Here is a 51,496-nt window from a genome sequence, read left to right on the forward strand (position 1 = left end):
CCCCTCCACCCCTTCGGGGTCCCCCTCCCCCAGAGGGGGAGGATCTTGATCGCGAACCCATGACCGACCACCTCCGCGCCCACGACGCCGCGCTGGAGCGCCTGCGGGCGCTGCACCCGCTGAAGATCGACCTGTCGCTGGACCGCATGCGCCGGCTGTGCGCGGCGCTGGACAACCCGCAGGACCGCCTGCCGCCGGTGATCCACGTGGCCGGCACCAACGGCAAGGGCTCGACGGCCGCCTATCTGCGCCACATGGCCGAGGCGGCGGGCCTCAAGGTCCACGTCTTCACCTCGCCGCACCTGGTGCGTTTCGTCGAACGCATCCGCCTGGCCGGGACGCTGATCACCGAGGCCCATCTGGCCGACGTGCTGGAGCGGGTCGAGGCCGCCAACGCCGGCGAGGCCATCACCTTCTTCGAGATCACCACGGCCGCGGCCTTCGTCGCCTTCGCCGAGACGCCGGCCGACCTCTGCATCGTCGAGGTGGGGCTGGGCGGCGTGCTCGACGCCACCAACGTGATCGCGCAGCCGGCCGTCAGCGTGATCGCCCCGATCGACCTCGACCACCGCGAATTCCTGGGCGACACGATCGAAGAGATCGCCGTCGAGAAGGCCGGGATCATCAAACCCGGCGCCCCCGCCGTCAGCGCCCGCCAGCAGGACGCCGTCGACGGCGTGCTGGAGACCGCCGCCGCCCTGGCCGGGGTCGAGCTCACGCTCATGGGCCGTGACTTCGACGCTTGGGAGGAACGCGGCCGCCTGCTGGTGCAGATGGAAGACCGCCTGCTCGACCTGCCCGCCCCCGCGTTGCCCGGCGAGCACCAGTTCGCCAACGCCGGCCTCGCCGTCGCGGCCCTTCTGGCCCTGGACGATCCCCGGATCGACGAGGCGGCCATGGGCCAGGGGATCGCCGGCACGGTCTGGCCGGCCCGCTTCCAGCGCCTGACGGCCGGTCCCTATGCGGAAGCCGCGCAAGCCGCCGGCGCCGACCTGTGGCTCGACGGCGGGCACAATCCCCACGCCGGCCGCGCCGTGGCCCGCGCCGTGGCCGATCTGGCCGCCCGCGACGGCCGTCCCGTGGCGCTGATCTCGGGCCTGCTGGCCAACAAGGACGCCACCGGCTTCTTCGGAGCCTTCCGGGGGATCGCCGCCAAGGTGTTCACCGTCACCTTCGAAGGCCACGCCGCCGCCAGCGCCGCCGAAACCGCCGCCGCCGCCGAACTGGCCGGCCTGCGCGCCGCCGCCTGCGACGGGCTGGACGACGCGCTCACGCGAGCGTTGGCGCTGGACCCCGTCCCGCACGTGCTGATCTGCGGGTCGCTGTATCTCGCGGGAGAAGTGCTGGGCGCCAGCGAGGCGACCTGGCCGGTCTAAATCCCTCTCCCCTTGCGGGAGAGGGTGGCCTCCGAAGGAGGTCGGGTGAGGGGTCGCACAAACAGAAACGCCGCGACAGCCGTTCAGCTGTCGCGGCGTTTGCCGTCTGAGAGACCCCTCATCCGTCGGCTATCGCCGACACCTTCTCCCGCAAGGGGAGAAGGACGAGATCAGAAATTCCGCACCGAGATGTCCGGCACCGCCAGCACGCCGGCCTCGCCGCTTTCGTCGCCCCAGGCCAGGCGCGAACCGTCGGCGTTGACCGACAGGCTGCTGATCGGAGCGCCCTTCTCGGCCTTCAGGGTCTCGATGCGGCCCGAGCGCATGTGCGCGGCCCAGACGCGGCCGTTGTCCTGGCCGGCGATCATCACCGGCAGGGCGTCGATCCCCGCCACCTGCACCACCAGCGAGTCGCGCGAGAAGCCGATCTCGGCGGCCTCCTTGCCCATCGGGCCGCTGGCCCCGGCGAACGGCCAGATCACCGCGCCATTGGCGCCGGCGGTGGCCAGCAGGTTGCCCTTGTCGAAGAAGTCCAGGCTCTTGATCTTGGCCGGATAGCCGCCCATCCGCATGTCCTTGCCGTCCGACAGGCGCCAGCCGTGCAGCTGGTTCTCCTGCATCGCCGAGACCAGGAACTTGCCGTCGGGGCTGTAGGCCAGGGCCACGTGGCTGCCGGCCCACTTCATCACTGTCGGCTTCTGGTCGGCGATGCGGCTCCACCACAGCGACACGCCGCCGTAGCCGGCCGCGGCCAGGCGCTTGCCCTTCGGGTCGAAGGCCACGCCCGAGACCGTCTTCTCGTGGACGTAGGTGCGGCGGAAATCGGCGTCGGCCGAGTCCAGCACGTGCGCTTCCTTGCCGGCCGTGAAGGCGATCAGGCCCGAGGCGGCGCTGGCCGTCACGTGCTCGATCCACTTGCCCTTCACCTCGGCCAGCAGGGTGGCCACGACCTCGTCGCCCTCGACCCGGCTCCAGACCACCCGGCCGTCGTCGCCGCCGGTCACCAGGCCCCGGCCCGAGGGGTGGACGCAGGCGGCCAGCACGGCTCCACCGAGCGGTCCGCCATGGGCTTCCACGGTGACGAAACCGCCCTCGGCCTCGAATCGGACGGTGCCGTCGCCCAGGGCGAACCCGGCGCGTCCAGCGCGATCGAACAGGGCGGCGGTGACGTAGGCGTCGAAGGAAAAGATCATGCGCGGGGGCTTAGCGCGGCCTGATGGCCAGCGCTAGTCGCGCGGGGCGCGAAGCCCGGCGCCCAAAACGCTCTCCTGAACGGCGTTAGGCCAAAAAGACTCACAAAAGGGGTTGCCATTGCGGCGCGTCGTCGGGCTTTACTTCCGCGCTCGTCTGCGCCAGACGTGGCATCTAACAATTTCTGGACCGCCTGGGGGCGGTCCCCGGGAGACAGTCAGGCTATGGCGGCTAAACTTGCTGGCGGCGGCGGCGGTCGCTACTCGCTGAACCAGAATTCAGAAATCAACGTCACGCCCTTCGTCGACATTCTGCTCGTTCTGCTCATCATCTTCATGGTCGCCGTGCCGATGGCCGTGACCTCGATCAAGATCGACCTTCCCCCCGCTTCGCCGCCGCCTCCCGGCGTGAAGCCGAAGGAGCCGGTCTTCATCTCGATCCAGAAGTCGGGCGCTCTGTTCATCGCGGACAAGCAAACCAGCCTCGACAACCTGCAGTTCGACCTGGACGCCAAGTTCACCTCGAACGGCCAGGCTGGCCCGAAGGACGACCAGCGCGTGATGATCCGCGCCGACGCCGACGTCATGTACGCCGACTTCATGGGCGTGCTGAACCAGCTGCAGACCGCTGGCTGGTACAAGGTCGGCCTGATCAACGAAGACATCCACTAAGCAGGACGTCTTCGGCGACAGCCAAAAAGACCAAGGGGCCGGCGGCGAAAGCTTCCGGCCCCTTTTTCTTGTCCGCTTTTCAGGAAAACCCGATGCCCGACGCCAAGACCTGGATCGCCTTCGCCCTGGTTTGCCTGGGGATGGCCCTGACCCCGGGGCCGAACATGCTCTATCTGGTCAGCCGCTCGATCTGCCAGGGGCGCTGGGCCGGGATCGTGTCGCTGGTCGGCACGGCGGCGGGTTTCATCGTCTATCTGGTCTGCGCGGCGCTGGGCATCACCGCCCTGCTGATGGCCGCCCCGATCGCCTACGACGTCCTGCGGTTCGGCGGGGCGCTCTATCTGGGCTGGCTGGCCTGGCAGGCGATCAAGCCGGGCGGACAGTCGCCCTTCCAGGTGCGCGAGCTGCCCAAGGACCCGCCGGCCAAGCTGATGGCCATGGGTTTCCTGACCAACCTGCTCAATCCCAAGGCGGCGATGCTCTATCTGTCGCTGCTGCCGCAGTTCATCGACCCCAAGCACGGAGCAGTGCTCAGCCAGTCGCTGCTGCTGGGCGGCACCCAGATCGCCGTCAGCCTGACGATCAACGGCCTGATCTGCCTGGCCGCCGGCTCGATCGCCACCTTCCTGGCCACGCGCCCCAGCTTCGCCCTGGTCCAGCGCTGGCTGATGGCCAGCGTCCTGGGCGGCCTGGCCGTACGCATGGCCACCGAGGCCCGGCGCTAGGGTCGAAACCTGGCAGCAGCCTGTCGGCGGGACGTTCCCTGCCGGCCACAACAAGCCTATCTAGCCGCCCATGAGCGACTTCGACGACGAGGACGAGACCCAGGGCCGCCGCCGGGCGCTGTCCAACACCCAGGTGCTGGGCTTCCTGGCGCGCTTCTGGCTGCGCCGGAAGCTGATCTTCACCGCCGGGGTGGTGCTGACCCTGATCGCGGTGGGCTTCGACGTGGCCCTGCCGACCGCCGCCGAGCATCTGGTCAATGTCGTGGTGGCCGGCGAGAAGTCGCGCGCCTGGGGGGCCTGGGCCGTCTTCGTCGGCGTCTACCTGGCCTTCTCGCTGATCCGCAACATCGCCCACCGGTTCTGGATCCCGCTGGCCGCCCGCAACATGGAGGAGATGACCAACGAGGGCTTCGCCCGCGTCCAGGCCTTCTCGTCCGACTGGCACGCCGACAGCTTCGCCGGCGCCACGGTGCGCAAGCTGACCCGCGCCATGTGGGGCTATGACAGCGTCACCGACGCCTTCACGATCTGGCTGGTGCCCAGCATGATCGTGCTCTTGGGCCTGTCGGGCGTGATGCTGGTCAAGCAGCCCCTGGCCGGCGCGATCTCGCTGGTCGTGGTGCTGCTGTATCTGTCGGTGAACCTGTGGATCACCGAGCGCTACGTCCGGCCCGCCAACCTGAAGTCCAACGCCCTGGACTCCGCCATCGGCGGGGCCCTGGCCGACGCGGTGACCTCCAACCCGACGGTGAAGGCCTTCGGCGCCGAGGACCGCGAGACCCAGCGCCTGGCCCAGGTCACCGCCGCCTGGCGCGACGCGGTGATGGTCACCTGGAACCGCTTCACCGACGTCTGGCTCGGCCAGAACCTGCTGCTGGTCGTGCTGCAGGCCGGCCTGACCGGGGCCATGGTCTGGTCCTGGATGCGCGGCCAGGCCAACGCCGGCGACATCGTCGCGGCCATGACCTCGTTCCTGCTGATGAGCGGCTATCTGCGCAACATGGGCGAGAACATCCGCATGCTGCAGAAGGGCATCGACGACAGCGAGGACGTCGCGGCCTGGTCGACGCTGCCGCCGCAGATCGCCGACGCCCCCGGCGCGCCCGACGTCATCACCGGCCCCGGCGCCGTCGCCTTCCAGGGCGTGACCTTCGCCTACCGCAACGCCGGCGCGCCGCTCTACGACCGCTTCTCGCTGGATATCGCGCCGGGCGAGAAGGTGGCCTTGGTCGGCCCCACGGGCTCGGGCAAGTCGACCTTCGTCAAGCTGATCCAGCGCCTGCACGACCTGCAGGGTGGACGGATCCTGATCGACGGCCAGGACGTGGCCAAGGTCACCCAGGGCTCCCTGCGCCGCGCCATCGCCGTGGTGCCGCAGGACCCGGCCTTGTTCCACCGGTCCTTGCTCGACAACATCGCCTACGGCCGTCCCGACGCGACCTTCGAGCAGGTGGTGGAGGCGGCGAAGAAGGCCCGCGCCCACGACTTCATCCTGAAACTGCCGCACGGCTACGACACCCTGGTGGGCGAGCGCGGCATCAAGCTGTCGGGCGGCGAGCGCCAGCGCGTGGCCATCGCCCGCGCCTTCCTGACCAACGCCCCGATCCTCGTTCTGGACGAGGCCACCTCGTCGCTCGACGTCGAGACCGAGGCCCTGGTGCAGGAGGCCGCCGAGGCCCTGATGCAGGGCCGCACGACCATCGTCATCGCCCATCGCCTGTCGACCGTGCGCGGCGCCGACCGGATCCTGGTTTTCCAGAACGGCCGTGTGGTCGAGGAGGGCCGCCACGCCGAACTGAAGGCGGCCGGCGGGGTCTATGCGCGGCTGAACGCGGTCAGCGAGGGGGCGGTTTAGGCCGCGAGGCCAGGGCCTCGGCCGCCGTCACGTTGCAGGCGTCGCCCTGCGGCCGAAGCTCCATCCGGACATCCCCGATCACCACGTCGCGAAGGGGCGAGGGTTCGACGGTCGCGGCCCCGCCCGAGCGCGCCAGCACCCCGGCGATGTCGGCCACCCGGCCGCAGGGGCTGGACGCATAGCCGATCTTCTTCCAGCGACCTTCGCGCATGCCGAAGACGTCCAGCATCGAGCCGCTCGACAGCAGCACCTCCTCGGACCCGTCCGCGTCGATGTCCAGCAGCAGGGCCGAGCACGGCTTGGCGGCGAAGCGGCACGGCGAGTCGCTGAGATCGACCAGGCGTTCGAAGCCGTTCGGCAGGGTCCGCCCCTTGGGGTAGACGATCACGCCGGCCATCGGCTCGGCCTTCCCCGGCGCGGGCCCGGCCGCCAGGCGGGCGAGGCTGGCCTTGGCCGCCTTGGCGACGACGGCGTCCGGACCGGCCGCCAGCCGCTTGAGCGCATCCAGGCCGAACCGGCCGCTGCGGAACCGCAGGAAGTCGAAATCGAACGCCTCGGCCTTGACCTTGCCGGCCTGCAGCCGCGCGACCTGGTCGTTCACCGACAGTCGGCGCGGATCGGCCAGGGGCGTCACCAGGGCCAGCAGTACGACGATGACCACGAAGGCCATGCCGATATTGGTCGTCTCCAGGGCCTTCAGCCAGGGGCCCGGCCGCACGGCGGCGACCGCGTAGCCGATCGCATAACCGGCCGCGACCAGCACGCAGGCGGCGGCGATGATCCGGTCGGTGCTGAGGCCGTACTGGCCGATGCGCAAGGACAGGCCATAGGCCGCCAGCACGGTGATCGGAACCAGCAACAGGCCGGCCAGCCGCGCCGCCCACTTCAGGATCAGGGCCGTCGTCTCGGTGCCGTCCTGATAGGCGGCGTTGGTCAGCAGAATCAGGAAGGCCGCCGCGGTCAGCAGGCTGGCCGTGGCGCTGCGGGTCTTCCACAGCGGCTCCAGACCGGTGAACGGCAGGGTCAGCAGGAACGCGCCCGCGATCAGCACCATCAGCGGCAGCAGCCAGGCCAGCAGGGTCAGGGCCACGGTCCGCACCCCGCGCACCAGGCCGGCCCGCACGTCGGTCAGCTGGACGGCGGCGGCGAAGATCGTGGTGGTGGCGGGAATGGCGAAGAGCTTGGTCTGGATGATCGTCTCGATGATCCCGACGCCGATCAGCTTGAACAGCACCGCCGCCAGCCACAGCAGCAGCCAGAAGGCGCCGGTGAAGCCGACCGCTAGCGCCAGCTGAACCCCGTGCTTCCAGGTAATGTCGAAATAGCTGGCGAAGCGGGCGATGGGCCGCCGCTCGATGTCGGCCGGCTCGACCAGGTGGTGACCGATGAAGATCAGGGCCGCCACGCCCAGGAAGCTTAAGGGTCCAAGGCCGTTGACGCCCGAGGCCGACGGATCGCCGCTCCACACGCCATAGGCTCCGACCCCGGCGGCGAGCAGAACGACCAGCCCCTTCCAGGAAGCCAGCGCGGGCCAGCGCATGGTCGAAAGCCCGGCCAGCACCACGAACGGCGCGAACAGGAAGGCCAGCAGGAAGGCCGCATAGACCATGGGCTGGCCGTCGGGCCAGCGCTTGAACTCGTCGGCCTGATACAGGCAGTACAGCAGCAGCCCCTGGGCCAGGCCCGTGACCAGGCGCAGGATCGCCGCCCGGCGGACGGCGCGCGGATCGGCTTCGACGGCTTGATCGGTCATCGACGGGCTCCTGCAACCTTCGAGCAGCAGAGATCACGCCCCGCGTGCGGCGCCTAGGACGAAGCTTGGCCTCCATCCTTTCTCCACACTCTCTCGACGCTCCCTCGACGCTCCCTCGACGCCTTGCCCTGGCGCGCCCCCGCTTCTAGGTTCCGCCCCGTTCCAGGAGTCTCCCCGCCCATGGCCTATCGCTCGCTTCGCGAATTCATCGACGTGCTGGAGGCCCAGGGCGAGCTGGTGCGGGTCAAGGAGCCGGTCTCCTCGGTCCTGGAGATGACCGAGATCCAGACCCGCCTGCTGGCCACCGGCGGCCCGGCAGTGCTGTTCGAGCACGTGCTGCTGCCCGACGGGTCGCGGTCTTCGATGCCGGCCCTGGCCAACCTGTTCGGCACGGTCAAGCGCGTGGCCATGGGCGTCACCCTGGGCGGCGAGCCGCGCACCACCGCCGGCGAACTGCGCGAGGTGGGCGAGCTGCTGGCCTTCCTGCGCCAGCCCCAGCCCCCCAAGGGCCTGAAGGACGCCATCGACATGCTGCCGCTGGCCAAGACGGTGCTGTCGATGCGCCCGGGCACGGTGAAGAAGGCGCCCGTGCAGGAAGTGGTGCTGAAGGGCGACCAGATCGACCTTTCGAAGCTGCCGGTGCAGACCTGCTGGCCGGGCGAGCCGGCGCCGCTGATCACCTGGGGCCTGGTGGTCACCAAGGGCCCCAGCGACGACCGCGAAGACGACTTCAACCTCGGCATCTACCGCATGCAGGTGCTGGGCAAGGACCGGGCGATCATGCGCTGGCTGGCCCACCGCGGCGGGGCCCAGCACTACGCCCGCCACAAGAAGGCCGGCAAGAAGGAGCCCCTGCCCTGCGCCGTGGTGCTGGGCGCCGACCCCGGCACGATCCTGGCCGCCGTGACGCCGGTGCCCGACACCCTGTCCGAATACCAGTTCGCCGGCCTGCTGCGCGGCGCCAAGCTCGACCTCGTGCCGGCCAAGACCGTGCCGCTGATGGTGCCGGCCCAGGCCGAGATCGTCATCGAGGGCCACGTCCTGCTCGACGAGCACGCCGAGGAAGGCCCCTACGGCGACCACACCGGCTACTACAACAGCGTCGAGACCTTCCCGGTCTTCCAGGTGACCGCGATCACCATGCGCAAGGACCCGATCTACCTGACCACCTTCACCGGCCGGCCGCCGGACGAGCCCTCGGTGCTGGGCGAGGCGCTGAACGAGGTGTTCATCCCGCTGATCCGCCAGCAGTTCCCCGAGATCGTCGACTTCTGGCTGCCGCCCGAGGGCTGCTCCTACCGCATCGCCGTGGTGTCGATGAAGAAGGCCTATCCGGGCCACGCCAAGCGGGTGATGCTGGGCGTCTGGAGCTATCTGCGCCAGTTCATGTACACCAAGTGGGTGATCGTCGTGGACCATGACATCAACGCCCGCGACTGGAAGGACGTGATGTGGGCGATCAGCACCAAGATGGACCCCGCCCGGGACATCACGGTGATCGAGCACACCCCGATCGACTATCTCGACTTCGCCAGCCCCGTCAGCGGCCTGGGCTCCAAGATCGGCCTCGACGCCACCGACAAGTGGGAGCCGGAGACGAACCGCGAATGGGGCGAGGAGATCCGCATGGACCAGGCCGTGGTCGATGCGGTCAGCGAGAAGTGGTCGCGGCTGGGCCTGCCGGGCGAAGGCAAGCCGATCTGGAAGACGAAGTAAGGACGCGCTGGCGGACGAGCGACTTTCAAGTTATTACTTAGTAATAACGGAGACAGTCATGCGCTCGTCCGTCCGCAAGATCGGCAATTCCGCTGGCGTTCTGCTGCCCAAGACCGCGCTCGAAAGCCTGGGCGTCGGGGTCGGCGACGCACTCGAACTCACCCTTTCGGGCGACGAAATCGTTATCAAGGCGGCCAAGCGTCACGTGCGCGATGGCTGGGAAGAAGCCTCCAGGCAGATTGGCGCGGAAGGCCTTAGCGAAGAAGACATCGAGTGGCTCGAAGCGCCGCTCACCGCCGAGACCGACGAGGACTGGACATGGTGATGCGCGGTCAGGTCTGGCTGGTCCGTCTTGATCCCACCGAGGGCAGCGAACTCCAGAAGACCCGGCCCTGCATCGTGGTCTCTCCGCCGGATTTCACCCACCACCGCGTGGTCACCGTCGTGCCGCTGACCAGCGGAGCACGGCCTGCACCCTACCGCCCCGCTGTCACCTACCAGGGCCGGGAAGGCTTCGTGCTGATCGAGCAGATCCGAACGGTCTCTCGCACACGGTTCATCCGCCGCCTGCCCGACATCGATCCCGAGACCCTGGCCGCCACGCTCGCCGCCCTACGCGAGATGTTCGAAGAATAGATCGCCTACATGAACAGCCTCACGTCTGCATCGACCGCAGGTTTCCGCAACGGCTTCCTATCCATGGCCACCGCCGCCATCCTGCTTTCCTCCGGAGCCCCCGCCATGTCGCAACCCAAGAAGCCCTGGGACGAAGCCTTCCTGCCGCCCGCGCCGCAGTGGCAGGGCGCGAGCCAGGCGCTGATCCGTGATGCGGCCGATCCGTGGGTGACGCCGTTCGAGGCCGATCCGGGCCACGACTTCTCGCCGACCTACACCGACACCCGCGCCTGGTTCGACAAGCTCGACAAGGCGACCAAGCTGGTGCGCGTCGAGGACTTCGGGGTCTCGCCCGAGGGCCGGCCGATCTTCGCCGTCATCGCCAGCAAGGACGGCGACAAGCTGGATCCGAAGAAGCCGCTGCTGCTCGTGCAGTGCGGCATCCACCCGGGCGAGATCGACGGCAAGGACGCGGGCATGATGCTGCTGCGCGACATGGCGTTCCACGGGAAAGACGGCCTGCTCGACAAGGTCAATCTGGTGCTGATCCCGATCCTGTCGGTCGACGGCCACGAGCGCTCGGGCCCCTATTCACGGCCCAACCAGCGCGGGCCGCGCATCCAGGGCTGGCGCAACACCGCCACCAACCAGAACCTCAACCGCGACTTCATGAAGCTCGACCAGCCCGAGATGCAGGCGCTGAAGCGGCTCCAGGCCAGGTACCACGCCGACCTCTACGTCGACGTCCACGTCACCGACGGCATGGATTACCAGTACGACGTCACCTACGGCTACAACGGCGAGGACGGCGTCTGGTCGCGCTCGCCGGCCACGGCCAAGTGGCTGGACGAGGCCTTCAAGCCGGCCATCAACCAGAGCCTGGAGGCCGAGGGCCACATCCCGGGCGAGCTGGTGTTCGGCGTCGACGAGCGCAACCCCAAGGCCGGGCTGTCGGACGGCGGGCTGGGCGAGCGGTTCTCCAACGGCTGGGGCTCGGCCGCCCACGTGCCGACCATCCTGATCGAGAACCACAGCCTCAAGCCCCACGCCCAGCGGGTGCTGGGCACCTATGTCTTCATCGAGACGGCGCTGAAGCTGCTTGCGCAGAAGGGCGACACCCTGCGAACCGCCGTCGCCGCCGACAGCGCCCTGCGCCCGGCGACCATCCCGGCCAATTTCGTCGCCGACGACAAGCCGACCACGACCCGCGCCTTCAAGGGCATCCGCTACGAGACCTACGACAGCCCCGCCTCGGGCAAGACCGAGATCCGCTGGCTGGGCGAGGCCGACCCCGAACTGTGGCAGCTGCCGTTCTACGGCTCGCACCCGACGCTGCAGCTCTCGCGGCCCAAGGCCTACTGGGTGCCCAGCTATCGCGCCGACATCATCGAGCGGCTGAAGCTGCATGGGGTGAAGGTCGAAACCTTGGACGCGCCCAAGGTCGTTCCCGTCGAAATGCTGCGCCTGGTCGAGCCCAAGGTCGCCCCGCGCGCCAACGAGGGCCACGTCCAGATGAGCGTCGAGCAGGTGACGACGCAGGCCCGCGACTGGACCTTCCCCAAGGGCTCGGTGCGCGTGCCGACCGACCAGCCGCTGGGCGACCTCGTCGTGCTGCTGCTCGAGCCGCAGTCGAGCGAAAGCGTCTTCGCCTGGGGCATGGTCCCCGAGGTGCTGAGCCGAGTCGAATATATCGAGCCTTACGCCATCGCCCCGCTGGCCGAAAAGATGATGGCCGCCGATCCGGCGCTGAAGGCGGAATTCGAGGCCAAGCTCGCCGCCGACCCCAAGTTCGCCGCCGATCCCGACTCGCGCCTGGCCTGGTTCTACAAGCGCACGCCCTTCTACGACGACCGCCACCTGCTCTACCCGATCGCCCGGGAGAAGTAGGGGACGTGGAGTAGATCCTCCCCCTCTGGGGGAGGTGGCCCAGAGGGCCGGAGGGGGTAGCGCGGGCCTATGCCGAGCAAACCCCCTCAGTCGCTCCGCGACAGCTCCCCCAAGGGGGGAGCATCTTCGGCCTCACACCTCCCACGGCCTCTCCGCCCCATACCGCGCGACCAGCGCATCGACCGCCGCCCGCAGCCGGGCGCTCGGATACGGCGTGCGGGGCCAGACCAGGTTCACCGGCAGGGGGCTGTCGAACACCCCGTCGAGCACCGTCTCCAGCCGGCCGGCGGCCAGGTCTTCGGCCACCACCCAGCGGGGGACCATGGCGATCCCGGTTCCGGCTCGCGCCGCCTCGGCCAGAACCAGGGCGTCGCCGATCCGCAGGCGGCCATCGACCGCCAGGCTGCGGGCGACACCGTCCGCGTCGACATAGGGCCAGGGCGTCGGGCGGCCGTCGCGGGCCTCGACCAGGCAGTCGTGATCCAGCAGGTCCTCGACGCGCTCGGGCCGGCCCCGCGCATCGAGATAGGCCGGCGTCGCGCAGACCACCCGTCGCTGCACGCCCAGCGACCGGGCGACCAGACCCGCCCGGTCGTCGAGGTCGCCGATGCGCACGGCCAGATCCACGCCCTCGGCCGTCAGGTCCACCGCCCGCGCGCCGAACACGACCTCCAGCCGCAGGCCCGGCCAGCGCGCGACAAGCTCCAGCAGAACCGGCATGACGAAGGCCCGGCCCAGCAGCGGCGGCAGGGCCACGCGCAGCAGGCCCGACGGCTCGCCCCGACCTTGCAGCAGTTCGGCCTCCGCCTCGGCCAGTCCCGCCAGCGCCGCGACGCAGCGCGCATGGAACACCCGGCCGTCCTCGGTCAGGGAGACGCTGCGGGTGGTGCGGGCCAGCAGGCGCACGCCCAGCCGCGCCTCCAGCCGCTGCACCGCCTTGCCCACGGCCGAGGGCGACAGGCCCAGCGCCGGCGCGGCGGCGGCGAAGCCGCCATGCTCGGCCACGGCCACGAAGGCCCGCACGCCGCCATAGCGGTCGAGGGAGGGGATCGACATCATTCCCGCACTGAAGTCCGGAATGATCGGAATTCAAGTCGTTTCCGTCGTGCTTGCCCGCCGCCTAGCCTCGCGGCCATGCGATACGATGAAAAGACCCTGGTGGTGATCGGCGGCGGCTCGGGGATCGGGCTGGCCACGGCGAAGGCCTTTGTCGAAGGCGGCGGCCGGGTGGTGATCGGCGGACGCTCGGCCGACCGGCTGGAGGCGGCCCGCGCCCAGCTCGGCCCCAACGCCCAGGCCGCGACCATCGACCTCTTCGACACCGCCTCCGTCGCGCGGTTCTTCGAGCCCCTCGACCGCATCGACCACCTGTTCACCCCGGCCGCGACCTACACGATCGCCCCCTTCGACCATCCCGACGAGGCGACCATCGCCTCGCCGTTCGACGGCAAGTTCTGGGGCCAGGTGCGTTGCGTCCGCGCCGCCGCGCCCAGGCTGTCGCCCGACGGCTCGGTGGTGCTGATGTCGGGCGCCGCCAGCGCCCGGCCGCCCAAGGGCGCGGCGCTCTACGCCGCCGCCAACGGCGCGACCGAGGCCTTCGGGCGCGGCCTGGCCGTCGATCTGGCGCCCGTACGGGTCAACGTCGTCGCCCCCGGCACGATCGACGGCGACCTCTGGGCCCGCCGTCCCGCCGAGGTCCGCGAAGCCGCCTTCGCCGACCAGGCCAAGGGTTCGCTGGTCGGCCGCCCCGGCCGCGAGGCCGAGATCGCCCAGGCCGTGCTGTTCCTGCTGACCAACGGTTTCACCACCGGGACCACCCTGTTCACGGACGGCGGCTACAGCCTGCGCTGATGCCCGCCGCCGCTTTTCATTGCAGGGCGAGCGAGGGGACCGTCACGGCCCGTATCGGCAAGGGCCCGTTCGAGGGGATCTCGATCCCCCGTTCCGCGAGCCACGATCTCAGGGGCTCGGCGGGAGGGCTGGCCACGAACTGCTGGGCCGCCCCGAAGCCGCCGATCCGTCCGCTTCGAACCTGAGCCGCCATGTCTTCGGCCGAGGTCGGATAGCTGCGCAGGCAGGCGTCGATCTGGGCCGCCCATACGTCGAAAGCGCCCTCTTCGACCCCTTCCGGAAAGATATAGCGCGCCATTTCGCCGGGGAAATTGGCCGTATGGATCATGAAGGGCGGCGACGTCAGGACCTTGCCCCTGCTGTTCACAAAGTCATCCACGCCGGTGAAACTCAGGCCCATCAAGCCCGAGACGCTCACGGCGCCCCACTTCAGGTGGGGCGTGAAGATGAAAAAGGGCGTGATTTCCTGCCAGGATTGGAAAAACACCGGCGAGCGGCCGAGCTTTCCCGGCAACTTGAAGTGATCGAGGCCACGCTCGATCAGGGCGTCCACGCCTCGCCACTTCAGCGGATTCTGCGCTTTGGTCATGATCTTTCGTCTACGCGAAGCTCAACCGCAGCGTAAGTGACCGCCGCATCATTACCGCGACGCCGCCGGCGAGAGCAGCGCCTCGAAGCCGCCCGCAAGCTCAACCTTACGCCACGTTACCGGTTGCCTTCGGCGCGGAAGCGAGGCCCATATGCGGCCCCGCTTTCTGTTCCGAAGGGTCCGCGCCATGGACGTTTCCGCCGCCGGCCACGCCGCCGCCCTCTGGGCCGGCCTGCACGTCTTCCTGCTGCTGGTGCTGTCGCTGCTGGTCGTGCGCCTGCGCCAGAAGCACAAGGTGGCCCTGGGCGACGGCGGCGTTCCGGAGCTGGCCCAGGCCATCCGCGCCTTCGGCAACGCCAGCGAATACATTCCCACGGGCCTTGGCGTGCTGGCGGTGCTGGCCGTCGTCGGCGCGCCGATCATCGCCGTGCACGGCGTCGGCTTCGTGCTGTTCGCCGGCCGCCTGATCCACGCGGTGGGCCTGTCGCGCAGCGGCGGCGTCTCGATCCCGCGCGCCGTCGGCATGATCTGCACCTGGCTGGCCTACGTCTTCGGCGGCGTGATCCTGCTGTTCTACGCCATTCCCTGAGTTTCCGGGGGTCGGCGACGCTTGCCCCGCCCGCCCCGCCTCGTCATAAGGCCCCATGGACGAAAACCTGTTGCATGACGTCGTCGCCGCCGCGCGCAAGGCCGGGGCGGACGCCGCCGAGGCCGTGTTCGCCGAGCGCCAATCCCTGTCGGTGGGCGTACGCCTGGGCGAGCTGGAGGAAGTCGAGCGCGAGGAGGCCAAGGACCTGGGCCTGCGCGTCTTCGTGGGCCGCCGCAGCGCCACCGTCTCGGGCTCCGACGTCAGCCCCGAGGCCCGCGCCAAGCTGATCGAGCGCGCCGTGGCCATGGCGCGCCTGGCCCCCGAGGATCCCTATGCCGGCTTCGCGCCGCAGGATCGCCTGGCCAAGGGTCCGTTCCCCGAGCTCGACCTGGTCGATACCTACGAGCCCACCGCCGAGACCCTGGAGACCCAGGCCCGCGAGGCCGAAGAGGCCGCCCGCGCGGTCGAGGGCGTGACCAATTCCGACGGCGGCTCGTCGAGCTGGAGCTCCACCGCCTGGCGCCTGGTCACCAGCGACGGCTTTTCGGGCCTGCACGCGGCCACGGGCTTCGGCATTTCCGCCTCGGCCATCGCCGGCGAGGGCGCGGGCATGGAGCGCGGCGGCGAAGGCCGCTCGGTGCGCCACGCGCAGGACCTGCCAACGCCCCAGGCCATCGGCGACAAGGCCGGCCATCAGGCCGTCTCGCGCCTCAACGCCCGCAAGATCGGCTCGACCACCGCCCCGGTGATCTTCGAGAACCGCCTGGCCATGTCGCTGATCGGCCCGCTGATCGGCGCCATCTCCGGCCCTTCGATCGCCCGCGGCACCTCGTTCCTGAAGGACAAGCTGGGCCAGCGGATCTTCGCCGCCGGCGTCCAGTTGACCGAAGACCCGCACCGCGTGCGCGGCCTGGGCTCGGCCCCGTTCGACGACGAGGGCGTGACCACCGTGCGCCGCGCCCTGATCGACGACGGCGTGCTGACCACCTGGCTGCTCAACAGCGCCAGCGCCCGCCAGCTGAACCTGGAAACCACCGGCCACGCCTCGCGCGGCTCGGCCGGCCCGCCCGGGGTCTCGACCCACAATCTCACCTTGGAGCCGGGCGAACTTGACCTGGCCGGGCTGATGGGCCAGGCCAAGGACGGCCTCTTCATCACCTCGATGTTCGGCCCGTCCCTGAACGGCAACACCGGCGACTGGTCGGTGGGCTGCTCGGGCTTCTGGTTCGAGAACGGCCAGATCGCCTATCCGGTCACCGAGATCACCGTCGCCGGCAACCTGATCGACATCTACGGCCGGCTGGTCGTGGGGTCCGACCTGGAGATCCGCGGGGCCAGCAACAGTCCGTCCATCCTGGTCGACGGCCTGGCGATCGCGGGCAAATGATGAGCGACCTCGACCTGATCCTCGACGCGGCCCGCGAGGCCGGCGCCCTGGCCCTGAAGGCCCGGGAAGGCGGCGTGAAGATCTGGTCGAAGGAAGGCGGCTCGCCGGTCACCGACGCCGACCTGGCCGTCGACGCCCTGCTCAAGGAACGCCTTCGCGCCGCGCGGCCCGATTATGGCTGGCTGTCGGAGGAGACGGTCGACGATCCGACCCGGCTCGACACCGCGCGCCAGTTCGTGGTCGATCCGATCGACGGCACCGTGGCCTTCATGAAGGGCCGGCCGTGGTTCGCCGTCTCGGTGGCCGTGGTCGAGAACGGCCGGCCGATCGCCGGCGTCGTCCACGCCCCGGCTCTGGACGAGACCTATGCGGCGACCCTGGGCGGCGGCGCGACCCTGAACGGCGCGGCCATCGCCCCCAGCCCCACCGACGTGCTCGACGGTTCGGCCATGCTAGGCGACGCCAAGATGTTCGCCCACCCGGCCTGGCGCACGCCCTGGCCGCCGATGCGGATCGAGGCCCGCAATTCGATCGCCTATCGGGTGTGCCTGGTGGCGGCCGGCGCCTTCGACGCGGCGATCGCGCTCAGCCCCAAGAGCGAGTGGGACCTGGCCGCCGCCGACCTGATCTGCGCCGAGGCCGGAGCGTTGCTTACCGATCACCTCGGCAGAAAATTCGCCTACAACCAGCCGAATCCGACGGTTCCGAGCCTGGTTTGCGCGAATAGGGCGCTTCACCCGTTGATCCTGTCACGCGTCGGGCATATCGACCTGCCATAATCATAATTTCCGCAGGAACGTGCTCCCCCATGTCCGACAAGCAGCTTCTTCATATCGTGATCGGCGGCGAACTGAAGGATGTCGCCGGAACCGAGTTCCGTGACCTCTCGAAGGTGGAATTCGTCGGCGCCTACCCGACCTACAACGACGCCCACGCCGCCTGGAAGGCCAAGGCGCAGGCGACCGTCGACAACGCCCACGCGCGCTATTTCATCATCCACGCCCACAAGCTGCTGGACCCGAGCGCGGCGTAAAGCCTGATCCTTCTCCCCTTGCGGGAGAAGGTGTCATCCGAAGGATGACGGATGAGGGGTCGCACCCACGAAAAAACGCCGCGACAGCTGATCGGCTGTCGCGGCGTCTTGCGTTTGAGAGACCCCTCACCCGACCCCGCTCCGCGGGGCCACCCTCTCCCGCAAGGGGAGAGGGACGATCTCACTCCCGCCGCAGCAGCTTGTCAGTCAGCATCTTGCCGAGCATGCCGGCGCGGAAGGTCTTCTTCATCGCCACCGGATCGTAGTCGTCGCTGTCCACCCACTGGGTGAAGGTCAGGCCCTTGGGCGCGCCGCGCTCCAGGTACTGGTCGAAGGTGTAGTCGAGCACGCCGGTGTTGCCCTCCTTGATGTGGAGGTAGCGCCCCGACAGCTGCTTCTTGGCCTCCTCGATCGGCAGGCCCAGGCGATAGTGGGCGTAGAGCACGCTCATGATGCCCGCCCGGTCGGCCCCCGACTTGCAGTGGATCAGGGCCGGGTACTCGATGGTCTCGAACAGCTCCTTGGCCCCGTGCACGCGGGCGCGGATCGGCACCTCGCGCGAGGTGATGGTGAAGTCGACCATCTTGATGCCCAGGCGCTCGCAGGCGTCCTTCTCCAGCGCGTAGAAGCTGCCGTCGAAGCCGCCGCGCAGGTTCACCACCGTCTTGATGCCCTGCTTCTTCCACCAGGCCAGCTGGAACGGCCAGGGCTGGTTGGTGCGCACGAGCTCGGGGCTGACCCAGTGGGCGTTGGTGAAGCCGACACGCAGGTAGGCGTGATCGTTCCACATGTAGTGGAGGTAGGTCTTGAAGCGCCCCCAGCGCGTGGAAAGGTCGAAACCGGCCAAGTGGCGATCCTCTGAAAACGCGCCTAGATACGTGTCGCCGGGGATTATTGCAAAATCCCACGTCGTTTTGCCGCTGCACTGCGGCGCCGGCGTCCTTGACAGCCCTCCTTCGAAATCCGACCCCTCGCCCATGACCGACGCCGCCGAGACCGAGACCTCCAACCGCGCCCTGGCCGCGCGGGTCTGGCGCGACTTCCTGCGGCCGCGCTGGAAGGGACTGCTGGTTTCTCTGGCCGCCGCCGTGATCGTGGCGACCTTGAGCGGCCAGCTGGCCCAGATCATCCAGCCGGCGATCGACGAGCTGATCACCCATCCCCAGCCGGGGGCCATCTTGCGGATTCCCGCGATCATCGCCGCCCTGGCGATCGGACGCGGCCTGTTCCAGGTGCTGCAATCGGTGCTGATCAGCCGCATCGGCAACGGCGTGGTCGGCGACATGCAGGTGCGGCTGTTCGGCAAGCTGGTCCGGGCCGACCTCGCCCGCCTGCGCGGCGCCCACTCGGGATCCTACGTCTCCTCGGTGCTCTACGACGCCGGCCTGATCCGCGAAGCGGCGACCACGGGCGTGGTCAACTATGTCCGCGAGTTCCTGACCGTGATCGCCGCGCTCTACGTGATGTTCACCCTCGACCCGATCCTGGCGGGCGGCATCATCGTGCTGGCGCCCCTGGCCAGCCTGATCATGCGGCGCTTCTCGAAGAAGACCACCAAGGCCGCCAAGGGCGCGATGGGAGAGACCTCCAACCTCTCGACCGCGATCATGGAGAGCCTGGACGGCATCAAGATCGTCAAGATGGAGAACCGCGAAGCCTATGAAGAGGGCCGGGTCGCCACGGTGGTCGAGCGCCGCCAGCACCACCTGATCAAGGGCAGCAACGCCAAGGCCATGGCCGCGCCGGCCACCGAGGCCTTCACCACCCTGATCGTCGCCGCCGTCTTCGTCTATGCCGGGTGGCGGGCGACCGCCGGCGCCGGCGTTCTGGGCGGCACCCTGACCGCCGGCGCCTTCTTCGCCTTCCTCACCGCCCTGCTGATGGCCGCCCAGTCGCTGCGCCAGGTGGCCAACCTGCAGACGGTGTTCAGCGAAGGCTTCACCGCCGCCCGCCGGCTGTTCGCCGCCCTCGACGTCGCGCCGGCCATCGTCGAGCCGGCCGGCGCCGCCCCCATTCCGCCCGGCGACGGCGTGGTGGTCCTGGACCATGTCGACTTCGCCTATGGCGAAAACGCCCCGGCCCTGTCCGACGTGTCGCTGCACGTGCGCCGGGGCGAGACCGTGGCCCTGGTCGGCCCGTCCGGCGGCGGCAAGAGCTCGATCCTCAACCTGATCCCGCGCTTCTACGACGTCGCCGGCGGCTCGGTGAGCATCGACGGCCACGACGTGCGCTCGGTGACCCTGGCCAGCTTGCGCGACCGCATCGCCCTGGTCACCCAGGAGCCGTTCCTGTTCGACGACACCATCCGCGCCAACATCGCCTACGCCAAGCCGGACGCGACGGACGCGCAGATCGAGGCCGCCGCCGCCCAGGCCGCCGCCCACGACTTCGTCAGCGCCCTGCCCGAGGGCTACGAGACGCGGGTCGGCGAGGCCGGCGCGCGCCTGTCGGGCGGCCAGCGCCAGCGCATCGCCATCGCCCGGGCCTTCCTGAAGAACGCCCCCATCCTGCTGCTCGACGAGGCCACCAGCGCGCTCGACACCGAGAGCGAGGCCCTGGTGCAGGCGGCGCTGGAGCGGCTGATGGCCGGCCGCGCCACCATCCTGATCGCCCACCGCCTGTCGACAGTGAAGCACGCCGACCGCATCTACGTGATCGACAAGGGCCACGTCGTCGAGACCGGAACCCACGCCGGCCTGGTCCGCGCCAAGGGGCTGTACGCCCGTCTGGCCAAGGCCCAGGACCTGGATCACGCGCCCCCCGCTCTCGGCTCCGAGGAGACCGCCTCTTGAGGCCCCTGCGTTCCCCCCTGGTCATCAAGATCCTGTCCTCGATCTTCGCCGGCTACACCAAGCTGGTCTTCGCCACCCTGCGCCTGACCGTCGAGGGCCAGGACAGGGCCGAAGGCGTGTGGGCCGAAGGCCGCACCAAGGGCACGGGCGCGATCCTGTGCCTGTGGCACTCGCGCATCCCGCTCTCGCCGCTCAGCTGGCCGCAGAGCCCGGCCCGCCAGGACATGCGCGCCCTGATCTCGCTGTCCAACGACGGCGAGTTCATCGCCCGGACCATGGACAAGCTGGGCTTTCCGGCCATCCGCGGCTCCTCGGCCAAGAAGAGCGACCTGGGCAAGAACAAGCACGGCGAGCAGGCCTTCCGCGACATGATCAAGTGGGTCAAGGACGGCGGCGGCATGGCCATCACCCCCGACGGCCCGCGCGGCCCGGCCGAGCACATGGAAAAGGGCACCCCCACCCTGGCCCGCTTCACCGGCGCCCCGGTGCTGTTCGTCGGCCTGGCCGCCAAGCCCTGCCTGCGCCTGGGCTCCTGGGACCAGACGATGATCCCCCTGCCCTTCGCCAAGGCCGCCATGGTCTGGGACGGCCCGACCGGAGCGGGACGCGGGGATGATCCCGAGGCGCTGGTGGCCGAATGGGAAGCGCGGCTGTCGGCGGTGACCCGGCGGGCCGAAGAGATCGTGGGGCTTTGATCCTTCTCCCCTTGCGGGAGAAGGTGGCGGCGAAGCCGACGGATGAGGGGTCGAAAGGCCTGTCCGTCGATTTCTGAGAGACCCCTCACCCGACCTCCCTCCGGGAGGCCACCCTCTCCCGCAAGGGGAGAGGGGACGAGTGGATTGATCCCGCACCGCCTTGGTGGGATGTAGACCCCATGCCGCACGACCATCCGGGCCACGACCACGACCATCACGCCCATGGGCACGACCATGACCACGATCACGGTCATGACCATGCGCACGGTCACGGCCACGGCCATGGCCACCATCACGGGCACGGGCATGGCCACAGCCACGGTCACCACGGCCACAGCCACGCCCCGGCCGACTTCGGGCGCGCCTTCGCGATCGGCACGGCGCTGAACCTGGCCTTCGTGGCGGCCGAGGCTCTCGCCGGCTTCGTCACCGGCTCGCTGGCCCTGCTGGCCGACGCCGGCCACAATCTTTCGGACGTGCTGGGCCTGCTGCTGGCCTGGGGCGCGACGGTGCTGGCCAAGCGCGCGCCGACGGGCCGCCGCACCTACGGCCTGCGCAAGGGCACGATCCTGGCCTCGCTGACCAACGCCGCTTTGCTGCTGGTGGCCGTCGGCGCCATCGCCTGGGAGGCCGTGCGCCGCTTCGCCGATCCGCAGCCCGTCGAGACCGGCCCGGTGATGGTCGTCGCCGCCATCGGCATCGCCATCAACACCGCCACGGCCCTGATGTTCATGCGCGGCAGCAAGGACGACCTCAACGTGCGCGGGGCCTTCCTGCACATGGCCGCCGACGCCGCCGTCTCGGCTGGGGTGGTGGTCGCCGCGCTCGCCATGTGGGCCACCGGCTGGCTGTGGCTCGATCCCGTCGTCAGCCTGGCCATCGTCGTGGTCATCGTACTGGGCACCTGGGGCCTGCTGCGCGACTCCCTGGACCTGGCGCTGGACGCCGCCCCGCGCGGCATCGACCCCAAGGCCGTGGCCGACTGGCTGGCCGCCCGTCCCGGCGTGGCCGAGGTGCACGACCTGCACATCTGGGCCATGAGCACCACCGAGACGGCGATGACCGCTCACATCGTCCGCCCCGACGAGACCGACCACGACCAGTTCCTGCACGACGTCTGCGGCGAGCTTTCCAAGCGCTTCGCCATCGGCCACGCCACGATCCAGATCGAGCGCGGCGGCCACGCCCACCCCTGCGCCCTGGCCGCCGAAGGCAGCGTGTGAGCCTGCCCTTCTCCCTGGCGCTGTACCGCGCCGCGACCACGGCCCTGACGCCGGTCGCGCCGGTCCTGCTGCGCCGCCGGGCGGCCAAGGGCAAGGAAGACCCCGCCCGTCTGAACGAACGCCTGGGCAAGCCCGCCATCCCGCGCCCCGAGGGCGTGCTGGTCTGGCTGCACGGGGCCAGCGTCGGCGAGAGCCTGTCGATCCTGCCCCTGGTCGAGCGTCTGCGGGCCGAACGGCCGCACGCGGCGATCCTCGTCACCTCGGGCACCGTCACCTCGGCTGAACTGCTGGCCCGGCGGCTGCCCGATGGCGCGATCCACCAGTACCTGCCGGTCGACACCCCGGGCGGCGCCGCGCGCTTCCTCGACCACTGGCGGCCCGACCTGGCCGTCTTCGTCGAGAGCGAGCTGTGGCCCAACCTGCTGCTGGCCGCCAAGGCGCGCGGAACCAGGCTGGCGCTCGTCTCGGCCAAGCTGTCGGACAAGAGCTATGGCAGCTGGCAAACCCGCCCCCTGGCGGCGGCCTGGCTGTTCTCGGGCTTCGACCTGATCCTGGCCCAGGACGGCCGCGCCGCCGACCGCTTCGCCAGCCTGGGCGGAACCGTGGCCGGCGAGGCCGACCTGAAGTTCGGCTCGGCCTCCCTGCCGGTCGACGAGGCCGAATACGCCCGCCTGCGCTTCCAGCTGACCGACCGGCCGCTGCTGCTGGCCGCCAGCACCCATCCGGGCGAGGACGAGATCGTGCTCGACGCCGTGGCCGGCTTTCACCTGGCCCCGCGCCTGGTGATCGTCCCCCGCCACCCGGTGCGCGGCGAGGCGATCCTGGAGATGGCCCGCGAGCGCGGCCTCGAGGCCGTCCGCCGCAGCCGCTCGCCCGACACGATCGCCGAGGTGATCGTCGCCGACACCCTGGGCGAGATGGGCCTGTGGTACCGCCTGGCCGACCTCGCCTTGGTCTGCGGCAGCCTCGTGCCCGGGATCGGGGGCCACAACCCGCTGGAGCCGGCGCGGCTGGACTGCCCGGTGGTCTCGGGCCCGCATGTCGAGAACTGGCTGACCGCCTTCGGCGACCTCGCCGCCGTCGAGGGCGTGGCCTATGCCGACGCCTCGGTGCTGGGCGAGCGGCTGTCGGTCCTGCTCGAGACGCCCGAACGGCTGAAGGCCCAGGCCGCCCGCGCCAAGGCCTTCGTCGAGGCCCGCGACGCCGCCGCCCGGGCGGGCCTGTCGCGCATCCTGGAACTGGTCCCCCTCAACCCTGGACCGGAGGCGGCTGCATGAAGCTTTCCACCCCCCGCTGGTGGTACCGCCGCGAAGGCGGCCCCGCCCCCCTGACCCGCGCCCTGCTGACGCCCCTCTCCTGGCTGTGGGCCAGCGCCACGGCCCGCCGCATCGCCAAGGCCAGCCCCGAGGATCCCGGCGCGCCGGTGATCTGCGTCGGCAACCTCACCGCCGGCGGGGTCGGCAAGACGCCGATCGTGCGCGAACTGCTGCTGGTGCTCACGAACGGCGGGGTGGCGGCCCATGGCCTGTCGCGCGGCTATGGCGGCTCGCTGAAGGGGCCGCTGCGGGTGGATCCCGCCCGCCACAAGGCCGGCGAGGTCGGCGACGAGCCGCTGATGCTGGCCCAGGACTTCCCGATCTGGATCTCGCGCGACCGCGTCGCCGGAGCCAAGGCCGCCGCCGCGGCCGGCGCCCAGGTGATCGTCATGGACGACGGCCACCAGAACCCGGACCTGGCCAAGACCCTGTCGCTGGTGGTGGTCGACGGCGAGACCCGCGACGACGAATGGCCGTTCGGCGACGGCCGGGTGTTCCCCGCCGGGCCGATGCGCGAGCCCCTGGCCGTGGGTCTGGCGAGAGCCGACGCGGTGATCGTGCTGCTGCCGGCCGACCTGCCGCAGGCCGATCCGGAACTGCTGGCCCTGCTGGCCTCCAAGCCCGTGCTGATCGCCCGCCTGGAGCCGGCCGCCCCGCCGCCGGGCGGTCCGCAGGTGGGCTTCGCCGGCGTCGGCAAGCCGTGGAAGGTCGAGCGCGCCCTGCAGGCCGCCGGCTGCGACCTCGTCGACTTCGCCCCCTTCCCCGACCACGGGACCTACAGCGAGGACACCCTGCGCGGCCTCGCCGAACGGGCCCGCGACCTCGGCGCCAGCCTGGTCACGACGGAGAAGGACTGGATCCGCCTGCCCCCCGCCTGGCGCGACCGTGTCGCCGCTTGGCCGGTGCGGGCGCGGTTCGAGGACGAGGAAGCGCTGGCGCGGGTGCTGGCGGGCCTGGGATGATCCTTCTCCCCTTGCGGGAGAAGGTGGCGGCGAAGCCGACGGATGAGGGGTCTCTCAGACCTGAGACGCCTCACCCAGCCTAACCACCATCGCGGCGGACAGGGCTTTCAACCCCTCACCCGACCTCCCTCCGGGAGGCCACCCTCTCCCGCAAGGGGAGAGGGATCCCGGGCCTACTTCACCACCACCCCGCCCTTGATCACGTGATCCACCTTCTGGAGCACAGACACGTCGGCCAGCGGATCGCCCTCGACCGCGATCAGGTCGGCCGCCTTGCCGGGCGCCAGCGAGCCGGCCTCGGCCGTGATGCCCAGGTGATCGGCCGCGTTGACCGTCGCCGTGCGGATGGCCTCGATCGGCGACAGCCCCGCGCGGGTCAGCAGCACGAACTCATAGGCGTTGTCGCCGTGGGCGCTGACGCCGCTGTCGGTGCCGAAGGCGATCTTGACGCCGCCGTCGTGGGCGCGGCGGGCCATGTCGAGCATCTTGGGGCCGGCTTCCAGGGCCTTGGCGGTCTGGGCCGGCGTGAAGAAGTTGCCCGGGCTGGCGGCGATGCGGGCCACGAAGTCGCCGGCCATCAGGGTCGGGACCAGATAGGCGCCGTTCTTCTTGAAGAGGGCGATGCTCTCGCCGTCGAGATAGGTGCCGTGCTCGATGGAGTCGCCGCCGGCTTTCAGGAAAGCGTTGATGCCGTCCACCCCGTGGGCGTGGGCGGTGACGCGGCGGCCCATGCGGTGGGCGCTCTCGACGATGGCGGCCAGCTCGCTGTCGCTGAACTGCTGCGACAGGCCCGCGGCGGTGTTGGAGAGCACGCCCCCGGTGGCGGTGATCTTGATCACGTCGGCGCCGCGCCAGACCTGCTCGCGCACCGCGCGGCGGCAGTCGTCGGGACCCGAGCACACCGACTCCGGCCGCAGCACGTGCATGACGTCCTCGCGGAAGCCGTTGATGTCGCCGTGGCCGCCGTGGATCGACACGGCCGAGCCGGCGGCGATGATCCGCGGGCCGACCACGTCGCCGCGCTTGATGCCGGCGCGCAGGGCGAAGATGGCGTCGTTGTCGGCGCCCAGGTCGGCGACGGTGGTGAAGCCCGCCATCAGGGTCTTGCGGGCGTAGCCGGCCCCGATCATGGCCTGGTCGGCGGAAGACTGGGTCACTTCGTCGAGGCGCGAATTGGGGCCCTGCTGGCCGGTCAAGTGCACGTGGCTGTCGATCAGGCCGGGCAGCACGAAGCGGTCCTTGAGGTCGACCACCACCCCGCCGGGCTCGGACACATAGCCGTCGGCGATGCGCACCACCTTGCCGTCCTGCACGACCACGGTCTTGGCGGTCTCGACCTTGCCGGTGGCCGGGTCGGCCAGGAGCTTGCCGGCCTGGACGAAGGTCAGGGGGCCAGCGGCTTGAGCGGCGGCGAACGACAGGGCGGCGGCCGCGACGCCGAGCGCGGCGGCGGCCAGGGTACGGATACGCATGGAATAGGCCCCTCTGGAACGATCGCCCCTCCCCAGGGGCGTTTGGCGGCAGGATGAGCGCGGCGGCGCGGGGCTGTCACGCCATTTTCTTTCAGCGAATGGCCGACTTCACACCGTAAAATCCCCGCGAAAGCGGGGACCCAGGTGTTTTATCGTCGAGCGTCCTGCCTTTCAGAAAAAGCCTGGGTCCCCGCTTTCGCGGGGATTTTACGGATGAGAGATCAGGCCCCCGCCCTCTTGGCGAAGCTCCACGCGCCCTTGGCCAGCACCGGCACCCGGGCCTCCATCAGCTGCGCATGGGCGCTGGCCGCCGTGCCGTCGCGCACCCGGCCGACGATGCCCTGGCAGATGCCGGCCAGGCGGAAGAGGTTGTAGCTGAAGTACCAGTCCAGCTGCGGCAGGCCCTGCCGCCCCGTGGCGGCGCAGTAGCGGGCCACGGCCTCGTCGATGGTCGGAATGCCGTAGGCGGTCAGGTCGGTGATCTCGGCCAAGCCCCCGCGCTGGTCGGACGGCATCACCCAGTTCATCAGGAAATAGGTGAAGTCGGCCAGCGGATTGCCCAGGGTCGACAGCTCCCAGTCCAGCACCGCGATCACCTTCGGCTCGGTGGGGTGCAGGATCATGTTGTCGAGGCGATAGTCGCCATGGACGATCGAGGTCTGGTCGTCGGCCGGGGCCGTGGCGGCCAGCCAGTCGATCAGATGGTCCATCTCGTCGATCTTCGTCGTCTCGCTGGCGCGATACTGCTTGGTCCAGCGGTCGATCTGGCGCGTGAAGTAGTTGCCCGGCTTGCCGTAGTCGGCCAGGCCCACGGCGGCGTAGTCGACGTTGTGCAGCGCCGCCAGGGTGTCGATCTGGGCCTCATAGATCGCCCGACGCTCGGCCGGCTGGTAGTCCGGCAGGGTCCCGTCCCAGAGGATGCGGCCCTCGACGTTGTCCATCACGTAGAAGATCGTGCCGATCACGCCCTCGTCCATGCACAGGGCGTAGGGCCGGGCGACCGGGAAGCTGGCCTTGTGCAGGCCCGAGATCACCTTGAACTCACGATCGACGGCGTGGGCGCTGGGCAGCAGCTTGCCGGGCGGCTTGCGGCGCAGAACGTAGCGCTTGGCCGGCGTGACCAGCTGGTAGGTGGGATTGCTCTGGCCGCCCTTGAACTGGCGCACTTCGAGAGGACCGGCATAGCCCTCGACGTTGGCCTCCAGCCACGCGGCCAGGGCGGCCTCGTCGATCGCATGGCGCGGATCGACCGGCTTGGTGCCCGAATTCAGCTCCTGAGCGGACGGCTCGGCCACGGCGCTTCACTCCCAACATTTGTTTGAATGGGAGTTTAGAGGGCCGCGAGGCGCGTGCAAGCCTTCCTTCTCCCCTTGCGGGAGAAGGTGGCGGCCGAAGGCCGACGGATGAGGGGTCGAAAGCCCTGTCCGGAGAGGTCTGAGAGACCCCTCACCCGACCTCCCTCCGGGAGGCCACCCTCTCCCGCAAGGGGAGAGGGATCAGGTCAGAGCGCCCGCCAGCCGATGTCGTTGCGATAGAACCCGCCCTCGAGCGACACCGTGCCCAGCGCCGCATAGGCCACGTCGCGGGCCTCGTGCAGGGTCGCGCCCAGGGCGCAGACGTTGAGCACGCGGCCGCCCGAAGCCACCAGGTTTCCGTCGGCGTCGCGGGTCGTGCCGGCGTGGAAGATCTCGGCCTCGTGGCCGTAGTCGGCCTCGGCGCCCTGGATCAGGCCGCCGGTCTTGGGGGCGTCGGGATAGCCCTCGGCCGCCAGCACCACGCAGATCGCCGCCTCGTCGCGCCACTTGGGCGGCTCGGCGCTGGCCAGTTCGCCCTTGGCGGCCGCCAGCAGGATCGGGACGATGTCGCTCTCCAGGCGCAGCATCAGCACCTGGCATTCCGGATCGCCGAAGCGGGCGTTGTATTCGACGAGCTTGGGCCCCGTCGGGGTCAGCATCAGGCCGGCATAGAGCACGCCCACATACGGATTGCCCTCGGCGGCCATGCCCTCGACGGTCGGCACGATCAGCTCGCGCCAGGCCTGCTCGATCAAGGCGTCGGTCAGCACGGGCGGCGGCGAATAGGTGCCCATGCCGCCGGTGTTGGGGCCCTCGTCGCCGTCATAGGCGCGCTTGTGGTCCTGGGCCGCGCCGAACAGCACGGCGGTCTTGCCGTCGGAAAGGGCGAACAGCGAGGCTTCCTCGCCGTGCATGAACTCCTCGATGACCACCCGGGCGCCGGCCGAGCCGAAGCGGCCGCCCAGCATGTCGACCACGGCGGCGTCGGCCGCCTCGCGCGTCTCGGCGATGACCACGCCCTTGCCGGCGGCCAGGCCGTCGGCCTTGATCACGAACGGCGCTTCCAGGGTGTCGAGGAAGGCGCTCGCGCTGCCTGCGTCCTCGAACACGCCGTAGGCGGCGGTCGGCAGGTCGTGGCGCTTGCAGAAGTCCTTGGTGAAGGCCTTGGAGGTCTCCAGCTGGGCGGCGCGCTGCGATCCGCCGAAGCAGGGGATCCCCACCTCCGCCAGCTTGTCGGCCAGGCCGACCTCCAGCGCCGATTCCGGGCCGACCACCACCAGGTCCGCGCCGATCTCCTTGGCCAGGGCCACCAGGCCGTCGGCGTCGGTCGCCTTGACCGGTTTCAGCTCGGCCACGGCCGCGATGCCCGGATTGCCCGGCGCGGCGACCAGTTGGCCGCACAGCGGCGAGGCCGCGATCTTCCAGGCCAGGGCGTGCTCGCGCCCGCCGGACCCGACGAGGAGGATGGTCAGCTTTTCCATGAGCCGGGGATGTCGCGCGGGCGCGGCCCCGGGTCAAGGTCGGGCTGCGTCCTATCGTCCCGCGCACGCGCCTGCGACGCTTGGCGCCGTTGCCCGCGGCGACGCTCGTAGGCTTCTTTGCGTGCGAATACGCGCGTCGGGGCTGGACGCGCCTGAGGGGGCGAACCGCGAGGTCATGGCCAGAGACAACAACCCGCACGCGCGCGACGCCGCGCCGGCCGACGCCGGCGCGCCCGCCACGTCGTCGACGCCCGAGGCCCTGCACTCCTGGGCCTTCCTCGACGCCGTGGTCGAGAGCGTGCCGGCCATGCTGGTGGTCAAGAACGGCCGCGACGGCCGCTTCGTGCTGGTCAACCGCGCCGGCGAAGACCTGCTGGGCGTGCCGCGCGAGGCCCTGATCGGCCGCCGCGACGCCGACTTCTTCCCCGCCGACCAGGCCGCCTTCTTCGCCGAGATGGACCGCAAGGTGCTGGAGAGCGACGAGGTCTGGGTCATCGACGAAGAGCCCCTGAAGACCCCGCACAACGGCGACCGCTGGCTGCAGACCAAGAAGATCGCCATCCCCGGCGAGGGCGACGAGAAGCTGCTGCTGATCATCAGCGAGGACATCACCGAGCGGAAGGCCTCGGCCGTGGCCCTGGAGGCCGCGCTGGAGAGCGCCCGCGCCGCCAGCATCGCCAAGAGCGAATTCCTGGCCAATATGAGCCACGAGATCCGCACCCCGCTGAACGGCGTGCTGGGCATGGCCCAGGTGTTGGCCCAGACCGAGCTGACCCCGCGCCAGCGCGAGATGATGGACGTGATCCTGGGCTCGGGCCGCACGCTGAACGCCCTGCTCAGCGACATTCTGGACCTGGCCAAGGTCGAGGCCGGCGAGGTCGGGCTGGAGCCCGCCCCCTTCAACCTGCGCGGCGCGCTGATCGCCACCGCCGCCACCTTCGAGGGCCTGGCCCACCAGAAGGGCCTGAACTTCTCGCTGTCCTTCGACGACGGCTTCCACGACCGGGTCAGCGGCGACGCGCTGAAGTTCGGCCAGATCGTCAGCAATCTGATCAGCAATGCGGTGAAGTTCACCAGCGAGGGCCATGTTGCCGTCCACGCCCGCACCCAGGCCGAGGGCGAGGCCATCCGCCTGGTCGTCACGGTCGAGGACACCGGCGAGGGCTTCACCCCGCAGGTGCAGGCCAGCCTGTTCGAGCGCTTCGTGCAGGGCGACGGCTCGATCACCCGGCGGTTCGGCGGCTCGGGCCTGGGCCTGTCGATCGCCCGCCGCTTCGCCCGGCTGATGGATGGCGACATCGCCTGCCGCTCGACGCCCGGCGAGGGCGCCTGCTTCACCTTCACCGCCCGCCTGGACACCGCCGCCCCCGAAGAGCCCGCGCCCGCCCGCCGTCCAGCCAAGGCGCCCGCCCCCGAGCGCCTGCGCGTGCTGCTGGCCGAGGATCACCCCACCAACCAGCGGGTCGTGGAGCTGATGCTCGACGGCGCCGCCGACCTGGTCATCACCGCCGACGGCGAGGCTGCCCTGGCGGCCTACGAGCGCCAGGCCTTCGACCTGGTTCTGATGGACACCCAGATGCCGGTGATGGACGGCCTGACCGCCATCAGCGAGATCCGCATGCGCGAGCGCGCCGCCGGCCGGCCGCGCATCCCGATCATCTCCCTGACCGCCAACGCCATGCCCCACCAGGTGGAGGCGTGCCTGGCCGCCGGCGCCGACCTGCACCTGGCCAAGCCGATCACCGTCTCGGCCCTGTTCGACAGCATCGCCCAGGCCTGCGACCTGGCCGGGGAAGCGGACTAGGGGGCTGCGGCTCAGGGGTTACGCCACTCTCCTTCCATCCCGTCATTCCCGCCCTTGTGGCGGGAACCCCTGGTTCCGCTTCCACGTGAGGCGCAAGCGGCGTGCTGAGCACGCCGCCCCATCCGCCCTTGCGGCTGACAGAGGGGTTCTCGCCACAAGGGCGAGAATGACGGACGTTATTGGAGGCGGTGCTCGGCCCCCGCCACGACCGGATCATCCAAGCCCCGCGCGCCGATCGCGCGTCTGCTGACGGCCTCGCCGCCGGGAGCCCCGCCATGAGCCTCGCCTATCCCCAGGGCCGCACCGCCCTGCTGTTCGTCGATCCCTACAACGACTTCCTGGCCGACGGCGGCAAGCTGTGGCCCAGGGTGGCGGCGACGGAAGGCGCCGAAGGCCTGCACGGGCGGCTGAAGGCCGTGGTCGCCGCGGCGCGCACCGCGGGCCTGCCGCTGTTCGTCGTGCCCCACCACCGCTTCGCCCTGGGCGACCTGGACGGCTGGAAGCATCCCTCGCCCTATCTGCAGGGCAGCGCCCGGGCCCTGGTGTTCGAAAAGGACGCCTGGGGCGGGGAATGGCATCCCGACTTCGCGCCCCTGCCCGGCGACGTGATCGTGACCGAGCACTGGGGGTCGAGCGGCTTCGCCAACACCGACCTCGACTACCGCCTCAAGCAGCGCGAGATCACCCACGTGATCCTGATCGGGCTGGTGGCCAACACCTGCATCGAGGGCACCGGCCGCTTCGCCGCCGAGCTTGGCTATCACGTCACCCTGGTCACCGACGCCACGGCGGCGTTCTCGGACGAGGCCCTGCACGCGGCCCACGCCATCAACGCCCCGACCTACGCCCACGCCATCGTGACGGTTGAGGAGGTTACGGCCTCGCTCGGCGCCTAGCGGCTGCGCGCCGCCACGCTGAAGCGAGCCGGAGACGGCGGGGTTTTGGCCTGGCGCAGTTCGGCCCGCGCCTGGCGGACGATCTGCCAGCCGCCCTGCAGAGCCAGGCCCGCCATCACCGCGGCCACCACCAGGTCGGGCCAGCGCGAGCCCGTGCCCAGCACGCCGGCGGCCGCCAGCATCACCGCCACGTTGCCGATGGCGTCGTTGCGCGAGCAGATCCACACCGAGCGCATGTTGGCGTCGCCGGTGCGGAAGCCGAACAGCAGCGCCGCCACCCCGACATTGGCGACCAGGGCGATCAGCCCCAGGGTCCCCATCACCGGCGCCTCGGGCGTGCGGCCGGCGATCACGCCCCAGACCGTCATGGCCGACACCCAGCCGCCGAACAGCAGCATGGTCGCGCCCTTCAGCAGCGCCGCCCGCGCCCGCCAGGTCAGGGCCAGGCCCGCCACGCCCAGGCTGATGGCGTAGTTGGCCGCGTCGCCCAGGAAATCCAGGGAGTCGGCCTGCAGCGACGCCGAGCCCGACAGCAGGCCCGCCGCGCCCTCGGCCAGGAACATGCCGCCGTTGATCACCAGGGCGATCCACAGCGCCAGCCGCCAGCGCCCCGACGGCGCGGGTGCGTCGGCCTTGCACAGATCATCGCCGCAGCAGTCAGCCATCTGGAGCCTCCTTCAAAGAGGCCCTATGTCTGCACCCTGTAGCCGCTACAGGGTCAAGCGCTCCGCTCGGAGGTTCTCATGTCTTCCATCGGCGATCTTTCCCGCCGCACCGGCGTGCCGGTCGAGACCATCCGCTATTACGAGCGCATGGGCCTGCTGCCCGAGCCGCCGCGCACCGAAGGCAACTACCGCGCCTACGACGCCACCCACGAGCGGCGGCTGGCCTTCGTCAAGCGCTCGCGGGATCTGGGCTTCGGCCTGGACCGCATCCGCGCCCTGCTCGACCTGGCCGACGCGACCGACCGCCCCTGCGGCGAGGTCGACGCCCTGGCCCGCGACCAGCTGGCCGAGGTCGAACGCAAGATCGCCGACCTCCAGGCCATGCGCGAGGAACTGCGCGACATGCTCGACCACTGCCACAGCGACACGGTGGCCGACTGCGGAATCCTGGAGCGGCTGCGAGGGCGCTAGGCCGGTCGGCTCGGCGACCGATATAGACGCAGCGATGCGGAACAATACCTGAACCGACGGCCTGGCCGGCGGCATTTTTCAAGCCTTTTCAAAGTTCAGGATATTTTCCCATGGTCACCTACACCCAACCGGGCGCCGGCGCGGCGACGCGCTCCGTCGACGCCAAGATCGCCGAGATCCGCTCGGCCGAGGACTACGGCGCGGCTGGGACCGGCGCCGGCGACGACGGCCCCGCCCTGCAATCGGCCCTCGCCAGCTACACGGCCGGCGCCCTCACCGGCGGCAAGGTCAAGGCCGCCGGCCGCTATCGCGTCGCCACCTCGGTCGCCCTGCCCCAGGGCGCGGTGCTGAGCGGCGACGACGTCAGCCCCGAGCAGCCTCGCGTCGGCCAGTCGATCTTCGACCGCCCCTCGCTGATCCGTCTCGTGCCCAGCGCCACCGTCACCCTCGGCCGGGGCGCGGCGATCGAGAACCTGTCGATCGTGCAGGACCTGCCCGACACCAGCGAGCCGCCGCTGAACGACACGGCGATCGCCGCCCTGCTGGCCGACTACAGCGGCGTCGGCGTCACCGCCAACCGCACCGGCGGGGCCGTGCGCAACGCCTTCGTCGCGGGCTTCGACACCTGCGTCCTGGCCGACATGACCGCCCCCGCAGGCGGAACGAGCCTCGGCGGCACGGGCATCGACGGCGGCCGGATCAATCTCAGCAACCTGCGGCTGGACGGCAAGAACGGCGTCCGCCTCAAGGGCTCCAGGGACGTCTCGCGCATCGTCGACGTCCACTTCTGGCCGTTCGTCACCGCCCATGTGAACGACGCCACCAAGGCCAATCTCAAGCGACCCGGCGTCGGCCTCTATCTGGAGGGGACCAACGAGTTCACCTGCATCGAGCGCTTCTTCGCGTTCGGGGCCGCGCGCGGCATGGTGTTCGACGGCGCCAACGACGTCTTCGCCACCGATTGCCAGATCGACCATCCCGACGCCGTCGGCAATGTCGCGGTCGACATCCTGAACGGCGCCTACGCCATCCACCTGGTCAACCTGCACACCGAGGCTCAGCAGGTGGGCGTGCGGATCAACAGCGTCGGCCCGGCCGGCGCCCAGGGCGCCGCCCGCGAGGTCGTGGCCGACATTCGGGGCGGCCGCATCGTCGCGACGGACATCTGCGTCGACATCCAGAACGGCGACACGCTGATCGACGGCGTGGTCTTCCGTGCGGCGGCGGTCAAGATCCGGGTGGGCGCGATCGCCGACAACGTCACGATCGTCAATCCGGTGTTCGACGACGCGGGCGTGGCGATCAGGATCGACGCGGGCTTCACCGGCCGCTGCAAGATCGACCTGGGCCTGCCGTGCCTGGGAACGCCGGTGTTCGACATCCCCGACGCCCTGATCACCGCGGGCCGGGTGGTGATCCACGACCCGTACAACTACACGGGCAAGGCGGCGGCCAGCGCCCAGTCGGAACGCAACACCGGAAAGCTCAATGTCGGGACGGCCGCCCTGACCGCGACGATGTTCGGCGTGATCCAGGCCTCGGTGGCGGCTGGTTCGCCCCACTACGCCTTCTGGAAGGACGACGGCGCCGACAACGCCAAGCTGGGCGACATCGTGTTCGACGGTCAGAAGTTCTACGCGCGCCGGCTCAGCAACGACGGCCTGACGGTGCGGAGCGCGGTCATGATCGCCGACACCAGCGGGTCCTGATCCAGCATCAGGCGCACGATGGGAAGGGGGACGGCGCGCGACGCGCCGTCCCCTCTTTTCGTCAGGCCGCCTCGACGTCCAGCGAGTAGCCGGCCGAGCGGACGGTGCGGATCGGGTCGGCTTCGGCGGCGCCGTTCAGGGCCTTGCGCAGGCGGCCGATGTGGACGTCGACGGTGCGGGCCTCGACATAGACGTCCGAGCCCCAGACGGCGTCCAGCAGCTGTTCGCGGCTGAACACCCGGCCCGGGTGCTGCATCAGGTAGTCGAGCAGGCGGAACTCGGTGGGGCCGAGATGCACTTCCTTGCCCTGCCGCTTCACGCGGTGGGCCACCCGGTCGATGATGATGTCGCCGACCGTGATGCGATCGTCGGCCAGGGCCGGACGGATGCGGCGCATGACGGCGCGGACGCGGGCGGTCAGCTCGACCATCGAGAACGGCTTGACCACATAGTCGTCGGCGCCGGTGTCGAGCCCCCGAATCCGGTCGCTCTCCTCACCCCGGGCCGTCAGCATGATGATCGGCACGTTGCGGGTGTCGGTGCGGCCGCGCAGGCGGCGGCAGACCTCGATGCCCGAGACCTTGGGCAGCATCCAGTCGAGGATGACGAGGTCCGGCGCGCGCTCGCTGGCCAGGGTCAGGGCTTCCTCGCCATCGGCGGCCACCGAGACCTGGTAGCCTTCCTTGTCGAGATTGTAGTGCAGGAGGGTGGCCAGGGCGTCCTCGTCCTCGACCACCAGAACGTACGGAGTCACGTCGACCGGCCCTCCAGAGGCTTACTGAGCGATCACGTCGAGCTTGGGACGCTGGGAGATGATCTCCTCGCCCGTCAGCTCGAAATGGATGTTCTCGGCGATGTTCGTCGCGTGGTCGCCGATGCGCTCGAGGTTCTTGGCCACGAACAGCAGGTGGGTGCAGGCGTTGATCGTGCGCGGGTCGCCCATCATGTAAGTCAGCAGTTCGCGGAAGATCGAGTTGTAGTGCTCATCGACTTCCTCGTCGCTGCTCCAGACGCTGATGGCGCGCTGCACGTCCGAGGCCGTGTAGGCGTCGAGCACGTCCTTCAGGCGGCCTTGCACCAGGCGGCCCATGCGCTCGATCGAGCGGGTCAGGGCGCTCATCGGCTCGGCGTCGTTGAGGATCAGGGCGCGCTTGCCGATGTTCTTGGCCAGGTCCCCGCAGCGCTCGAGGTTCATCGAGATCTTCAGGGCGGCGACGGCGTGGCGCAGGTCCACGGCCATCGGCTGGCGCAGCGCGATCAGACGGAACGCCTTGCGCTCGATCTCGACCTGCAGGGTGTCGAGGCGCTCGTCACGGCCGACCACGCTCTGGGCGAGGCCCGCGTCGCGACGGGCGATGCACTCGATGGCGTCGGCCACCTGGGCTTCGGCCAGGCCGCCCATGCGGGTGACCTCGGCCGTCAGGTGGTTCAGCTCTTCGCCGTAGGATTTGACGGTATGCTCGGTCATGTCCTGTTTCCTTCCGCCTGCGCTTAACCGAAGCGGCCGGTGATGTAGTCCTGGGTGCGGCTGTCGCGAGGATTGGTGAACATCTCCTCGGTCGGACCGCTCTCGACCAGCTTGCCGAGGTGGAAGAAGGCCGTCTTCTGCGAGACGCGGGCGGCCTGGGCCATCGAGTGGGTCACGATGACGATGCAGAACTGGCTGCGCAGCTCGTCGATCAGCTCCTCGATCTTGGCCGTGGCGATCGGGTCCAGCGCCGAGCAGGGCTCGTCCATCAGGATCACTTCAGGGCTCACGGCGATCGCGCGGGCGATGACGAGACGCTGCTGCTGGCCGCCCGACAAACCCGTGCCCGGCTGATGCAGACGGTCGGCGACCTCGTTCCACAGACCGGCCTTCTTGAGGCTGCTCTCGACGATGGCCTCGAGCTCGTCCTTGCGGGTGGCGATGCCGTGGATCTTGGGACCGTAGGCGACGTTCTCGAAGATGGTCTTCGGGAAGGGGTTCGGCTTCTGGAACACCATGCCGACGCGCGAGCGCAGCACCACCGGGTCGACGCTCTTGGCGTTGACGTCGGCGCCGTCGATCTCGATCGCGCCCTGCACCCGGGCCGACGGGATGGTGTCGTTCATCCGGTTGATGCAGCGCAGGAAGGTCGACTTGCCGCAGCCCGACGGGCCGATGAAGGCGGTGACCGACTTGGCCGGGATGTCCAGCGCCACGTCGAACAGGGCCTGCTTGTCGCCGTAGAAGACGTTGACGTCGCGGGCGCGGATCTTGAAGTCGCGGGTCTCGACCACGCCGTGGCCTTGCGGCACGGCGGTGTGGATGACGGGCGCGGCGACGCCGCCGTCGCGGTTCTGGGTGGGCATGGCGTGTCCCTGGACGAGGGCGAGAGCGTTGGGGTTGGTGACGGTCATATGGATCCTACCACCGGCGTTCGAAGCGGCGGCGCAGGATGACGGCCGCGGCGTTCATGACGATCATGAAGATCAGAAGGACGAGGATGGCGGCGGCGGTGCGCTCGTGGAAAGCCCGCTCAGACGCGTTCTCCCAGATGAACACCTGCACCGGCAGCACGGTCGAGGCGCCGGTGAAGCCTTCCGGCACGCCGGGCACGAACGAGACCATGCCGATCATCAGCAGCGGGGCCGTCTCGCCGAGCGCGTGGGCCAGCGACAGGATGGCGCCGGTCATCACGCCGGGCATGGCCAGCGGCAGCACGTGGTGGAACACGGTCTGGGCGCGGGAGGCGCCGACGCCGAGGGCGGCTTCGCGGATCGAGGGCGGCACGGCCTTCAGGGCCGAGCGGGTGGCGATGATCACGGTCGGCAGGGCCATCAGGGCCAGCACCAGGCCGCCGACCAGCGGCGAGCTCCGCGGCACGTGCAGCCAGTTGATGAACAACGCGAGGCCCAGCAGGCCGTAGACGATCGAGGGCACGGCCGCGAGGTTGTTGATGTTGACCTCGATGACGTCGGTCCAGCGGTTCTTCGGGGCGAACTCTTCCAGGTAGACGGCGGCCATCACCCCGACCGGCACCGCGATCATGGCGGTGATGATCAGCATCAGGGCCGAACCGACCACCGCGCCCAGCACGCCGGCCTGTTCGGGCTCGGTCGAGTCGGACTTGGTGAAGAAGCCGAAGTTGAAGCCGCCCTTGACGGCGCCGCTCTTCTCCAGCTGGTCCAGCCAGCCGAGCTGCTGGTTGTCGAGCTTGCGGTCTTCCTCGGCGGTCGCGCGCTTGATCTCGCCCTTGTAGTAGAGGTCGGCGTCGGCCTTGACCGGACCGGTGACCTCGATGGTCTTGCCGATCACCGACGGGTCGGCCTTGATCTTGTCGAGCAGCTGGAAGCCGAGATCGCGCGAGACCAGGTCCATGACCTTGCCCGACGTGGTGCCCAGGTCGTCGTCCTGGATGTTCAGCTTCTTCATCACCGCTTCGGCGACGATGTAGTCGTAGTTGACGCCCTCGAGCGCGGTGCGGTCGATGCGGTCCGGGTTCAGATAGACCGGCACGCTGATCGAGTGGGTCTCGAAGGTGGTGTAGCCCTGGGCGACGATGCGGCCCACCAGCACGACCAGGAAGATCATGGCCACGACGATGGCGGCGATGCCCTGGGCCTTGAACCACATTTCCGAGCGGTAGCGCTTCTTCAGGCGGGCTTCGGCGGCCGAGAGCGTCGCGCGGGGGCCCTGCCCGTGCGGAGCGGCGCCGGCGGTGATGGCGGCGTCAGTCATATTGTTCCCGATACTTCTGGACGATGCGCAGGGCGATGATGTTGAGCGCCAGGGTCACGACGAACAGCGTCAGGCCCAGGCCGAAGGCCGAGAGGGTCTTGGGGCTGTCGAACTCCTGGTCGCCGGTGAGCAGGGTGACGATCTGCACGGTCACGGTGGTGACGGTGTCGAGCGGGTTGACGGTCAGCTTGGCCTGCAGGCCCGCGGCCATGGTCACGATCATGGTCTCGCCGACGGCGCGGGACACGGCCAGCAGCATGGCGGCCATGATGCCCGGCAGGGCGGCCGGCAGGATGACCCGCTTGACCGTCTCGGACTTGGTGGCGCCCATGGCGTAGCTGCCATCACGCAGGGATTGCGGCACGGCGTTGATGATGTCGTCCGACAGCGAGGAGACGAACGGGATCAGCATGATCCCCATCACCACCCCGGCCACCAGGGCCATCTGGTTCTGGACTTCCATCAGGTACTGGCCGACGCCGTCCAGCGGACCGCCGATCAGGACCGCGCCGATGGCGTTGAAGCCGGCGCGGAACAGCGGACCCACGGTCAGGGCGGCGAAGAAGCCGTAGACCACGGTCGGCACCCCGGCCAGGATCTCCAGCAGCGGCTTGATCGTCGAGCGCAGGCCGCGGCTGGCGTATTCCGAAAGGTAGATCGCCGAGTAGAGGCCGACGGGCGCGGCCACCAGCATGGCGATCAGCATGATCAGGAAGGTGCCGGCGAAGAGCGGCACGGCCCCGAAGGCGCCCGACGAGGCCACCTGGTCGGCGCGCATGGCGATCTGCGGGCTCCACTCGGTGCCGAACAGGAACGACAGCGGGTTGACGCTCTGGAAGAAGCGCCAGCTTTCCCAGACCAGCGACAGCACGATGCCCAGGGTGGTCAGGACGGCCGCGACCGAACAGGCGATCAGCAGGCCGTTGATCCAGCCTTCCACCCGGTTGCGGGCGCGGAATTCCAGGCCCACACGCGGCAGCGCCAGAAGCACGCCGATCAGGGCCACCAGCGAAGCCAGGCCGATCGTGCTGTAGCGCACGATGGCGTTGATCTTGCGGGACTCGGCGACCTTGGCGTCGAGCGCGGTCTTCAGCTCGCCCTCGTAGACGACCTCCGACGGCGCTTCCTTGGCCGAGATGGCCCGGGCGTCGCTGAAGAAGACGTCCTGGCGGTCGGGCGTCAGGGCCGAGACGGCCGCCGGACGTTCGGCCTGCAGGACCGCCTCCTCGAGCCGGCCGCCGAAAACGGCGCCGAGCAGCAGCAGGAGGGCGGCCGGAGCGCCGGCCCAGAGGGCGGCGTAGGCGCCGTAATAGTTGGGCAGCGAGTGGAGGCGCACCGAAGCGCCGCCGGCCGCCTTGAGCGCTCGGCCCCGACCGAGCAGGAACGCCGCCAGCGCGAACAGCGCCAGGAAGAGGAGCGAGAGCCAGGTCAGCATGCGTGAAGCGGTCTTGCGCGTAGGATGCGAGCACGGCGCCCGTTGCGCCGCCCCGCCCGTGACCGATCTATGCCGGCCGGGCGCCGACCTTATGCGACGTTTCTACGACAGTTTTACGACACCGCCCGGCCCGACCCCGTCAACTGTGGCCAAGTCCTTGTCGGGCAAGGTTTTGGCCATCGGCAGGTAGACCCCGAAGGTCGCCCCCTCGCCCTGGGTCGACTCCACGTGCAGACCGCCGCGGTGGCGATTGACGATGTGCTTGACGATGGCCAGGCCCAGGCCCGTGCCCGAGCGGTCGCCGCTCTTCTGGCCCTCGACGCGGTAGAAGCGCTCGGTCAGGCGCGGCAGGTGCTCGCGGGCGATGCCCGGCCCCTTGTCGCCGACCCGCAGGCCCGCGAACAGCGACTCCGACTCCGAATGGTCGGGGGTCAGCAGCGACAGCCGCGCGGCGGACGGGTCGCGCGGGGCGACGGCCGTGGCCGGGGTCAGGCCGGGGAAGATCTCGACCCGCACGACGCCGTCCTTGGGCGTGTACTTGATGGCGTTGTCGACGAGGTTCTGGACCACCTGGACGATCTGGTCGCGGTCGCCCTCGACCACAGCCGAGCCGCGCGGCGGCAGGATGGCGTCGAAGCTGACCTGCTTGTCGCGCGCCTGCGGGGCCAGGGCGTCGATGACGTCCTGGGCGGCCATGGCCAGGTCGACGCGGCCGGCCGGGGCGATGTGCTCGTTCAGCTCGATGCGCGACAGGCTCATCAGGTCGTCGATCAGCCGCGACATCCGCTCGGCCTGGGCCTGCATGATGCCGAGGAACTTGTCGCGGGCGCCCGGATCCTCCTTGGCGTGACCGCGCAGGGTCTCGATGAAGCCCGACAGCGAGGCCAGCGGCGTGCGCAGCTCGTGGCTGGCGTTGGCCAGGAAGTCGGCGCGGGTGCGCTCGCTGCGGCGCACGTCGGTCTCGTCGCGCAGCACCAGCAGGGCCAGCTGTGAGCCGCGATCGTCGCGGCCCAGCGGCCGGGCGTGGGCGGTCCAGTCGCGGCCCTGCGAGCCGACGCCGGTCCATTCCACCGTGCGCTCGACGCCGCCGAACAGGCTTTCGTCCACCGCCTCCAGCACCTGGGGGCTGCGCACGGCGGTGACCAGCAGGGCGCTCTCCCGGATGCGGAAGCGCTCGCGGGCGGCGGCGTTGGCGAAGACGAAGCGACGGCCGGTCAGGTCGTCGGCCTCTTCGGCGGCGATGACCATCAGCGGCTCGGGCAGATTCTCCAGGATCACCGCGAAGGGCGGGGCCCGGTCGGCGATCGCGGCGGCCGGGACCGCGACCAGCGAGGCGTCCTCGATCAGGCGGCGCAGGCGGCGCAGCAGGAAGATCCCGCCGCCGCCCAGCAGCACCGCGGCCGGCAGGGCCACGCCCGGCTGGGCCGCGCCCAGGGCGGTCATGGCCACAAGAGCGACCGGCCCGCCGGCGATCGCCGTCCAGGCCCCGGCCCACGCGCCCGCCAAGGGGCCGCCCCAGCGGTCCGGCGCGACCGGCGAAGGGGGGGAGACGGTGGGCATGGCGGGGGTCCGGGCTCCATCTGGCGGGGCGGGCCTCGAACGGCCCGACGGGGGGACCAAGGCTCGTAGGCCAGTTTTGTGACGAAGCGATGATTCGTCGAAGCAGATATGGCGCCGCCCGATCTCATGGGATAGACGGGGAACCCCTAGATGCGTGTCGGTCGCGGTGTTCACCGCAATTTCGCCGCAACCTGACGCAATCTCGGGGGCAGAGGGTATTCTCCTTAGGGTGGTCGGTTCGTATGCAGCGCAAGGTCCTGGTCGCGACGGTCGCGGCCGCTCCTCTGATGGCCATGGCCTTGGCCGCGCAGGCCGAGACCGTCATCAATTCCGAACGGACGACCCCGATCGCCACCGGTTCCGCGGGGACCGGCGGCGCGGCCGACGATGTCAAGATCGACACGGGCGGCACGATCAAGCTGACGGCCTCCGGCGCGCTGGTGACGCTGAACAGCAACAATAAGGTCACCAACACGGGCTCGCTGACGACCCAGGGCGTCAATGATTCCACGGGCATACTGATCAGGGGCGGCACGACCGGCACGGTCACCCAGACCGCCACGATCACGCTCGACGAGGACTACACCGCCACCGACACCGACTCGGACGGCGACATCGACGGCGCCTTCGCGCTGGGCCAGAACCGCTACGGCATCCGCCTGACCGGCCCCGGCGCCTTCACCGGCGACATCCTGGCCACCGGCGGTTCGATCACCATCGAGGGCAACAACTCGGCCGGCATCTCGCTGGAGAGCGCCCTGGTCGGCAACCTGACCAACGGCGGCTCGATCGCCGTCACCGGCAACAACAGCTACGGCGTGCACGTCGCGGCCCCGGTGACCGGCAAGGTCACCATCAACGGCGGCGTCAGCACCGTCGGCCAGAACTCGGTCGGCGTGGCCATCGACGGCGACATCACCGGCGCCTTCGTGGTGCAGGGCGGCGTCACCGCCACCGGCTACCGCTACACCACCCGCCCCGCCGACAAGACCGTGCGCGACAAGCTCGACGCCGACGACCTGCTGCAGGGCGGCTCGGCCGTCCGCGTGGCCGGCAACGTCACCGGCGGCGTGCTGCTCGACGTCCGCCCGGCCGACAACGACACCACCAAGACCGACGAAGACGGCGACGGCGTCGAGGACGCCTCGGAAGGCACCAGCGCGCTGATCGTCTACGGCGGCGCCCCGGCCCTGCTGATCGGCTCCGACACCGGCGCGATCAGCATCGGCGCGGTCGGCACGGGCGACAACGCCTATGGCGTGATCGCCAAGGGCTCGATCCTGGCCAACGGCCTCTTCGACAACGTCACCGCCACCGGCGTGCAGCTGGGCGGCGCCACCGGCCAGGCGACCAACATCGCCGGCGGCTTCCGTTCGGACGCCTCGATCACCGTCCAGGCCTACGAGGCCAACAGCACCGGCATCCGGGTCACCGCGGGCGGCAACGCCCCGACCATCTGGAACAAGGGCACGATCGTCGCCTACAGCGTCTCCGAAGGCGTGTTCGACGCCCGCGGCGTGGCCATCGAGGCCGGCGGCGGGACCAACACCCTGCGCAACGCCGGCGTGATCAACGCGACCATCGTCGGCGAAAAGGGCACGGCCTACGGCGTCATCGACTATTCGGGCGGCCTGACCACGATCGAGAACACCGGCTCGATCATCGCCTCGATCTCGCCCACGGACGACGATCTCGACACCGACGACGCCGACACCGACGCCAGCAACGAGGTCATCACCGGCAAGGCCGTGGCCATCGACGTCAGCCGCAACACCACCGGCGTGACCCTGACCCAGAACGGCGTCAACGACGGCGACGACGGGGCCGACGGCGTGGCCGACACCGACACGGACGGCGACGGCGTCGACGACGCCGACGAGCCGGCCATCATCGGCGCCATCCGCTTCGGCTCGGGCGCCGACACCTTCAACGTGCTGAACGGCACCGTGGTGGGCGACATCTCGTTCGGCGACGGCGCCGACGTGTTCCGCATCGACGGCGGCGCGGCCGTGATCGGCTCGATCAGCGACAGCGACGGCCGACTGGACGTCACCATCGGCAAGGGCTCGCTGGGCCTGACCAAGGCCGAAACGATCAACATCACCAGCCTGACCCTCGGCGCCGAGAGCAAGCTGGTGTTCACCGCCGATCCGTCGACCTCGACCAACACCCGCCTGGTGGTGTCGGGCGCGGCCAACGTCGCCAGCGGCGCGCAGCTTGGACTGCGCCTGACCAGCCTGCTGAGCGCCCCGACCTCGTACACGGTGATCACGGCCGGTTCGCTGACCAGCGGCGCCCTGGGCCAGAGCCTGCTCGACGACGCGCCCTACATGTATGTCGCCAGCAGCCGCGCCGACGCCAACAACGTCTATATCGACGTGCGCCGCCGCACGGCCGCCGAGATCGGCATGGCCCGCTCGGGCGCGGCCGCCTACGACGCGATCTTCAACGCCCTCAGCGGCGACTCCGACGTGGCCGGCGCCTTCCTGGGCATCAGCGACCGCGGCTCGTTCCTGAACCGGTACAACCAACTGCTGCCGGACCAGGGCGAGGGCATGTTCGCCACCCTGCAGACCGTCACCCAGCAGATCTCGCAGGCCACCTCGATCCGGCCCGATCCGGGCGACCGCTACGGGCCCGACAGCATCTGGGTCCAGGAAATCAACGCCCTGGTCCGTCGCGAAGACGGCCCGACCCTGGGCACCGACACCCAGGCCTTCGGCTTCGTGGCCGGCTACGAGGCAATGGGCGACGCGGGCGGCGCCCTGGGCGTGACCCTGGCCTACACCGCCCTGGAAGAGCACGACACCGTCGCCCAGGTGGGCGAGCAGACCACCTCGTCGCTGGTCCAGACGGGCGTCTACTGGCGCCGGTCGGTGGGTCCGTGGCGGTTCAACCTCGGCGGCGGCGTCGGCTATGGCTGGTTCGACAGCGACCGGGTGTTCCTGGTCGACGCCAACGGCGACGGCGTCTACGAGGAAAAGCGCAAGGCCAGCAGCGACTGGGGCGCCCTGACCGCCAACGCCTTCGCCGGCACGGCCTACGAAGTGAAGTTCGGCCGCTTCTTCTCGCGTCCGGAAGCGCGCGTCGACTACACCTACCTCAACGAGTCGAGCCACGACGAGACCGGCGGCGGCAAGGTGATGGACAACGAGATCGGCCGTCGCAAGTGGAGCAACCTCAGCGGCGACGTGGGCGTCGTGCTGGGCGCCGAGTTCGGCCGCGACGTCTGGGTGCGCCCGGAAGTCCGCGTCGGCTACCGCAAGACCCTGGCCGGCAAGCTGGCCGACACCGTCGCCACCCTGAACGGCCAGACCTACGTGCTGGAGCCGTTCGACGACAAGGACGGCGCCCTGACCCTGGGCTTCGCCCTGCGGGCCGGCACGGCGATGTCCTACGTGGCGCTGGAAGGCACGGCCGAAAGCACCAAGCGCCAGAAGCGCTACAACGTGAAGCTCACCGGCCGGACGATGTTCTAGACACCGTCCGCCTAGGTGGAGAAGAGGGCCTCGCACAACGTGCGGGGCCTTTTTCATAAGGGCTTTGCGGCCAACTTGGCGACAATCCGCCGCAGCTGCCGCGGCCTTGCCGGCTCGCCACGCTAAAGGTCCGTTTAAGGACTAATATTAAGGCTGTTCCCATCGATAACAGACGGCGGCCCTGATCGCCGTGAGGGGAAGACCTTGACCATCCATCGCTTCGCCCGGGGCGCCGCCGCCCTGGCCGGCGCCGCGACGCTCGTCGTCGCCGGCGGCGCTCACGCCCAAGTTCCGTCAAATGGGGCTGCACCCGACCAGCAGGCCCGCATCGAGGCCCTCGAAGCCCAGCTGGCGGCTCTTCAGAAGCAGATCGCCGAGATCAAGACCGCGACCGCCGCGGCCCCGAAGGCGGCCCCCGCCGCCGCCCCCGCCGCTCCGGCCGCGACCGTCAGCATCGCCGGCGGCCGTCCGACCATCGCCTCGACCGACGGCGCCTTCAGCGCCACCCTGCACGGGGTGATGCAGTTCGACACCGCCCACTACTTCCAGGACAAGGGCCTGCCGGCGGTGATCGGCAACGGCCGCGACCTCAACAGCGGCAGCAACTTCCGCCGCGCGCGCCTGGGCATGGACGGCAAGGTCTTCAAGAACTTCGACTACAGCGTGCTGCTCGACTTCGGCGGCGCCGGCACCGACGGCTCGGGCGTGCTGCAGGAGCTGTTCCTCCAGTACAACTATGCGCCCTTCAAGGTGCGCGTCGGCGCCTTCGCCCCGAACGTGGGCCTGGAAGACGCCGGCTCGACCAACGGCTCGCTGTTCGCCGAGCGTCCGGCGATCTCGGAACTGACCCGCGGCCTGGCCGCCGCCGACCGCCGCTACGCCCTGCAGGTGCAGACCGGCGGCGAGCGCTGGCTGCTGTCGGCCGCCGCCACCGGCGGCAAGACCGGCGACGCCCAGACCTTCGACGAACAGCAGGGCTTCGTGGCCCGCGCCGCCTTCCTGCCGGTCAAGACCAAGGACTGGATCGTGCACACCGGCCTGGGCGCCGGCTACATCGTCACCCCGGCCCAGACGGCCGTTGGCGGCGCCTATCCGCTGACCCTGACCGAGCGTCCGGAACTGCGCGTCGACGGGACCACTCTGGTCACCACCGGCGCCATCGACGCCGACAACCTGCGCCACGTGGGCGTGGAACTGGCCGTGCAGCACAAGAACCTGCTGATCCAGAGCGAGTACTTCGACATCGCGCTCGACCGCCGCAACCCGGCGGCCGGCGTCAGCGATCCGAAGTTCGGCGGCTGGTACATCGAGGGCGGCTGGGTGCTGACCGGCGAGAGCCGCCGCTACAACGGCTCGACCTTCGCCTTCGACGCCCCGTCGATCGCCAACCCCTTCGATCCGAAGGCCGGCAAGTGGGGCGCCTGGGAACTGGCGGCGCGCTATTCGGTGCTCGACCTGAACCACCACGAGACCGCGACCCTGGCGGCCGACCGGGTGCGCGGCGGCGAGCAGACGATCTGGACCGCCGGCGTCAACTGGTTCCCCAACTCGGTGACCAAGTTCTCGCTCGACTATCTGGACGTCGACGTGGATCGCCTGGATCCGGCCGGCGGGACCGTGGCGCTGAGCCAGGGCTACCAGGCCGTCAACCTGCGCAGCCAGTTCGCGTTCTAGATCTTTCCCCTCTCCCTCTCCCTTCCCCCTTGATGGGGGAAGGGTCGGGGATGGGGGTGACTGCTGAGATGGCGACGGCGCGGCGTCTGACGCCGCACCACCCCCACCCCTGCCCCTCCCCCATCCGCCGACGGGAGGGGAAACGCGGAAGCGCCGCCCCTTTCTGATCCCGCCTTCAGAAACATTCGCGCGTACAACGGGAGCGAGATCGGCCAAGGTTTCGGCGTTATCCCAGAGGACGCCCGATGACCCTGCCCCGCCCGCTTTCCCGCCGAGACCTGTCGATCGGCGTCGGCGCCGTAGCGGCGGCCGCGCCGCTGGGCGCCCTGGCGCAAGGCCCCAAGGTCGTGACGCTGCTGAACGTCAGCTACGACCCGACCCGCGAGCTTTATCAGGAGATCAACCCGGCCTTCGCCGCCTACTGGAAGCGCCGGGTCGGCCAGACGCTAGACATCAAGCAGAGCCACGGCGGCTCGGGCAAGCAGGCCCGCTCGGTGATCGACGGGCTGCAGGCCGACGTCGTCACCCTGGCCCTGGCGGACGACATCGACCAGATCGCCGCCCGCGGCCTGATCGCCAGGAACTGGCAGTCGCGCCTGCCCAAGAACTCGGCCCCCTACACCTCGACGATCATCTTCCTGGTCCGCAAGGGCAATCCGAAGGGGATCAAGGACTGGGGCGACATCGTCAAACCCGGCGTCGAGATCATCACCCCCAACCCCAAGACCGGCGGCGCGCCGCGCTGGGCCTATCTGGCGGCCTGGGCCTGGGCGCTGAAGCAGAAGGGCGGCAGCGACGCCAAGGCCCGCGCCTTCGTGCAGCAGCTCTATCGCCAGGTGCCGGTGCTCGACAGCGGCGCCCGTGGCTCGATGACCACCTTCGCCCAGCGGGGCGTCGGTGACGTGCTGCTGACCTGGGAGAACGAGGCCCACCTGGCCCGCGACGAGTTCGGGGCCGACAGGTTCGAGATCGTCTATCCCTCGCGCTCGATCCTGGCCGAGCCGTCGGTGGCCGTGGTCGACAAGGTGGTGCAGCGGCGCGGGACCCGGCTGGTGGCCGAGGGCTATCTGAACTTCCTCTACAGCCCCCTGGCCCAGGACCTGATCGGCAAGCACCACTACCGGCCGCGCGACCCGAAGGCGGCGGCCAAGTACGCCGCCAAGTTCCCCGACATCCCGCTGGTGACCATCGACCGCGAGTTCGGCGGCTGGGCGAAAGCCCAGGCCCGGCACTTCGCCGACGGCGGCGTCTTCGACCAAATCTACCGGCCTTGAGAGTCTTCTTGGGCGTGAAGCCTACCTAGGCAATAGGATATAGCGCTTCTGTCACGTTCGTGCGTTATCCGCATGGACCACCCGAGATAACACCCGAGACAGAGCGACATCGCCATGACCACCGCCTTGAAGTCTCCCACCCGCCGCGGCCTGCTGGGCGCGGCCGGCGCCGCCGCCGCCCTCGGGGGCTCGACCCTCACGGCCGGCCAGGCTTTCGCCCAGGCCAAGCCGCTGACCCTGCTGAACGTCAGCTACGACCCGACCCGCGAGCTCTACAAGGCGATCAACGTCGCCTACGCCGCCTACTGGAAGAAGAAGGTCGGCCAGACCCTGACCATCAACCAGAGCCACGGCGGCTCGGGCAAGCAGGCCCGCTCGGTGATCGACGGCCTGGAAGCCGACGTCGTCACGCTCGCGCTCGCCTACGACATCGACGAGATCTCGGACAAGGCCAAGCTGCTGCCGGCCAACTGGCAGTCGCGCCTGCCGCAGAACTCCACGCCCTACACCTCGACCATCGTGTTCCTGGTCCGCAAGGGCAATCCCAAGAAGATCAAGGACTGGGGCGACCTGGTGAAGCCGGGCGTCGACGTCATCACGCCGAACCCGAAGACCTCGGGCGGGGCGCGCTGGAACTACCTGGCCGCCTGGGCCTGGGCGCTGAAGCAGAAGGGCGGCAACCCCGCCAAGGCCCAAGCCTACATCACCGACCTCTTCAAGCACGTGCCGGTGCTCGACACCGGCGCCCGCGGCGCCACCACCACCTTCACCCAGCGCGGCATCGGCGACGTGCTGCTGGCCTGGGAAAACGAGGCCTTCCTGGCGCTGGAGGAAATTCCGGGCCAATTCGAGATCGTCGTGCCGTCGATCTCGATCCTGGCCGAACCGCCGGTGGCCGTGGTCGACAAGAACGTCGACCGCCACAAGACCCGCCTGGCGGCAGAGGGCTATCTGCGCTTCCTGTACAGCCCGCTGGCCCAGGACATCATCGCCCAGAACCACTACCGGCCGCGCGACGCCAAGGTCGCGGCCAAGTACGCCGCCAAGTACAAGAAGATCCCGCTGGTGACGATCGACAACACCTTCGGCGGCTGGCGCAAGGCCCAGGCCACGCACTTCGCCGACGGCGGCGTGTTCGACAAGATCTACCAGCCGAAGTAAGGCGCTGAACCCAATCGGGTCAGAAAGCTTGACCTTTCAAGGCGCGGCGGTCCCCCATGGGCCGCCGCGTTTTGCGTTTCAACGCCCAAGCTCGGTCGGGAACCCGACTATCGACCGGGCGTTCAGGCCTCACGGGGCGTACCAATAACAAAAGCCGGGGTCGGGCTCAGGATGACGGATTATCTGAAGTCGCAGCGGGCGGGCGATCAGCTCGCGGCCGAGCACGGCATCGACGACCCCTTCGCCGCGGCGATCCGGGCCACCCGCATGGCGATGATCGTCACCGACGCCACCCAGGCCGACAATCCGATCATCTTCGCCAACGACGCCTTCCTGCGGCTGACCGGCTATGGCCGTTCCGAGGTGATCGGCCGCAACTGCCGCTTCCTGCAGGGCCCCGACACCAATCCGGCCTCGATCGCCGAGCTGCGCGGGGCCATCGCCGACGGCGACGACATCGCCATGGACATCCTCAACTACCGCAAGGACGGCAGCAGCTTCTGGAACGCGCTGTATCTGAGCCCCGTGCGCAACAAGCAGGGCCAGATCATCTACTTCTTCGGCTCGCAGCTGGACGTCAGCGACAAGAAGCAGACCGAGCAGCACCTGCGCGAGACCCGCAGCGACCTGGAACTGGCCGTCGAGGCCCGCACCCGCGAACTGACCCTGGCCCTGGAGCAGAAGACCGCCCTGCTGCACGAGGTCGACCACCGGGTGAAGAACAACCTGCAGCTCATCTCGTCCCTGCTGCTGCTGCAGAACCGCCGCGAGAAGGATCCGGCCCTCAAGCACAGCCTGCGCGGCATGCTGGAGCGGGTGAACGCCATTGCCACCGTCCACCGCCGGCTGTTCCAGAGCGAGGACGTCGAGCGCTTCGACGTCTCGGCCTTCGTGCGCGACCTGGTGTCGGACATGACCGGCTCGGCCAACCGCGAGGAGATCCGCGTGCGGCTGGACCTGGAGCGGGTGGACGTGGCCGCCTCGAAGGCCGCGCCCCTGGCCCTGGTGATCAGCGAACTGTTCTCCAACGCCCTGCGTCACGCCTTCCCCGACGGTCGCGCCGGCGAGATTTCGGTATCGATCACTCGCCAAAACGGCGACTTCCGGATCGAAATCGCCGATGACGGCGTTGGTGTGTCTGAAGGGGCCCGGACTTCGGGTTTCGGACTGACCATCGTCCAGCTGCTGTGCCAGCAGTTGAAGGCGCGGTCCGAGACCACGGACGCCGGACCCGGAACGCGCGTCGTCGTACACCTGCCCGTCAACGGCGCGCACCACTGAGGAAGTAGCTTACCCATGGCCGGGCGTGCGTTGGATGTGCTGATCGTCGAGGACGAGGTCCTGCTGGCCACCGAGCTGGAGTTCCTCGCCCAGGAAGTGGGCTACCACTCCGTGGGCCTGGCCATGAGCTCGGACGAGGCCGTGGACCTGGCCAGGTCGCTGCATCCCGACCTCGCCCTCGTGGACGTGCACCTGCAGGACGGCCCGACGGGCGTCGAGGTGGTGCGCAGGATCCATGACGACTGCGGCTGCGTGGCCCTGTTCATGACCGCCAACGTCAAGCGCCTGCCGGACGACTTCGCCGGCGCCTGCGGGGTGATCGGCAAGCCCTATTCCGAGCACGGGGTGAAGACCGCCCTGGCCTATCTGGCCGTCTGCCTGGAAGAGGACCGCGCGCCGGGCCTGCCGCCGGTGGGGCTGGAACTGGCCCCGGCCTTCGCCGCGCGCTGGGGCCTGACCGAAATGCCGCGCTCGGCCTGATGGCCGCCTCGCCGCTCGCCGTCCCATCTGTCGCCGTGATCGTCGGGACCGCCGCGGCTCTGCTGTCGATCACCAGCTTCGCCCCGCAGATCGTCAAGATCGTGCGCGAGAAGGACGCCTCTTCGGTGTCGCTGCGGACCTATGTGGTCACGGTCGCGGGCTTCTCGTGCTGGCTGGCCTATGGGCTGATGATCAAGGCCTGGCCGGTGGCGGCGGCCAACCTGGCCTGCCTTGCGATGTCGGCCGCCGTGCTCGCCTTGAAATGGCGCTATGGCCGCCAAGGGGACCACGAAGACGTCAAAGGGTGACAGGGGGGGCGGGGTCCGCTATCGAGGCCCGCCTAATTTCGCGCACCAGGACCACCGCCTTGACCGAAGTCGCCGAGGAAGCTGGCTGGGCCACCGCCAAGACTCTGGCCGAAGCCCTGCCCTACATCCAGATCTACGACCGCGAGACGGTGGTGATCAAATACGGCGGCCACGCCATGGGCCAGGAAGAGGTGGCCAAGCTGTTCGCCGCCGACGCCGTGCTGCTGAAGCTCTTGGGCGTGCACCCGGTCGTGGTTCACGGCGGCGGCCCGCAGATCAGCCGCATGCTCGACAAGGCCGGCGTGAAGTCGACCTTCGTCGACGGCCTGCGCGTCACCGACGAGGCGACGATGGAAGTGGCCGAGATGGTGCTGTCGGGCGCCATCAACAAGGAAATCGCCAACTGGATCACGCTCGCCGGCGCCGAAGCCGACGTGCGCGGCGTGGGCCTGTCGGGCAAGGACGCCCGGCTGATCACCGCCGAGAAGGTGACCCGGACCCGCAAGGATCCCGACAGCAACATCGAGCAGGCCGTCGACCTGGGCTTCGTGGGCGAGCCGACCAAGGTCGACCCCCACCTGATCCAGGCCCTGCTGAGCTCGGAAACCGACTACATCCCGGTGATCGCCCCGATCGGCGTGTCCGAGCAGGGCGAGACCTTCAACATCAACGCCGACACGGTGGCCGGAGCGCTGGCGGGCGCCCTGAAGGCCAAGCGGATGCTGATGCTGACCGACATCAAGGGCGTGCTCGACGCCAATGGCGAGCTGATCCGCGAGATGACCCTGGACCAGGCCCGCCAGCTGATCGCCGACGGCGTCGCCACCGGCGGCATGATCCCCAAGCTCGAGAACGCCATCCACGCCGTGGAGAGCGGCGTCGAAGCCGTGGTCATCCTCGACGGCCGCCGCCCGCACGCCATGCTGGTCGAACTGTTCAGCGAGCACGGCGCGGGCACGCTGATCTCGAAATGATGGCGGCCGCGAAGATCCTCCCCCTCTGGGGGAGGTGGCCCGAAGGGCCGGAGGGGGGGCGTTTTCAGCCGCCTCCGCGCCCAGGGCTCGGGGGGGGGGGGGGGGGGGGGGGGGGGGGGGGGGCGGGGGGGGGGGGGGGGGGGGGGGG

Annotated in this window: 45 protein-coding genes; 30 read left to right on the plus strand and 15 right to left on the minus strand. The window is 69.8% G+C overall.

The window, feature by feature from the left end:
* The first annotated feature begins 59 nt into the window (after positions 1-59).
* A complete protein-coding gene (locus tag AC07NG_RS23710; RefSeq protein ID WP_494596766.1) occupies positions 60-1,376 on the plus strand; it encodes a bifunctional folylpolyglutamate synthase/dihydrofolate synthase in 1,317 nt (438 codons plus the stop codon).
* Between the two features lie 170 nt (positions 1,377-1,546).
* Here AC07NG_RS23710 and AC07NG_RS23715 read toward each other — a convergent pair whose 3' ends face one another.
* Positions 1,547-2,569 (minus strand): WD40 repeat domain-containing protein, encoded by a 1,023-nt coding sequence (locus tag AC07NG_RS23715; RefSeq protein ID WP_494596768.1) that lies wholly within the window; start codon positions 2,567-2,569, stop codon positions 1,547-1,549.
* A gap of 222 nt (positions 2,570-2,791) precedes the next feature.
* Here AC07NG_RS23715 and AC07NG_RS23720 point away from each other — a divergent pair, with 222 nt between their 5' ends.
* From AC07NG_RS23720 to AC07NG_RS23730, 3 genes are all read left to right on the plus strand, one after another.
* A complete protein-coding gene (locus AC07NG_RS23720) occupies positions 2,792-3,238 on the plus strand; it encodes a biopolymer transporter ExbD (RefSeq protein ID WP_110121124.1) in 447 nt (148 codons plus the stop codon).
* Positions 3,239-3,330: 92 nt separating this feature from the next.
* On the plus strand, positions 3,331-3,963 hold the full coding sequence (locus AC07NG_RS23725) for a LysE family translocator (RefSeq protein ID WP_110121123.1): 633 nt from the start codon (positions 3,331-3,333) through the stop codon (positions 3,961-3,963).
* A gap of 70 nt (positions 3,964-4,033) precedes the next feature.
* The gene (locus AC07NG_RS23730) at positions 4,034-5,818 is read left to right on the plus strand and encodes an ABC transporter ATP-binding protein (protein ID WP_494596770.1); all 1,785 of its coding nucleotides are present in this window, start codon (positions 4,034-4,036) and stop codon (positions 5,816-5,818) included.
* Here the strand turns inward: AC07NG_RS23730 and AC07NG_RS23735 are convergent.
* Positions 5,799-7,571 (minus strand): DUF4153 domain-containing protein, encoded by a 1,773-nt coding sequence (locus AC07NG_RS23735; RefSeq protein ID WP_494596771.1) that lies wholly within the window; start codon positions 7,569-7,571, stop codon positions 5,799-5,801. The two genes, AC07NG_RS23730 and AC07NG_RS23735, sit on opposite strands and share 20 nt — an antisense overlap.
* A 180-nt stretch (positions 7,572-7,751) precedes the next feature.
* Between AC07NG_RS23735 and AC07NG_RS23740 the strand changes: the two genes are divergently transcribed.
* The 4 genes from AC07NG_RS23740 to AC07NG_RS23755 all read left to right on the plus strand — a co-directional run bounded on the left by AC07NG_RS23740 (position 7,752) and on the right by AC07NG_RS23755 (position 11,789).
* On the plus strand, positions 7,752-9,287 hold the full coding sequence (locus AC07NG_RS23740) for a UbiD family decarboxylase (protein ID WP_492856388.1): 1,536 nt from the start codon (positions 7,752-7,754) through the stop codon (positions 9,285-9,287).
* Between the two features lie 58 nt (positions 9,288-9,345).
* Positions 9,346-9,612 (plus strand): AbrB/MazE/SpoVT family DNA-binding domain-containing protein, encoded by a 267-nt coding sequence (locus AC07NG_RS23745; RefSeq protein WP_492856387.1) that lies wholly within the window; start codon positions 9,346-9,348, stop codon positions 9,610-9,612.
* Positions 9,606-9,923, plus strand: coding sequence for a type II toxin-antitoxin system PemK/MazF family toxin (locus AC07NG_RS23750; protein ID WP_492856386.1), 318 nt, complete (start codon positions 9,606-9,608; stop codon positions 9,921-9,923). Before AC07NG_RS23745 ends, AC07NG_RS23750 begins: the two co-directional genes overlap by 7 nt.
* A gap of 63 nt (positions 9,924-9,986) precedes the next feature.
* Positions 9,987-11,789, plus strand: coding sequence for a M14 family metallopeptidase (locus AC07NG_RS23755; RefSeq protein ID WP_494596838.1), 1,803 nt, complete (start codon positions 9,987-9,989; stop codon positions 11,787-11,789).
* Positions 11,790-11,921: 132 nt separating this feature from the next.
* Here the strand turns inward: AC07NG_RS23755 and AC07NG_RS23760 are convergent, their stop codons facing one another.
* Positions 11,922-12,845, minus strand: a complete 924-nt coding sequence (locus tag AC07NG_RS23760) for a LysR family transcriptional regulator (RefSeq protein WP_494596774.1) — start codon at positions 12,843-12,845, stop codon at positions 11,922-11,924.
* 78 nt (positions 12,846-12,923) lie between these two features.
* Between AC07NG_RS23760 and AC07NG_RS23765 the strand changes: the two genes are divergently transcribed.
* A complete protein-coding gene (locus AC07NG_RS23765; RefSeq protein WP_494596776.1) occupies positions 12,924-13,640 on the plus strand; it encodes an SDR family oxidoreductase in 717 nt (238 codons plus the stop codon).
* Between the two features lie 16 nt (positions 13,641-13,656).
* Here the strand turns inward: AC07NG_RS23765 and AC07NG_RS23770 are convergent, their stop codons facing one another.
* Positions 13,657-14,229, minus strand: coding sequence for a hypothetical protein (locus AC07NG_RS23770; RefSeq protein WP_494596777.1), 573 nt, complete (start codon positions 14,227-14,229; stop codon positions 13,657-13,659).
* Positions 14,230-14,416: 187 nt separating this feature from the next.
* On the opposite strand from AC07NG_RS23770, the gene AC07NG_RS23775 reads away from it, so the two are divergent.
* Genes AC07NG_RS23775 through AC07NG_RS23790 form a run of 4 tightly spaced genes read left to right on the plus strand, consistent with a single transcriptional unit; the run spans position 14,417 to position 17,238 of the window.
* Positions 14,417-14,818, plus strand: a complete 402-nt coding sequence (locus AC07NG_RS23775; protein ID WP_110121118.1) for an MAPEG family protein — start codon at positions 14,417-14,419, stop codon at positions 14,816-14,818.
* A gap of 55 nt (positions 14,819-14,873) precedes the next feature.
* A complete protein-coding gene (locus AC07NG_RS23780) occupies positions 14,874-16,205 on the plus strand; it encodes a TldD/PmbA family protein (RefSeq protein WP_494596779.1) in 1,332 nt (443 codons plus the stop codon).
* Positions 16,205-16,984 (plus strand): 3'(2'),5'-bisphosphate nucleotidase CysQ, encoded by a 780-nt coding sequence (locus AC07NG_RS23785; RefSeq protein ID WP_494596780.1) that lies wholly within the window; start codon positions 16,205-16,207, stop codon positions 16,982-16,984. Before AC07NG_RS23780 ends, AC07NG_RS23785 begins: the two co-directional genes overlap by 1 nt.
* A gap of 29 nt (positions 16,985-17,013) precedes the next feature.
* Positions 17,014-17,238: a DUF4170 domain-containing protein gene (locus AC07NG_RS23790; RefSeq protein WP_101716954.1), complete on the plus strand. Its 225-nt coding sequence runs from the start codon at positions 17,014-17,016 to the stop codon at positions 17,236-17,238.
* Between the two features lie 181 nt (positions 17,239-17,419).
* Here AC07NG_RS23790 and AC07NG_RS23795 read toward each other — a convergent pair whose 3' ends face one another.
* Positions 17,420-18,085: a fused DSP-PTPase phosphatase/NAD kinase-like protein gene (locus tag AC07NG_RS23795; protein ID WP_487291929.1), complete on the minus strand. Its 666-nt coding sequence runs from the start codon at positions 18,083-18,085 to the stop codon at positions 17,420-17,422.
* A gap of 130 nt (positions 18,086-18,215) precedes the next feature.
* Here AC07NG_RS23795 and AC07NG_RS23800 point away from each other — a divergent pair, with 130 nt between their 5' ends.
* The 5 genes from AC07NG_RS23800 (at position 18,216) to lpxK (ending at position 24,226) form a co-directional block, all read left to right on the plus strand.
* Positions 18,216-20,030: an ABC transporter ATP-binding protein gene (locus AC07NG_RS23800; protein ID WP_494596782.1), complete on the plus strand. Its 1,815-nt coding sequence runs from the start codon at positions 18,216-18,218 to the stop codon at positions 20,028-20,030.
* Entirely contained in the window at positions 20,027-20,725 is a 699-nt protein-coding gene (locus AC07NG_RS23805; protein WP_494596784.1) for a lysophospholipid acyltransferase family protein, read from the plus strand. The genes AC07NG_RS23800 and AC07NG_RS23805 overlap by 4 nt, the downstream gene beginning before the upstream one ends.
* Before the next feature lie 179 nt (positions 20,726-20,904).
* Positions 20,905-21,948, plus strand: a complete 1,044-nt coding sequence (locus AC07NG_RS23810) for a cation diffusion facilitator family transporter (RefSeq protein WP_494596785.1) — start codon at positions 20,905-20,907, stop codon at positions 21,946-21,948.
* Positions 21,945-23,225, plus strand: coding sequence for a 3-deoxy-D-manno-octulosonic acid transferase (locus AC07NG_RS23815; protein ID WP_494596787.1), 1,281 nt, complete (start codon positions 21,945-21,947; stop codon positions 23,223-23,225). Before AC07NG_RS23810 ends, AC07NG_RS23815 begins: the two co-directional genes overlap by 4 nt.
* Positions 23,222-24,226, plus strand: a complete 1,005-nt coding sequence (gene lpxK, locus AC07NG_RS23820; RefSeq protein WP_487291924.1) for a tetraacyldisaccharide 4'-kinase — start codon at positions 23,222-23,224, stop codon at positions 24,224-24,226. The genes AC07NG_RS23815 and lpxK overlap by 4 nt, the downstream gene beginning before the upstream one ends.
* A 173-nt stretch (positions 24,227-24,399) precedes the next feature.
* Here lpxK and AC07NG_RS23825 read toward each other — a convergent pair whose 3' ends face one another.
* From AC07NG_RS23825 to purD, 3 genes are all read right to left on the minus strand, one after another.
* Positions 24,400-25,698, minus strand: a complete 1,299-nt coding sequence (locus tag AC07NG_RS23825) for a metal-dependent hydrolase family protein (RefSeq protein WP_494596789.1) — start codon at positions 25,696-25,698, stop codon at positions 24,400-24,402.
* A gap of 221 nt (positions 25,699-25,919) precedes the next feature.
* On the minus strand, positions 25,920-26,993 hold the full coding sequence (locus AC07NG_RS23830; protein ID WP_494596790.1) for a phosphotransferase family protein: 1,074 nt from the start codon (positions 26,991-26,993) through the stop codon (positions 25,920-25,922).
* A gap of 206 nt (positions 26,994-27,199) precedes the next feature.
* A complete protein-coding gene (gene purD / locus AC07NG_RS23835) occupies positions 27,200-28,474 on the minus strand; it encodes a phosphoribosylamine--glycine ligase (RefSeq protein WP_494596792.1) in 1,275 nt (424 codons plus the stop codon).
* Between the two features lie 175 nt (positions 28,475-28,649).
* Between purD and AC07NG_RS23840 the strand changes: the two genes are divergently transcribed.
* Both AC07NG_RS23840 and AC07NG_RS23845 read left to right on the plus strand, forming a co-directional pair.
* Positions 28,650-30,278, plus strand: coding sequence for a PAS domain-containing sensor histidine kinase (locus AC07NG_RS23840; protein ID WP_494596794.1), 1,629 nt, complete (start codon positions 28,650-28,652; stop codon positions 30,276-30,278).
* Positions 30,279-30,553: 275 nt separating this feature from the next.
* Positions 30,554-31,174, plus strand: a complete 621-nt coding sequence (locus tag AC07NG_RS23845; RefSeq protein ID WP_494596796.1) for a cysteine hydrolase family protein — start codon at positions 30,554-30,556, stop codon at positions 31,172-31,174.
* Here the strand turns inward: AC07NG_RS23845 and AC07NG_RS23850 are convergent.
* The gene (locus tag AC07NG_RS23850; RefSeq protein WP_494596797.1) at positions 31,171-31,839 is read right to left on the minus strand and encodes a cation efflux transmembrane domain-containing protein; all 669 of its coding nucleotides are present in this window, start codon (positions 31,837-31,839) and stop codon (positions 31,171-31,173) included. The genes AC07NG_RS23845 and AC07NG_RS23850 overlap by 4 nt on opposite strands.
* A gap of 78 nt (positions 31,840-31,917) precedes the next feature.
* On the opposite strand from AC07NG_RS23850, the gene AC07NG_RS23855 reads away from it, so the two are divergent.
* Positions 31,918-32,310, plus strand: a complete 393-nt coding sequence (locus AC07NG_RS23855; protein WP_494596799.1) for a MerR family transcriptional regulator — start codon at positions 31,918-31,920, stop codon at positions 32,308-32,310.
* Positions 32,311-32,420: 110 nt separating this feature from the next.
* The gene (locus tag AC07NG_RS23860) at positions 32,421-34,019 is read left to right on the plus strand and encodes a hypothetical protein (protein ID WP_494596801.1); all 1,599 of its coding nucleotides are present in this window, start codon (positions 32,421-32,423) and stop codon (positions 34,017-34,019) included.
* Between the two features lie 61 nt (positions 34,020-34,080).
* On the opposite strand, the gene phoB is transcribed toward AC07NG_RS23860, so the two are convergent.
* The 6 genes from phoB to AC07NG_RS23890 form a co-directional block, all read right to left on the minus strand.
* Positions 34,081-34,773, minus strand: coding sequence for a phosphate regulon transcriptional regulator PhoB (phoB, locus tag AC07NG_RS23865; protein ID WP_110121100.1), 693 nt, complete (start codon positions 34,771-34,773; stop codon positions 34,081-34,083).
* 21 nt (positions 34,774-34,794) lie between these two features.
* Positions 34,795-35,487, minus strand: coding sequence for a phosphate signaling complex protein PhoU (phoU, locus tag AC07NG_RS23870; RefSeq protein WP_110121099.1), 693 nt, complete (start codon positions 35,485-35,487; stop codon positions 34,795-34,797).
* Positions 35,488-35,510: 23 nt separating this feature from the next.
* Positions 35,511-36,353: a phosphate ABC transporter ATP-binding protein PstB gene (gene pstB, locus AC07NG_RS23875; RefSeq protein WP_370444041.1), complete on the minus strand. Its 843-nt coding sequence runs from the start codon at positions 36,351-36,353 to the stop codon at positions 35,511-35,513.
* 55 nt (positions 36,354-36,408) lie between these two features.
* Complete coding sequence (pstA, locus tag AC07NG_RS23880) at positions 36,409-37,722, minus strand: phosphate ABC transporter permease PstA (protein WP_494596803.1); 1,314 nt, start codon at positions 37,720-37,722, stop codon at positions 36,409-36,411.
* On the minus strand, positions 37,715-39,157 hold the full coding sequence (pstC, locus tag AC07NG_RS23885; RefSeq protein WP_487291913.1) for a phosphate ABC transporter permease subunit PstC: 1,443 nt from the start codon (positions 39,155-39,157) through the stop codon (positions 37,715-37,717). The genes pstA and pstC overlap by 8 nt, the downstream gene beginning before the upstream one ends.
* Positions 39,158-39,259: 102 nt before the next feature.
* On the minus strand, positions 39,260-40,717 hold the full coding sequence (locus AC07NG_RS23890; protein WP_492856366.1) for a sensor histidine kinase: 1,458 nt from the start codon (positions 40,715-40,717) through the stop codon (positions 39,260-39,262).
* 242 nt (positions 40,718-40,959) lie between these two features.
* Between AC07NG_RS23890 and AC07NG_RS23895 the strand changes: the two genes are divergently transcribed.
* From AC07NG_RS23895 to argB, 8 genes are all read left to right on the plus strand, one after another.
* Positions 40,960-44,196, plus strand: a complete 3,237-nt coding sequence (locus AC07NG_RS23895; RefSeq protein ID WP_494596805.1) for an autotransporter domain-containing protein — start codon at positions 40,960-40,962, stop codon at positions 44,194-44,196.
* Positions 44,197-44,400: 204 nt separating this feature from the next.
* Entirely contained in the window at positions 44,401-45,870 is a 1,470-nt protein-coding gene (locus tag AC07NG_RS23900) for an OprO/OprP family phosphate-selective porin (RefSeq protein WP_494596806.1), read from the plus strand.
* A 245-nt stretch (positions 45,871-46,115) separates the two neighbouring features.
* The gene (locus tag AC07NG_RS23905) at positions 46,116-47,144 is read left to right on the plus strand and encodes a sulfate ABC transporter substrate-binding protein (RefSeq protein ID WP_494596807.1); all 1,029 of its coding nucleotides are present in this window, start codon (positions 46,116-46,118) and stop codon (positions 47,142-47,144) included.
* Positions 47,145-47,258: 114 nt separating this feature from the next.
* Positions 47,259-48,305, plus strand: coding sequence for a sulfate ABC transporter substrate-binding protein (locus AC07NG_RS23910; RefSeq protein ID WP_487291907.1), 1,047 nt, complete (start codon positions 47,259-47,261; stop codon positions 48,303-48,305).
* Positions 48,306-48,476: 171 nt separating this feature from the next.
* Positions 48,477-49,586 carry a photosensory histidine protein kinase LovK gene (lovK, locus tag AC07NG_RS23915; protein WP_494596809.1) on the plus strand — a complete coding sequence of 370 codons (1,110 nt, stop codon included), beginning with the start codon at positions 48,477-48,479 and terminating at the stop codon, positions 49,584-49,586.
* Between the two features lie 15 nt (positions 49,587-49,601).
* Positions 49,602-50,066: a response regulator gene (locus tag AC07NG_RS23920; RefSeq protein ID WP_492856360.1), complete on the plus strand. Its 465-nt coding sequence runs from the start codon at positions 49,602-49,604 to the stop codon at positions 50,064-50,066.
* Positions 50,066-50,374, plus strand: coding sequence for a SemiSWEET family sugar transporter (locus AC07NG_RS23925; protein ID WP_487291904.1), 309 nt, complete (start codon positions 50,066-50,068; stop codon positions 50,372-50,374). The genes AC07NG_RS23920 and AC07NG_RS23925 overlap by 1 nt, the downstream gene beginning before the upstream one ends.
* A 59-nt stretch (positions 50,375-50,433) precedes the next feature.
* Complete coding sequence (gene argB / locus AC07NG_RS23930; protein ID WP_487291903.1) at positions 50,434-51,348, plus strand: acetylglutamate kinase; 915 nt, start codon at positions 50,434-50,436, stop codon at positions 51,346-51,348.
* The last annotated feature ends 148 nt before the right edge of the window (positions 51,349-51,496 follow it).

Source organism: Caulobacter sp. GW821-FHT10C03 (genome assembly GCF_059415485.1).

Excerpts from the sequence above, each read along its gene's own strand:
- AC07NG_RS23710 (WP_494596766.1), top strand. The coding sequence starts at position 60 with ATGACCGACCACCTCCGCGCCCACGACGCCGCGCTGGAGCGCCTGCGG.
- AC07NG_RS23715 (WP_494596768.1), bottom strand. The coding sequence starts at position 2,569 with ATGATCTTTTCCTTCGACGCCTACGTCACCGCCGCCCTGTTCGATCGC.
- AC07NG_RS23720 (WP_110121124.1), top strand. The coding sequence starts at position 2,792 with ATGGCGGCTAAACTTGCTGGCGGCGGCGGCGGTCGCTACTCGCTGAAC.
- AC07NG_RS23725 (WP_110121123.1), top strand. The coding sequence starts at position 3,331 with ATGCCCGACGCCAAGACCTGGATCGCCTTCGCCCTGGTTTGCCTGGGG.
- AC07NG_RS23730 (WP_494596770.1), top strand. The coding sequence starts at position 4,034 with ATGAGCGACTTCGACGACGAGGACGAGACCCAGGGCCGCCGCCGGGCG.
- AC07NG_RS23735 (WP_494596771.1), bottom strand. The coding sequence starts at position 7,571 with ATGACCGATCAAGCCGTCGAAGCCGATCCGCGCGCCGTCCGCCGGGCG.
- AC07NG_RS23740 (WP_492856388.1), top strand. The coding sequence starts at position 7,752 with ATGGCCTATCGCTCGCTTCGCGAATTCATCGACGTGCTGGAGGCCCAG.
- AC07NG_RS23745 (WP_492856387.1), top strand. The coding sequence starts at position 9,346 with ATGCGCTCGTCCGTCCGCAAGATCGGCAATTCCGCTGGCGTTCTGCTG.
- AC07NG_RS23750 (WP_492856386.1), top strand. The coding sequence starts at position 9,606 with ATGGTGATGCGCGGTCAGGTCTGGCTGGTCCGTCTTGATCCCACCGAG.
- AC07NG_RS23755 (WP_494596838.1), top strand. The coding sequence starts at position 9,987 with ATGGCCACCGCCGCCATCCTGCTTTCCTCCGGAGCCCCCGCCATGTCG.
- AC07NG_RS23760 (WP_494596774.1), bottom strand. The coding sequence starts at position 12,845 with ATGTCGATCCCCTCCCTCGACCGCTATGGCGGCGTGCGGGCCTTCGTG.
- AC07NG_RS23765 (WP_494596776.1), top strand. The coding sequence starts at position 12,924 with ATGCGATACGATGAAAAGACCCTGGTGGTGATCGGCGGCGGCTCGGGG.
- AC07NG_RS23770 (WP_494596777.1), bottom strand. The coding sequence starts at position 14,229 with ATGACCAAAGCGCAGAATCCGCTGAAGTGGCGAGGCGTGGACGCCCTG.
- AC07NG_RS23775 (WP_110121118.1), top strand. The coding sequence starts at position 14,417 with ATGGACGTTTCCGCCGCCGGCCACGCCGCCGCCCTCTGGGCCGGCCTG.
- AC07NG_RS23780 (WP_494596779.1), top strand. The coding sequence starts at position 14,874 with ATGGACGAAAACCTGTTGCATGACGTCGTCGCCGCCGCGCGCAAGGCC.
- AC07NG_RS23785 (WP_494596780.1), top strand. The coding sequence starts at position 16,205 with ATGAGCGACCTCGACCTGATCCTCGACGCGGCCCGCGAGGCCGGCGCC.
- AC07NG_RS23790 (WP_101716954.1), top strand. The coding sequence starts at position 17,014 with ATGTCCGACAAGCAGCTTCTTCATATCGTGATCGGCGGCGAACTGAAG.
- AC07NG_RS23800 (WP_494596782.1), top strand. The coding sequence starts at position 18,216 with ATGACCGACGCCGCCGAGACCGAGACCTCCAACCGCGCCCTGGCCGCG.
- AC07NG_RS23810 (WP_494596785.1), top strand. The coding sequence starts at position 20,905 with ATGCCGCACGACCATCCGGGCCACGACCACGACCATCACGCCCATGGG.
- lpxK (WP_487291924.1), top strand. The coding sequence starts at position 23,222 with ATGAAGCTTTCCACCCCCCGCTGGTGGTACCGCCGCGAAGGCGGCCCC.
- AC07NG_RS23825 (WP_494596789.1), bottom strand. The coding sequence starts at position 25,698 with ATGCGTATCCGTACCCTGGCCGCCGCCGCGCTCGGCGTCGCGGCCGCC.
- purD (WP_494596792.1), bottom strand. The coding sequence starts at position 28,474 with ATGGAAAAGCTGACCATCCTCCTCGTCGGGTCCGGCGGGCGCGAGCAC.
- AC07NG_RS23840 (WP_494596794.1), top strand. The coding sequence starts at position 28,650 with ATGGCCAGAGACAACAACCCGCACGCGCGCGACGCCGCGCCGGCCGAC.
- AC07NG_RS23845 (WP_494596796.1), top strand. The coding sequence starts at position 30,554 with ATGAGCCTCGCCTATCCCCAGGGCCGCACCGCCCTGCTGTTCGTCGAT.
- AC07NG_RS23850 (WP_494596797.1), bottom strand. The coding sequence starts at position 31,839 with ATGGCTGACTGCTGCGGCGATGATCTGTGCAAGGCCGACGCACCCGCG.
- AC07NG_RS23855 (WP_494596799.1), top strand. The coding sequence starts at position 31,918 with ATGTCTTCCATCGGCGATCTTTCCCGCCGCACCGGCGTGCCGGTCGAG.
- AC07NG_RS23860 (WP_494596801.1), top strand. The coding sequence starts at position 32,421 with ATGGTCACCTACACCCAACCGGGCGCCGGCGCGGCGACGCGCTCCGTC.
- phoU (WP_110121099.1), bottom strand. The coding sequence starts at position 35,487 with ATGACCGAGCATACCGTCAAATCCTACGGCGAAGAGCTGAACCACCTG.
- pstB (WP_370444041.1), bottom strand. The coding sequence starts at position 36,353 with ATGCCCACCCAGAACCGCGACGGCGGCGTCGCCGCGCCCGTCATCCAC.
- pstA (WP_494596803.1), bottom strand. The coding sequence starts at position 37,722 with ATGACTGACGCCGCCATCACCGCCGGCGCCGCTCCGCACGGGCAGGGC.
- pstC (WP_487291913.1), bottom strand. The coding sequence starts at position 39,157 with ATGCTGACCTGGCTCTCGCTCCTCTTCCTGGCGCTGTTCGCGCTGGCG.
- AC07NG_RS23890 (WP_492856366.1), bottom strand. The coding sequence starts at position 40,717 with ATGCCCACCGTCTCCCCCCCTTCGCCGGTCGCGCCGGACCGCTGGGGC.
- AC07NG_RS23895 (WP_494596805.1), top strand. The coding sequence starts at position 40,960 with ATGCAGCGCAAGGTCCTGGTCGCGACGGTCGCGGCCGCTCCTCTGATG.
- AC07NG_RS23905 (WP_494596807.1), top strand. The coding sequence starts at position 46,116 with ATGACCCTGCCCCGCCCGCTTTCCCGCCGAGACCTGTCGATCGGCGTC.
- AC07NG_RS23910 (WP_487291907.1), top strand. The coding sequence starts at position 47,259 with ATGACCACCGCCTTGAAGTCTCCCACCCGCCGCGGCCTGCTGGGCGCG.
- lovK (WP_494596809.1), top strand. The coding sequence starts at position 48,477 with ATGACGGATTATCTGAAGTCGCAGCGGGCGGGCGATCAGCTCGCGGCC.
- AC07NG_RS23920 (WP_492856360.1), top strand. The coding sequence starts at position 49,602 with ATGGCCGGGCGTGCGTTGGATGTGCTGATCGTCGAGGACGAGGTCCTG.
- AC07NG_RS23925 (WP_487291904.1), top strand. The coding sequence starts at position 50,066 with ATGGCCGCCTCGCCGCTCGCCGTCCCATCTGTCGCCGTGATCGTCGGG.